Below are 56,348 nucleotides of genomic sequence, written 5' to 3'. Positions count from 1 at the left end.
CACCGGCATTGGCCAGCAGTTGACGAGCCTCGTGCAGGTGCGCCGGATCGACAACGCCGACGCAATGCTGGTCACGCCCGATCAGGGCTACTTCGTGCGCGAGAATCTCAAGCTGCGTTTGCTGTCGGCGCGTCTCGCCTTGCTGTCGCGCAACGAGACCACGCTGAGGTCCGACCTGCAGGCGGCGCAGAATGCGCTCACGCGTTACTTCGACAACTCGTCGAAGAAAACGCAGACCGTGACCGATCTCGTCAAGCAGGTGGAGGCGGGCTCGGCCGCGGTCGAATTGCCGAATCTGAATACGAGCCTGCAGGCCGTCAATCAATACCGGAGCCGAGGTTAATCATGGCGATCCGGGGACTTCTATGGCTGGCGTTGCTGTTCGTCGTCGCGGTGGTGCTGGCGGTGGTCGGGCGCTTCGACATGGGGCAGGTGCTGCTGATCTATCCGCCGTACCGCGTCGATATATCGTTGAATCTGTTCGTGGTCGGGCTGGTGGTGTTGTTCATCCTGATCTATGCGCTGCTGCGCATCTTCCGCAATATCTGGCGCATGCCGCAGCGTGTGGCCGCTTATCGCGCGCGCTCGCGTGTTGCGAAGGCGCATGCGGCGTTGCGCGATGCGATCGGCAATCTGTACGCCGGGCGTTTTTCGCGTGCTGAGAAAGCCGCCAAGGATGCGCTCGCGAATGGCGATAACAAGGGCGCGGCCGGTTTGATCGCGGCCACCGCGGCGCATCGCATGCATGAATATGCGCGGCGCGACGAGTGGCTCGCGCAGATCGACGAGGCCGACTGGCAGGATGCACGCTTGATGGCCACCGCCGACATGCGCTCCGACGGCCGTGACGCGGACGGCGCATTGACCGCGCTCACGCAAATGCAGTCACAAGGCGGGCGGCGCATCCACGCGCAGCAGATCATGTTGCGCGCGCAGCAGCAACTGAAGAACTGGGGCGAAGTGCTCAAGCTCGTCAAGACGCTGGAAAAGCGTGAGGCGATTCATCCGGCGGTGGCGGTGCGTCTGCGCCAGCTCGCGGCGGAAAACCTGCTGCGTGACCGGCGTCACAATGCCGATGCGCTGCTGGAGTTGTGGAATTCGTTGTCGGCTACCGAGCGTCATTCGCCGCGTCTCGCGGATCTTGCTGCGGAGTTGCTGGTGGCGCTGAATCGTCCGCAGGAAGCGCGCAAGATCGTCGAGGAAGCGCTCGCGCAGAACTGGGATGCGCGCTTGTTGCGTCGTTATCCGGATACGGCTGGCGGCGACGCGTTGCCGCTGATTCAGAAGGCCGAAGCGTGGCAGAAGGATCGTCCGGAAGATGCGGACTTGATGTTCGCGCTGGGGCGCTTGTGTCTGCATCAGCAGTTGTGGGGTAAGGCGCAGTCGTTCCTTGAGCGCGCGCTGAAGCTCGCGGATAACGAGACGCTGAAGATTCGCTCGCATCGTGCGTTGGCGCGTTTGCACGAGCAACTCGGCGATGCGGACAAGGCGAGCCAGCATTATCGTGAAAGTGCGCTGGCGATGAATATTGTTTGAGGTTTTTTGAGCGGCGCGTCTCTCCTTGGCGCGTGGCTTTGAAAGCGTGAAATGGCGGGTTGATGAATGAAAATGGCCGCAGCGGATGCTGCGGCCATTTTCATTGATGCTCAGCCGCCCTTGTCCTGGCCGACTCACGCGATACTAACTCTTACTCGAAAACAAATCGGCCACAACGGATCGCAGCCAGCGATTGCCCGCCTCGTGATGGTACTTCGCGTGCCAATGCTGCCGCACCGCGAATTTATCGACCGGGAATGGACAGGAATGGACTGCGAGGGCGTTCACTCTCGCCAGCGTTTCCCCGATGTTCCGCGGCAACGTGGCAATAAGATCCGTCGACTTTATGATCGACCCCAACCCGAGCATGCCCGGAAGTTCGAGCACCACATCGCGTTCTATGTTCTCGCGCAACAGCGCCTGCTCCAGCAATTGCGCGCCTGTGCCAGCGGCGATGATCACGTGTCCCTCGCTGCAGTAGTGCTTCATGCTCAGTCTCGAGCGCACGCGCGGGTGATTCGGATTGGCGAGGCACACCCAGTCCTGCATATAAAGCTGTTGCTGATACATCCCGCTGCCAAGCCACGGTACATGCCCGATCGCCAGATCGGCCTCGCCGGATTCCAGCGCGCGCTCCGTATTTCCATCGATTCTCGCCGCTTCCAGCCGAATGCCCGGGGCATGCGCGCGCACGTGCGCCAGCATGCGCGGAAGCAGGGTGATGTGACTCGCATCGGTCATGCAAATGCGAAAGCGGCGCTTTGCCGTTGTCGGATCGAATGAGATTTCCCACGCGGAAAATCGGCGAAGCGACTCCAGGATCTCCCTGCACGGTCCGATCAGCGCGTCCGCCTGAGGCGTCGGAGTCATGCCGCCTGGCGTCCGGACAAACAGTGGGTCCTGCAGATGTTCGCGCAGACGCCCCAGCCAGATACTGACCGTGGGCTGACTCTGTCCGAGTTGATCCGCGGCCCGCGTGACGCTGCGCACGTCGTACAGCAGATCGAATAGCTGGAGCAGCTTGAGATCGGGTAGCTCGGATGTGCTCATAGCAGTATTGTCCAACGCAATGCCGTCATTGTATCCATTGCATTGCGCCGGCGGATGCATCCCCGTATCTTGATTTTGTTCACGAATGCGCGCCGTCGCGTGCGACCGGCCACATTCCAGCCGCCAGAGAAGCAGCCGACGATGCTGCTCCAGTCAACTCAGAATCAGGGGACGTTCATGGACAAAGGAATGCTGCGGCAAGGCGGCGCAATAGACGGGCGCCAGGATGAAAGAGCGCGCAAACAGGCACGCAAAGCGAGAGCAAGCGGCTGGATAGGGTCCGCGCTCGAGTACTATGACTTCTTTATTTACGCGCAAGCCGCGGCGTTGATTTTTCCTCAGATCTTCTTTCCCAAAGGCGATCCAAAAATCGCGATCGTGGCCTCGCTGGCGACGTATGGCGTGGGCTATGTGGCGCGGCCCATCGGCGCGTTCGTGCTCGGACATTGGGGCGACACCCACGGGCGCAAGACCGTGCTCCTGATTTGCATGTTCCTGATGGGCTTTTCCACGATGGCCGTCGGCTTGTTGCCCACGTATCAATCGGTCGGCATGCTGGCGCCGGCGCTGCTGGTGATTTTGCGCCTGGTTCAAGGCTTTGCCGTCGCGGGCGAGATCTCAGGCGCCAGTTCGATGATCATGGAACAGGCTCCGTTTGGCCGGCGCGGCTACTTCGCGAGCTTCACGTTGCAAGGTGTGCAAGCCGGTCAGATTCTGGCCGCCGCCGTCTTCCTGCCGCTTGCGTACTACATGCCGGAAGATGCCTTCGTCGCATGGGGCTGGCGCATTCCGTTCCTGCTCAGCGCGATCGTCCTGATTGCCGGCTTCATCATTCGACGTGAAGTCGACGAGACGGCCGCGTTCGCCAAGGAAGACGCGAGCGGCCGGGTCGCGCGCGCGCCGATCCTCGAAGCGTTCAAGTACAGCTGGCCTGACATGTTTCGCGTCCTGTGCATGGCGTTCATGAACGTGATACCGGTCGTCACCACGATCTTCGGCGCTGCGTACGCGGTGCAGCCCTCCTATGGCATCAACTTCCATGCGAGCGTGTATTTGTGGATTCCGGTGGTCGGCAACATCGTGGCGGTGCTCGTCATTCCGTATGTCGGCAATCTCTCGGACCGTATCGGACGGCGGACGCCGATGATCTTCGGCGCGCTCTCTTCTGGTCTTCTTTCGTACGCGTATCTGTATGCGATCAGCGTTCACAACCTGCCGGTCGCTTTCGTGATGTCGATAATGATGTGGGGCGTGGTGTACCAAGGCTATAACGCGGTCTTCCCCGGTTACTATCCGGAATTGTTCCCGACGCGCTTTCGTGTCTCCGCCATGGCGATCGCTCAAAACATTGGGACGACCATTACCGCGCTGCTTCCCGCGCTGTTCGCGGCTGTCGCGCCGCCGGGATCGCACAATGTGCCGCTAATGATCGGCTCGATCACGCTGGGCGCCACGATTATCTCGGCGCTGGCCGCATGGAGCGCGCGCGAGACGTACCGCGTGCGTCTCAACGACCTTGGGATGAAAGACGCCGCGCCAATGCCTAAAGAACAATACGACGAGCTTCGCGAGGAAGCATTGGGCGAAGCAAAACTCGCGAAAGCGGCCATGCAGACGCGTTGATTCGAAATGAACGGGCGCATCTGCGATGTGCCCGTTCTTGCCCTGTCGATATCCGCTGGACTCCTGCGCCGCGCATGGGCCGACGCATGAAATGTCAGCCGGCGGCCGACACCGCTGCGCGCAGTCCAAGCGAATAGCTTTCGATACCGAAGCCGCAGATCTGCCCCTTCACGATTTCGGCGAACACCGAATGATGGCGGAAGGCTTCCCGCGCGTGGATGTTCGACATATGAATCTCGACGATGGGCACCGTCAGTATGGCGAGCGCGTCGCGGATGCCATAGCTATAGTGCGTCCACGCGCCGGCATTGATGAGCACGCCATCCACATTATCGACGAAGGCTTGATGGATTCGCGAACACATGTCGCTTTCGCTGTTGGTCTGATAGCTCTCGACCGTGACGCCAAGCTCCTTGGCTAGCGCCTGGAGCTGAGCATCGATGTCGGCGAGCGTGGCCGTGCCGTATTGAGCGGGATCACGCTTGCCGAACATGTTGTGGTTGATGCCGTGCAGCATGAGGAAGGATTTCATCAGTTATCCGTATGCAGGTCTAGAGTGACGTTGTCTCGACGACCGCGCCGTTTTTCGCGGCTTTGCCGATGACGACCGCGAACTTGTAAGCCCCGGCCGAGCCGACGACCGCGAGCTTGTAAGCCCCGGCCGAGCCGCGACAACAGAATGCCGTCGCAAAAGCCTCGGCGAAATAGGCGGGCTGTCGTCAATCGAGCGGAACGGTGAGTCGGTCGATGATCGCGCGCGTGCACGGACGCGCGCCCCGCCACCATGCGAATGCTTCGGCGGCCTGTTCGACCAGCATGCCGACGCCGTCGGCGATACCTTGCGCACCCGCGTCGCGCGCGAGCCGCAGGAACGGCGTGAGGCCTTTGCCGTACGCGAGTTCATAGGCGGTGCTGCCCGCGCTGAAGACGCTTGGCGGAACGGGCGGCAGTTGCCCAGTCAGGCTGGCAGACGTTGCGTTGACAACGAGGTCGAACTGTTCCATCGATTCGAGCTCCGCGTAGCCGCACGCGGTGAGCGTTGCGTCCGCCGCGACCTGTTCGACTAGCGCCTGCGCTTTCTCCACATGCCGGTTAGCGATGACGAGTCGCGCGGGCCGCGCCGCAATGAAGGGGAGCAACGCGCCGCGCACCGCACCGCCCGCGCCCAGCACGAGCACGCGCTTGCCCGCAATCGGCTGATGCAGGTTGATTTCGATGTCGCGCACAAGGCCCACGCCGTCGAAGTTCTCCGCCACGATGCGGCCGTTCTCGAACTTCATCGCATTGACGGCGCCCGCGAGCGTAGCCCTTTCGCTGCGCTCGTCCGCTATGGCGAACGCCTGCAGCTTGAACGGCGCAGTGACGTTCATGCCCTTGCCGCCCGCGGCGATGAAGGTTCTCACCGTCTCTTCGAAGGCGTTGGCCGGTTCCAGCGGCGCTTCGATGGCGCCATACGTCATGTCCTGTCCGGTCTCCTCTGCGAAAAGACCATGGATCAGGGGCGATTTCGTATGCCCGATCGGATTGCCGATTACCGCGTATCGATCGCTCATCACGCCCCCGGTTTCGAAAACAGCACGCCATCGGTCTGCATCGCGTCGATTTCCGCTGCGCTAAAGCCCAGCGATTGCGCGACCTCCGCGTTGTGCTGACCGAGATCGGGGCCGACCTCGTGGATGGACGTGTCGCAGTCGGAGAAGCGGAACGGCAGGTTCTGAAGCCGCAGTTTTCCGAGGCGCGGATGCTCCTGCTCGATCACCATGCCGCGCGCGACGATCTGGGGATCGGCGACGACCTCGTCGATGCGCTGAACCTTCGCGCTCGGGACATCGACGCTGTCGAGCAGCGCCAGCACTTCCGCAACCGAGCGCGCGGCTACCCACGCTTTCACGACCGTGAGAATCTCCTCGCGATTGGCGTTGCGGCCGTTCAGGCTATGAAACCGCGCATCGGCGCCAAACCCGGCCGGACCGCCGTGCTGCTCGACGACCGTTGCGAATCGCTTCCAGGAATCATCCACCTGGGCGGCGATGACGAGATCGCCGTCGGCCGCGCGAAACACGCCGTACAACGTCGATGTCGGCATGTCGTGGCCGGTTTGCTCCGGCACCACGCCTTGCATCGTGTAGCACTGGACCGCATATTCATGCATGGAGAAGAGTGTGTCATACAGCGCCATGTCGATATGCTGACCGCGTCCGCTCTTCACGCGGCCGAGCAGCGCGGCGTTGATGGCGGCGACCGCGTGAATGCCGGTGTACATGTCGCCGAGCGAAATGCGCATGAGCGGCGGCGGCTCGCCGGGATTGCCGATCATCTGCATGATGCCGCTCTTCGCCTCCGCGATGAGACCAAAGCCCGCGCGATGCGCGTCCGGTCCGGTGTGTCCATAAGCCGAGATCGAGCAGTAGACGAGGCCCGGATTGCGCCCGGACAACGCGGCATAACCGAGGCCGAGCTTATCCAGCGCACCCGGCCGATAGTTCTCGATGAACACATCCGCTGAATCGCACAGACGCTCCATGAACGCCTTGCCGCGTGGATCTTTCATGTTGACGCTGACGCCGCGCTTGCCCATGTTGAGCTGCAGGAAATAGGCGCTTTGCTGATCGTCGAGAATCGTGGCGTGCTGACGGCCGGCATCGCCGCTGCCGGGACGCTCGACCTTGATGACTTCCGCGCCGAGTGCCGCGAGGCAGCGTCCGACATAAGGGCCAGCAAGAAAGTGGCTGTAATCGACGACGCGAATACCTTCGAGGGGACGGGCTTGCATCAGTTCGCTCCCGGACGGCGCGGGATCATCAGTCGATGCTCGCCACGTTGAACGACTTCGCCGTTCTGATTGATCAACTCGGAGGGCAACACGACGATGCCCCAATCCGGCTTGCTCTTGCTCGCACGCATGGAGCCGACGCGGAACTTGACGTGCAGCACGTCGTTGACCTTGATCGGCAGGAGAAAGTCCCAGGTCCAGCCGAGCGACATGCCAGGCAGAAAGCGGTAAGCGCTCTGCGTCTTCAGACCATCGGCGATCGACAAGCCAAACAAACCGTGCGCGACGATGCAGCCGAAATGGCTCGCGTTCGCGTATTCCTCATCGACGTGGACAGGCGTGTGATCGCCCGTCAGATCCGCGTACGCGAGGATGCGTTCTTTCGTGACGGTATAGGGGGGGCTTACGCACTCGTCGCCTTCGCGCGCATCGTCCCAGTATTTTTCAGTGATGTTGATGGTGCTCATGCTCACGCCTCCGCACGTGGGTTAATCGCCAGCGCCTGCGTGACGCATAGGGCAGGTTTAGCCTGAATGAGCTCGACGGCGAGGCCATCGGGCAGACGCATCCAGTTGCGACCCTGCGGCATTTCGGTAACGCCGAACGCTTGCGCGGCGGCTAGTGCGGCCTCCAGGTCCTCACACATCACGCCGAGATGCGCGAGGCGGCCTTCGGGGCCTTCATGCTGCGGCGCGCTGACCAGCTGCAGACCGCCCAGCGTCCAGTATTGACGCGGCTCTTCGCGCGTGCCGTCGACTTCTCGCATCGTCATGCCGAGCACGTGTTCGAAGAAGCGGATATGCCAGTGGATGTCCTTCACCCTGATGGCGACGTGCTCCAGATAGGCTTTCGGTGCGCTCATGCTGCGGCTCCTTCGTTCTGGCGGTCCGTCATGGCGCGTTCGATACCCTTGATGCAGGCGACGAGCGTCGAATTCACCGGCGTCGGCACGCCAAGGCGTTCGCCCCAGCGCACAACCGCGCCGTTGATGAAGTCGATTTCGGTAATCGAGGACTTCTCGAGGCTTTGCAGCATCGAAGTTTTGAATGCGGGCGAAAGGCCTTCGGCGGCCATATTCCAGGCGTGTTCGGCATTGGAAATGGAAAGCGCAACGCCGGCGGCTTTAGCGGCAGCCATCGCTTCTTCGATCGCCGCGAGCGACGTCGCTTTCAGAATGGGCTCGTCGTAGAGCTGCCCGTAGGTGAGACGCGTGATGCCCGTGATCGCGCCCGTCGCGACGTTTATGAGCAGCTTGTCCCACATCGTGCCGAGAATGTTGTCGCTGACCGTGGTGGTCAGGCCGGCGCGGTTGAATGCATCCGCGATCGCTTGCGCGGGAGGCGTGATGCGGCCGTCGAGTTCGCCGATGATCGTGAGCTTGCCCGTTACGCCGGACTGGATATGGCCCGGCGCACGCAACACGCCGCCGACATACGTCTTGCCGGCGAGCACGCGCTCACGTCCGACGATTTCGCTCAGGACGTCTTCGTGACCGAGGCCGTTCTGCAGCGACAGCACGAGCGTTTCGGGACCGACGAGATCGAGCGCGCCGCGCATTGCCTGATCGGTATGGAAGGACTTGACCAGCACGATCACGAGGTCGACGGGGCCGACTTCTGCCGGATTCATCGTGGCGCGAACCTTGACGCGCCGCGTGCCGCGCTCGTCGTCGACCTGGAGGCCGTCGCGGGACATCGCTTCGACATGTGCGGCGAACCGGTCGACGAGCCATGTCTCATGGCCGCCTTCGGTCAGCGCGGCGCCGATGGCGCAGCCTAGCGCGCCGGCGCCCAGAAATGCGATTTTCATATGCGTCTCCTTGAATGGAAACGAAGATACGGCTCCGCAGTACATGTTGGCAATGCAATGGGTTTAATAGCGGCATTGCATTTCGCAATATCGTGCGGAGTCCGGAGCCTGACATCGCCGGACTGAACATTGAGCTTTTGGGGTTAGGGATCGGTGAAAATCAGAGCTGTTTCGAGTCCTCGCCCGTGCGCTGCGCTGCCTGTCGGCGTGTCCGGTAGCGGCACGCGTTAAGCCCTGCGTTACGCACGGATTGCACGAGCGCATTGAATGGCGCCAATGCGGCAACCATGTCCGATGGGTGATCTGTGTCGAGGGAACGGTCGGCGCCATGTGCGGCGGCCTTTTGCGGCACGCATGGCGAAAAGTCGAGAGCCGGGCTCTGAGCGACCCGGGATGGGCAGGCGGCCGACACGCGTTAACAGCCTATTCAGCAGTGGATTGGTTGCTCCTTCGTACACCAAGGCAAAGCCTCAGCGGTCAATCACCGCCAAGGCCCGAAACTCAATCCCTCACTTATTCACCATCTTCGCCGGCACACTGATCGCCAGCAAACCGCCGAGCACCATGAACGCCGCCAGCATATACATGCCCGAGTCGTTCGCCGCCGTAGCCTGCTTGAGCCACCCCACCGCATACGGGCTCAAAAACCCAGCCAGATTCCCAATCGAATTGATCATGGCGATGCCGGCAGCCGCTCCCGTCCCCGCCAGAATCGCCGTAGGCAAACTCCAGAACAGCGGCAAGGTAGTAAGAATGCCCATCGTCGCAAGCGTCAGCGACGCCATGGCCAGCACGGTGTTATGCGCCCAAACCACGGAAAGCACCAGCCCGATCGCCCCCGCAAACGCAGGCAGCGCAATATGCCAGCGCCGCTCGCGCTTACGGTCGGCGCTACGCGACACGAACACCATCGCAACCACAGCACCCGCGAACGGAATCGCCGAAAGCAATCCGATCATGAACGCATCCGTCACACCGGTCGCCTTAATGATGGTAGGCAACCAGAAGCTCACGCCGTACAAGCCCATCACAAACGAAAAGTACGTAAGACTGAGCATCAACACACGCCCACTCGTGAACACCTGGCGAATCGGCATGTCATGTTTGGTCGCTTCTTCCGCGGAAACATGCCGCTCAAGCAACTGCTGCTCTTCCTTGGTCAGCCACTTCGCCTTCGAAATCCGATCGTCCAGCATGGCAAACACCATGATCCCGACGATCACCGAAGGAATCCCTTCGAGCAGAAACAGCCACTGCCAGCCATGCCAGCCGTTCAGGCCGTTAAAGGTCTTCAGGATATAACCCGACACCGGCCCGCCGATCACACCCGACAACGCGATTGCCGTCATGAACCACGTTGTCATGCGGCCGCGCCTATGCGCCGGATACCAGTAGGTGAGATACAGAATGATGCCTGGGAAGAACCCCGCCTCAGCAAGACCAAGCAAAAACCGCATCACATAGAACATGGTCGGCGTAGTAACGAACATGGTCAGCATGGAGATTACGCCCCACGACACCATGATCCGCGCAATCCACACTCGCGCGCCGACCTTATGCAAAATCACGTTGCTCGGAATCTCGAAGATGAAATAGCCGACAAAGAAAATCCCGGCGCCGAAACCGTACACCGCATCGCTCAGCCCGAGGTCGCTGGTCATTTGCAGCTTGGCGAAGCCGACGTTGACGCGATCCAGATACGCGACCACGTAACAGAGCATGAGAAGCGGCGCGAGCCGCCAACTGACCTTGCGGTAGGTGGCCTCTTCGAAAGTGGAAGGCGGCGCACCCGCGCCGGGATGGTGGAGCGGATTTGCGGGACTAGCCATGGTGTCTCCTCTTTTCTTGTGGAATTGAAGTACCGCCGTCGATCGATTCTATCCGCGCTGCGTGCTCTGCATGACGAATGGATACCCGGGGAAAACACTGACTGCGGCGAGGGCCGCTGCACGCGAAACCCTCGCGGGCCAGATGCGGCCCGGCGCTACACGCAGCGCCCGCCGTCCACTTCCAGACACACGCCGGTGATGAACTCCGCCTCGTCCGACGCCAGGTAAAGCGCGGCGTTGGCAATGTCCTGCGGCGTCGAGAAACGCCCCAGCGGAATGCCGGCGAGAAAGCGCTGGCGGTTTTCCGGCGTATCTTCCACGCCCATGAATTCGGACAGCAGCGCCGTTTCTCCGATCACCGGATTCACGCAGTTCACGCGTATCCGGTCCGGACCGAGTTCAACAGCCAGCGACTTGCTCGCGATAATCACCGCGCCTTTGCTGCCGTTGTACCAGACGAGCCCAGGCCGCGGCCGCACACCCGCCGTGGACGCAATATTGATGAAGCAGCCGCCGCCTTGCTCGCGGAAATACGGCACGAATTCCTGCACGCTCCAATAGATGCTTTTCACATTCACCGCATAGACGCGGTCGAATTCGGCTTCCGTCACATCCATCACCGGCTTGTTGCGATGCGTGGTGCCTGCGTTGTTGACGACGATCTGCACGCTGCCGAAGTCTTCGAGCGCGGCTTCGCGCAGCTTTTGCCAGTCTTCGCGTTGAGCGACGTTGCCCGCCACCGCGATCGCCTTGCCGCCGGCCAACGCGATTTCGCTCGCCACGCGCTCGGCGGCGGGGCCGTTCAGATCGTTGACCACGACGTTCGCGCCTTCGCGCGCGTAGGTCTTCGCAATGCCTTCACCGAAACCCGAGCCGCCACCCGTGACGATGGCTGTTTTACCTGTCAACCGCATAATGTCTCCGCTGTTTGTTGTGGATGGTGATGCGTGTGCCTGACTAACCGTGCTTGATTGCGATGGTCTTGAGCACTGTGAAGCCGTACAGCGCCTCGAAGCCCTTTTCGCGTCCGTGCCCGGAATGCTTGACGCCGCCGAACGGCAGTTCGACGCCGCCGCCCGCGCCATAGTTGTTGATGAACACCTGGCCGGAGCGCAAACGTCGGGCGAGCCGCATCTGCCGCGCGCCATCGCGTGTCCAGATGCCGGCGACGAGACCGAACGGCGTGCCGTTGGCGAGCTTCAACGCTTCGTCTTCGTCGCTGAACGACATGGCGGCCAGCACCGGTCCGAACACTTCGTCGCGAGCAAGGCGGTGGCTCGCGGGCACGTCGCGCAACAGCGTGGGCGCTTGATAGAAGCCGCTTTCCGGCGCTTCGGGAATCACCTCGCCGTGCGCCGCCATGGCGATGCCGTCGTGTTGCGCATCCGAAAGGAAATCCCACACGCGCCGCTGCTGTTTCGCGTTGATCAGCGGCCCGCAGTCGAGGTCGGCCTGCGAAGGGCCGACGCGCAACGCGTGAAACGCGCCGCTTAGCCGGTCGAGCAAGGGTTCGTAAATGGCCCTGTCGATCAGCACGCGGCTACCCGCCGAGCAGGTCTGCCCGGCGTTTTGCACGATCGCCGACACCAGCACGGGCAGCGCCGCGTCGAGGTCCGCGTCGGCGAAAACGATTTGCGGCGACTTGCCGCCGAGTTCCAGCGTGACCGGCACGTGATTCTCAGCAGCCATTTGCGTGACGAGCTTGCCGGTATCCGGCGAGCCGGTGAACGAAATGTGATCGATGCCCGGATGACGCGCGAGCGCCGCGCCCGCTTCATGGCCGAAGCCGGTCACTATATTCAGCGCGCCGGCCGGCAAACCCGCTTCAGCAGCCAGTTCGGCGACGCGCAACACGGTCAGGCACGCATCCTCGGCCGGTTTGACGACGCATGCGTTGCCGGCGGCAAGCGCCGCGCCCACGCTGCGCCCGAAAATCTGCATGGGGTAATTCCACGGCACGATATGGCCGGTCACGCCGTGCGGCTCACGGATGGTCAGCACCGTATAGCCGGCCTGGTAGGGCAGCGTTTCGCCGTGCAGCTTGTCCGCCGCGCCGGCGTAAAACTCGAAATAGCGGGCGAGGGCGGCCGAATCGGCGCGCGCCTGCTTGAGCGGCTTGCCGGTGTCGCGCGCTTCGAGTTGAGCGAGTTCTTCCTGGCGCGCGGCGACCAGGATGGACAGCCGGTACAGGATGCGGCCGCGTTCGGCGGCGCTGGCTTGACCCCAAGGGCCTTCGAACGCGCGGCGCGCGGCGTGCACGGCGGCGTCGATATCCGCCGCGGTGCCGCGCGCGAGTTGGGTGAAGGGCTGGCCGTCCGAGGGATCGAGTACGGCGATCGTCTCGCCGCCTGAGGCGGCGGACCATTCGCCGCCGATGAAATGCCGGGCTTCTTCCATGCATGCTCCTTGAGGTGTCACGAGCACCGCGCTGCGGTGACGTGGTGTTCACAAACCAGAGGCACAATCGAGAGACGCCAGACGATTATCGCCCCGATCCAACGAGGGATGCCATCGGCCGATTGGCTATAATGGCGTATTCCGCACTGTCCGGCCGCAGCGCCGCCGCTCGAGGCGAGTTTCACGTTGCATCCCGTTCGAGCGAGCGCGCCGCACGCCGTGTTCCGAATTCCATCCCGACCAGAGAGCGCTTATGAGCTTCAATAACGTCCCCGCAGGCAAAGACCTTCCGCAAGATTTCAACGTCATCATCGAAATCCCGGCGCAAAGCGATCCGGTGAAGTACGAGGCGGATAAGGAAACGGGCCTGCTCCACGTCGATCGTTTCATCAGCACGGGCATGCGCTATCCGGCGAACTACGGCTACATTCCGCAAACGCTGTCGGGTGACGGCGATCCGGTCGACGTTCTGGTGATCACGCCGTTCCCGCTGCTGGCCGGCTCGGTGGTGCGTGCCCGCGCACTCGGCATGCTGCAAATGACCGACGAATCCGGCGTGGACGCGAAGCTGGTCGCCGTCCCGCACGACAAGGTCTGCCCGATGACCGCCAACCTGAAGTCGATTGAGGACGTCCCGGCGTACCTGAAAGACCAGATCAAGCACTTCTTCGAGCAATACAAGGCGCTCGAGAAGGGCAAGTGGGTGAAGGTCGAGGGCTGGGCGGACATCGAAGCCGCGCACAAGGAAATCACCGAAGGCGCCGCGAACTACAAGAAGTAAGCTGCGTCGCACCTGGTGAATAGAAAAAACCGCGCGAGCCTGCAAAGGCCGCGCGGTTTTTTTCATGGCTAGTCGAAACACGTGGCCGGCGCGCGCCGCGTAGGCCTGAATTACTGGCACATAGACGCAGTGCATCGACGGGATGAACCGAAGCCATTTTTATATCTACGTGTAAACCCGTATTATTGGCCGCCTGCATGCGCGTGCCTGGCGTCAGCCCTCACGCTGCGCCGACGCGACGTCAATTTGTGTTCCCTGGAGCCCATCTTTCGGATGCTGAATCGCAAGTCCAACCCGTCGTCTTCGTCGCAACGCTGGTCGAACTGGCTGTATGCCGTCGCCAGCGCGATCTACCGCAAGCGGCCGGTATGGATGGTGTCGTTTTCGACCAGCGAAGCCAGCCTCTCCGAAGGCTTGCGAGCGGCCTGTGCGTCCACGGCCATGCTCGCGCTCGGCAACGTGCTGCACGAACCGTTATTCGCGTGGGCGGCAATCGGCGCGTTCTGGACCTGCCTCGCCGATGCGGGCGGCTCGAACCGCGCCCGCTTTGCTTCGATGATGGGCTTCGCGGTGCTGTCCACGCTGTGCGGCGGCCTGACGGCTTACGCTTCCGGAGCGGGGGCCGTGTTCGCCGCGCTCGCGGTGCTGGTGTTCACGACACTCGGCGCGTTCGGCAGGATCTGGGGCGCGGCCACGTCACAGGTGACGATTCTCGCGGCCACCGCATGCGTCGTGATGGTCGACCGGCCGATGCATGGCGTTCGACAAGGCATGGCGTTTCTCGGCATCTATCTGGCCGGATGTCTGTTTGCCGTGGCGCTCAGTCTGACGGTCTGGCGCATCCATCCGTTCGGCACGAGCCGCTCGTCGCTGCGCGCGGTGTACCTGCGTCTCGCCGATCTCGCGGTGGACAGTGCGCGGCTGCTCGAACGGCGCGCGGCACGCGGCGAGTGGGCCACGCACGCCGCGAAATTTCGCGCTGATGCGCGCGCCGCGCTGGAGCGCTCGCGCAAAGTGCTGGCGCGCGTACCCGCGTCGAGAACGGGCGGCCGCGAAACCTACGACACGCTGCTCGGCTTGCTGACCGACAGCGAAGCGTTGTTCGCGTATCTGATCGCCGTCTCCGGCGCATGTGAACGAGTCCCGGACCAGGCATGGCGCGCGCAACGCGCGGCCCGGCTGCTGACGGTCATGGGCGACGTGCTGCGCGGCATCGGCGCGGCCGCCAACGATGCACGGTGGGCGCGTCTCGCCGATTTGCAACTGCGCTTGCGGCGTTTTGCGCGGCGGCTCGAAACCGCCTTGATGGAACCGGTGACGCTCAAGTCCGATTTCGAACTGGTCGACTTCGCGCCGGTGCACGCGCAGCCCGAAGGCTGGCGCGACAGCGCCGCGCGGCTTTTCACGCGCATCTGGTCCACCTTCAAGGCCAACCTGTCCGTCGAGTCCGTGGGCTTGCGGCATGCGGCCCGTGTCGGCGTGACGACCACCACCGGCTTTCTCGTGATCCGCGCGCTCGGTCTGCCGTTCGGCTACTGGGCCACCATGGCGACGCTGCTGATCCTGCAACCGTCGATCGCCGCGACCTGGCCGCGCAGTATCGAGCGCGCGGCGGGCAGCATTGTCGGCGGCGTGCTGGCGGCGGCGATCGGTTACGCGATCCATTCGCCGCTCGGCATTTCGCTCGCGGTGTTTCCGCTGGTGATGGCGACCATGGCGCTGCGTCCGGTGAGCTACAGCCTTTTCGTGCTGTTCCTCACGCCGACCTTCGTGCTGGTCGCCGACTTCGCGACGCCGGGCGCCAGCGAGTTCGCGTATGCGCTCACGCGGCTCGGCAACAACGTGCTCGGTTGCGTATTGGCGCTGCTGGCCACGTTCTATCTCTGGCCGACGCGCGAAAAGATCGACTATCGCGCGTATCTGGGCGAGGCGGTGCGCGCCAATCTCGCCTATCTGAGAGCCGCGCTGGAGTCGCCTCGCCGCAGCGAGAAAGAGATGGAGCGCTTGCGACGTGCCGCGGGCCTGGGCAGCAATAACGCAGAGGAAGCCATCGGGCGCATGCGCCTCGAAAAACTCGAGGACACGATGGTCGACACGGTCACGCTGACCGTGTTGAGCCTCTTGCGAAGAATGGCCGGCACCGCGACGCAACTGCGCCTGAGTACAAACCGGCGCGACATGCACGATGAACTCGGCGCGTGGATCGCGACCGTGAGCGCGGACATCGACGCCGCCTTGAGTCGCACCTTGCGGCCGGTGCGCCTTGGGCTCCCCGCGCGAGAAGGGCTCACTTCACTGGAAGCCGATGCGGTGGGCGAGCTTGCGCTGATGCATCGGCTGCTCAATGAGCGGATGCGCGAGGCGAGGGGATAGCGCGCGGCGGCGCGAGGAAGAAGGACGAAGCTGAAGTGCCGTCAGGACGCGCCGGTTTTTTCTTCAGCTTGTTCTTCGTCGACAACCGGCTCGGGTTCCGGCAAAGGCATCACCGATTCGAGCGTGCGCAGTCCGGCTGCAAGCGCCCGCTTCTCGGAGGGCGACAGCCGCTTGACCCAATACTCCGCGCGCGAAGCAGCAGACCGATCCGTCAATTCGAACGACGCCAGCACCTGCACCGGCTTGCGCGAACGCGTATAACGCGCGCCTTCGCCACTCACGTGTTTGTCGAAGCGCGCCTGCACGTCGACGGCGATGCCGGTATAGACGCTGCCGTCCGAGCATTCGAGCAGATAAAGAAACCAGGCCATGAATGCGCTTCAGCCTTTGAACGGATTGTGTTCGCGCAGCTCGTCCACATACGCGTGGATGCTGTTCTTTTCGTTGTCGAGAAAGTGGCCGACCGCGTCGGCGAAAGCAGGATGCGCGAGCCAGTGCGCCGAACGCGTGACCGTGGGCAGGAAGCCGCGGGCCATCTTGTGCTCGCCCTGGGCGCCGCCTTCGAACGCGCCGAGGTTTTCCTCGATGCAGAATTCGAGCGGCTGGTAATACGCGGTTTCGAAGTGCAGGCACGGCACGTGTTCGAGCGCGCCCCAGTAGCGGCCATACAACGTGCCGCCGGTTTTCGCGTCGCGCTGATACACCACCAGCGAACTCGCGATCGGCTTGCCTTCGTATTCGGCGATCACGAGCAGCAGATTCTCCGGCATCGACGCGCCGATCATGCGGAAGAAATCGAGGTTCAGATACGGACTCGAAAAGTGCTCGCGGTACGTCTGCCGATAACATTTGCTGAAGAAGCGCCAGTCCGCGTCCTGAATGTCCTCGCCGCGAATCCGGCGCATCGTCACGCCGGCCTCGTGCACTTTACGACGCTCGGCGCGTATGTTCTTGCGCTTCTTCTGTTCGAGCGTGGAGAGGAAATCGTCGAAGTCGCGATAGCCGTCATTCAGCCAATGAAACTGCACGCCTTCGCGTTGCATCATGCCCATGTCGGTCAGCGCTGTCGCTTCCGTTTCGGTGGGAAACAGCACGTGCAGCGACGACACGTCGGCCTGCTCGGCGAACGCCATCAGCGTCGCGGCCAGGTGCCTGAGCGCATGCGTATCGGCCGACAACAGCCGGTTGCCTTGCACCGGCGTGAACGGCACCGCGCACAGCAGCTTCGGGTAATACGGCAAACCGTTGCGCTTGTAGGCGTCGGCCCAGGCCCAGTCGAACACGTACTCGCCGTATGAGTGCCCCTTTAGATACACGGGTGCGGCGGCCACGAGCTTGTCCGTGCGCGGGTCCGTCAGCGTGACGAATTGCGGCGCCCAGCCGGTATCGGCGACCGCGCAACGGGTCGCATGCAAGGCGCTCAAAAACTCATGCCGCAGAAACGGCGTGGGCTGCGACTGCTGCGCGAGCAGGGCATTCCATTCCGCGGCGTCCACCTCGAAGGGCGACGCCAGAATGCCCGTGCGATAATCAAAGCGTTCCTGGTTCAATCTGTGTGACTGTTCCCAATGAGCGGCGCGGCGCGCTAGTGGTAGATCAGGCGCCACGCCGTTCGTTTATCCGATTTGTCCATTCCGTCGAGCTAACCAGCCGCGGTACTCGCAAGCCACGTCGGCTTGCCTGTCGATCCTGCCATGAAGACCCGAATCGCTCTTGCTCAAATCAATGTCACCGTCGGCGACTTCGCCGGCAACGTCGCGAAAATCGTCGCTGCCGCGCGTGCCGCGCACAACGATGGTGCGAAGCTGCTGATCGCGCCTGAACTCGCGCTGTCCGGCTATCCGCCCGAAGATCTGCTGCTGCGTCCCGCGTTCTATGCGGCGAGCGCGGCGGCGCTGGCCGACCTCGCCACGCAACTGAAGCCGTTCGCCGGCCTGCATGTGATCGTCGGCCATCCGCTGCGCGACATCACGCATAACGCGGCGCACGGCCATGGTAATGCAAACGCGCCGATCGAGCGCGGCGTGCCGCCGGTCGATACGTTCAACGCGGCCTCGCTGATCGTCGACGGAGAAGTGCGCGGCACGTATCGCAAGCAGGATTTGCCGAACACCGAGGTGTTCGACGAGAAACGCTACTTCGCGTCGGATCCGCAGCCGTTCGTGTTCGAACTCGATGGCGTGAAGTACGGCGTGGTGATCTGCGAGGACGCGTGGCATGCGTCGGCTGCGCAAATGGCGAAGGCGGCGGGCGCGCAAGTTGTGCTGATTCCGAACGGCTCGCCGTATCACCTGAACAAGGAAGCGGTGCGCTTCGACATTCTGCGCGCGCGGATTCGCGAGACCGGACTGCCGATGGTCTACGTGAACATGGTCGGCGCGCAGGACGAACTGGTGTTCGACGGCGGCTCGTTCGTGCTCGACGCGCAGGGCGAACTGGTCGCGAAGATGGCGCAGTTCGAGGAAGCGACCGCGATCGTCGAATTCGAAGACGGCAAGCCGCTGCGCGCGCCGATCGCGCCGGAGCAGTCGATCGAAGCGCAGGTTTACGCCGCGCTCGTGATGGGCGTGCGCGACTACATCAACAAGAACGGTTTCCCGGGCGCGCTGATCGGCCTGTCGGGCGGCGTGGATTCGGCGCTGGTACTGGCCGTCGCATGCGACGCGCTCGGCGCGGACCGCGTGCGCGCGGTGATGATGCCGTCGCGCTATACGGCGGACATTTCCACCACGGACGCCGCCGAAATGGCGCGCCGCGTCGGCGTGCGCTACGACGAAATCGCGATCGCGCCGATGTTCGACGCGTTCCGCAGCTCGCTCGCCGAAGAGTTCGCCGGCCGCGCCGAAGACGCCACCGAAGAAAACATTCAGGCGCGCATTCGCGGCACCTTGCTGATGGCGCTGTCGAACAAGTTCGGCTCGATCGTGCTGACCACCGGCAACAAGAGCGAAATGGCCGTGGGCTACTGCACGTTATACGGCGACATGGCCGGCGGCTTCGCGGTCATCAAGGACATTGCGAAAACGCTCGTTTACCGGCTGTGCCACTACCGCAACCAGGCTAGCACCTTCGACAAGCAGGACGTCATTCCCGAGCGGATTCTGACGCGCGCGCCGTCGGCGGAACTGCGCGAGAACCAGACCGATCAGGACAGCTTGCCGGAATACGACGTACTCGACGCGATCATGCGCATGTACATGGAAGAGGACCGCTCGCTCGCCGAAATCGTCGCGGCGGGCTATGCGGTCGACGACGTCAAACGCGTCACGCGCCTCATCAAGATCAACGAATACAAGCGGCGTCAGGCGCCGATCGGCATTCGCGTCACGCATCGCGCGTTCGGGCGCGACTGGCGTTATCCGATCACGTCGCGCTACACCGAACCGGTGGAATGAGCTTTAAGCGAACCTCTGCGGACTTACCCGTAGCACGCGCCGGATTGCCGCAATGCATCCGGCGCGGCGTAGAATAAAAATCATCCCTTTCCTTTTCACTCTTCCAGACACGAGACGAGGTTCGCCATGAAGCGCATCACCGCAGTCATCAAACCGTTCAAACTCGACGAAGTGCGCGAGGCGCTCGCTGAAGTCGGCCTCACCGGGCTGACCGTGACCGAGGTCAAAGGCTTTGGCCGCCAGAAAGGCCACACCGAGCTCTATCGTGGTGCAGAGTACGTGGTCGACTTTCTGCCGAAAGTGAAGATCGAAGTGGTGGTGGCGGACAACCAGTGCGACCAGGTGATCGATGCGATCATCGGCGCGGCACGCACCGGCAAGATCGGCGACGGCAAGATTTTCGTCGCGGACGTGGAGCGCGTGATCCGCATTCGTACCGGCGAAGAAAACGAAGCAGCGGTTTGACGCAGCTGAGTTTGTTGTCTTAAAGCAGGAACCGAGCGGCGGAATGTGCCAACCGTAGTCCGCTGTACGACATCAGCCATGAATGCACCGCGCCGGTGCGCTCAGGCAGTGGCGAAACCGCGCGCTCAAATAAAAAACGGTGCGATACCCTTTCGGACATCGCACCGATACGCGCCTCTCGCAGCAGCGTGAAAAAGATTCTCTTGAAGAACTCTTGACTACACCCCGAAGGAAATCCCTTCGGGGAACACCGTTCGATTAGAACGAGTGTTGAATACCTGCGTACACGCCAGTCTGGCTATGACCCGGCAGCGGGTTGTCCGTGGCGGTCGACGTACCTGCATTGTTTGCATTCAGGCCGTAGTTAGCCGTCTTGCTGTTTTGCGTCGTTGCGACCTGGATGTCCAGCAGCGTGCGCTTGGACAGGTTGTACGAGCCGCCGACCGTGTAGATCGTCGCGTTGCCTGCGCCATTGTTGCCGTTCACGTGGTAGACCGCTGCAATCAGCGCCGCAGCCGGCGTTGCTTGCCACGTCACACCGCCCCATTCGTGATCCAGAGTTGTCGGCTGGCCCGGCAGAACGCCCTGGGCACCTGCCGAACGGACGGCTTGGTAAGCCGCCTGAATCTTGAACTGGCCGAGGAACACGTTCACGAGAGCCGAGTATTCACGCGATGCCGCGAATACGCCGTTGCCGATGTTGCCCGGGTTGACCGTGCTTGCGTTCGGGCCGTACAGGACGCCGTTAGCCGGGTTGCGGATTTCGTCGTACAGACCGCGAATCTGGAACAGCGAGCTCGTGTAGGTGATCTGCGCGCCAGCTTCGCGACCTTGAGCGGTCGTGCCGTTGCCGTTCCAGCTCGTTGCATTCGACAGCGCGTATTGACCGTAGAAGTCAAAGCCCGCGATCTTCGGCGACTGGTACGCGAAGTTGTTGCTCGATTGCGGCCAGTTGCGGCCACGCACCAGCGACGCCGACGACCAGTTCGATTGACCGAACGGGTCGAAGTCCCACACGCCGTTCGAGATGTACAGCATGCGGCCCATCGTGAACGTACCGTACTGGTCGTTCGACAGGCCAACAGTTGCCCAACGATTGAAGAGACCGCCGCCGCCAGGGCCTGCACCCGTCATGGTGTTGAAGGAGCCTTCCAACTGGAACAGGACCTTGTTGCCACCACCGATGTCCTCAACGCCCTTCAAGCCCCACAGGCTGGTACCCCAGTCACCGCTTTCCGCGCGCCAACGGTTCGTGCTGCCCGTTGCCGAGCCAGCTGCGTTCGAGCCTTGCGGAACGCCCGTCATGTATTCGATACCGGCGTCAAGGCGGCCGTACAGCGTCACGCTGCTTTGGGCGTGCGCAACAACACCGGCTGTCATCAGCGCAGCGGCGAGCAAAGCTTTCTTCATCTTCTCCTCCATACCCTGTCAAAAAGTGAAACCCAGTACTGCGAATGGTGCTCGGCCGCGATTGCGCCGAACAGAAATCGGTACCAGGGAGATTAGCGGGTGGATTGGGTCTCCTGCCGTGACGTGTAGCCTTGGGGCTATCTGGTCGCCATGCCGATCCCTCGCCGACCGGTTCTCCTCTGTGCTTTGAAGTGAAACTACTTTTAATGAACTTTGTTTTGCTACTTTGGTTACTAATTTATCAAAAATACCCTGAACTGGGAGAAGAAATTAGTACCTGCCTTGATCGATGTCTCCAAATTGCAATAACAATGTGCGCGACGACCTGCTGCAAGCGCTTCGAAAAACGCGGAAACCCTTACGTGACAAGGGAATCACGGATCGGCGAGGGTAAGGTTAAGGATTGCCACTATTGACGCTTGAAATGCGGCAGAGTAGGGCGAAACAGCGGGGGTGGACGGCTCGCGGAGAGCGGTTTTGGCGGAGGAAATCGCCGGAATGCACAGGTGAGCGAAACAAAAAAGGCGCTAGAAAGCGCCTTGTAATACTACTTTGACTACAACCCAAATAGCGGGCTGCGTTTAAGTCATTATTTGAGCCTCTATTTAAGGCTGCCGGAGAGGAACTGCTTGAGCCGGTCGCTCTTCGTGTTCCTGAATACTTCGTCCGGGTGGCCTTCTTCTTCCACCCGGCCTTGATGCAGAAACATCACGTGATTCGACACGTTGCGCGCGAAGGCCATTTCGTGCGTGACGACGATCATCGTGCGGCCTTCTTCGGCGAGCGTCTGCATGACCTTGAGCACTTCGCCGACCAACTCGGGGTCGAGCGCGGAAGTGGGTTCGTCGAACAGCATCACATCGGGATGCATGGCCAGCGCGCGGGCAATCGCCACACGCTGCTGCTGGCCGCCCGACAGATGCGACGGATACTGTTTCTCCAGACGTGGCGCGAGCCCGACCTTTTCCAGATATTCGCGTGCGCGGTCTTCGGCTTCCTTGCGCTTCAGACCCAGCACGTTGACCGGCGCCTCGATGATGTTTTCGAGCACGTTCATGTGCGACCACAGGTTGAAGTGCTGGAACACCATCGACAGCCTCGTGCGCACCCGCTGCAGTTGCTTCGGGTCCGACACGCGCAGCGCGCCGTTCTTGCCGATCTGCGTGCGCACTTCTTCACCGTCGACGAAGATGCGTCCCGAGTTCGGCTGTTCGAGAAAGTTAATACAGCGAAGCATCGTGCTCTTGCCCGAGCCGGACGAGCCGATCACGCTGATCACGTCGCCGGCGTTGGCCTTGAGCGACACGCCCTTGAGCACTTCGTTGTCGCCATACTGTTTGTGAAGCTCGTCGACGAATAGCTTCTGCTTCTTGGTGGTCATCAGGATCCTTGGGCGTGCTTACTTGCTGAGGGCGCCGTGCCTCGGGTTACTTGCCTTGCGGCCGCAGGTAAGCGAGCCAGCGGCGCTCGGCGCGGCGGAACAGCCACACGAGCGCGAAAGAAATGCACAGATAGAGCAGGGCGGCAATGCCGAACGCGTTGAACGACTGATACGTCGCGGAGTTCACATCGCGCGCGATCTTGAGGATGTCCGGCACGGTCGCGGTAAACGCGACGGTGGTGGCGTGCAGCATCAGGATCACTTCATTGCTGTAGTAGGGCAGCGCGCGGCGCAGGGCCGACGGCAGAATCACGCGCCGGTACAGCGTGAACGACGACATGCCGTATGCGCGCGCCGCTTCGATCTCGCCGTACGGCGTCGCCTTGATCGCGCCGGCGAAAATCTCGGTGGTGTATGCGCAGGTGTTCAGCGTGAAAGCGAGCAGCGTGCAATGCATGCCGTCGCGGAAGAACGCATTGGTGAGTTCGTGATTGCGAATGATCTCGAGACTGTACAAGCCGGTGTAGCAGAGCAGTAGTTGCACATACAACGGCGTGCCGCGGAAGATGTACGTATACAACCACACCAGCGTGGAGAGCCACTTCTTCTTCGACACGCGGGCCACCGCGAGCGGAATCGACAGACAGAAGCCGAGCCCGATCGACACCACCAGCAGCCACAGCGTGATCGCGACGCCGGTGATGCGGTAGCCGTCGGTGTACAGATAATTGCGCCAGTATTCCTGAATGATCTCGATCATAGATCCGCCTTTCGCACGCCGGTCGAGTAACGCTTTTCGAGGTACATCAGCACGAAGTTGGACACTGTGGTGATGACGAGATAGATCGCCCCCGCGAACAGGGTGAAGAAGAAGAACCGCAACGTGCCCTTGCCCGCGTCCTGCGAAGCCTTGACCACGTCGGCGAGACCGATGATCGACACCAGCGCGGTGGCCTTGACCATCACCTGCCAGTTGTTGCCGATGCCGGGCAGCGCGAAGCGCATCATCTGCGGGAACATCACGCGGGAAAACACCTGCCAGCCGGTCATGCCGTATGCAGCGCCGGCTTCGAGCTGGCCGCGCGGCACCGCGAGAAACGCGCCGCGGAAGGTCTCGGTGAAGTACGCGCCGTAGATGAAGCCGAGCACCGCGACGCCGGCTACGAAAGGATCGATGTCGATCTGGTCCCAGCCAAGCAGGTCGGTCAGGTTATTCAGCCAGATCTGGATGCTATAGAACAGCAGCAGCATCAGCACCAGGTCGGGCACGCCGCGCACGAGTGTGGTGTAGACCGTGCCGACGCCGTAGGAGAAACGGTTTTTCGACAGCTTCGCCGCCGCGCCGAGCAGGCCCAGCACGAAAGCGAACGCCAGCGACAACACCGCCAGTTTGACGGTCTGCCAGGTGCCGTTGAGGAGCAGCGGGCCGTAGCCTTGAAGGAACATAGGGGGTCCTTGACGATGTGTTTGCGACACACCGCGAAAGACGCGGCCAACTCTGCGCCGCGTTTGCCGCGAGCTTGGGGCTCGCTGTGATCTGCGGCGCACAGCGCACCGCTGTGCAAATCATGACTGCATGACCGTTGCCGGTCTTGCAGCGCGCTTTTCGACTCTTGTTGTGAAACTGCGGGTAAATCTACTGCCGACTGTATTACGAAGCCTCGCGAAAGCCCATGCGGGCGAGCCCCGAGTTTCGTGCGTGCTGCGTGTGTTTCCTCGATTCAGCGTCTGGACTTAATTGGCCGTCGCTATTCTAGGCGGTCAAAATTGTCGCGCCGCCCCGGGCTTGCGGCTTCGGAGCGCGACGCGTCCATTCGATGCAATGAGACAGTCCGACGCGGGTCTGAAACCGGCCGCCGACCCATCGCGGCCCGCCATGCCGGACCCGCCGATGCTCGTTCGGCGCCAACGCGATCGCGAAAAGGGCGGTATTTTACCCGAACAGGGACGAGGCGCCAGTCCGGGACGCCGTCGGCGGCAAACTGGCGTGCGCGGCCGTTGTGCGAGCGCGACGTTATCGCGTTCGTTCACCACGCCTGATTGCGCGGATTTATGAAACGATCCGGTGCACCCGCGCGGATTGTTTAGTGGAGGTCGTGCCCATACATTCCCGGCATCACTGTTTACTCACCAGGAGTCCTTCCATGTTCGAGATTCGCCGCTCCGAAGAACGCGGTCACGCCAACCACGGCTGGCTCGACTCGTATCACAGCTTCTCGTTTGCCGACTATCGCGATCCTCAGCACGTGCATTTCGGCCCGCTGCGGGTCATCAACGAAGACCGTATCGCCGGCGGCGAGGGCTTCGGCACGCACGGCCATCGCGACATGGAAATCGTCACCTATGTGCTCGAAGGCGCGCTGGCTCACCGCGACAGCATGGGCAACGGCTCGACAATCCGTCCCGGCGACGTGCAGCGCATGAGCGCGGGGACCGGCGTGCAGCACAGCGAGTTCAACGCGTCGCAGGACGAGTCCGCGCATCTGCTGCAGATCTGGGTGATTCCGCAGCGCGCGGGCGACCAGCCGAGCTACGAGGAAAAGCGTTTCGACGCCGCCGACAAGCGCGGCCGCCTGCGCGTGGTCGCTTCGCCCGACGGCCGCGACGGTTCGGTGACGATCCATGCGGACGCGTCGATTTACGCGGCGCTGATCGATGGCGAAGAAACGGCGACGTTCGCGCTGCCCAAAGGACGCCTCGCGTATGTGCACGTGGCGCGCGGCGCGCTGACGGTGAACGGCGAAGCGCTCCATGCAGGGGACGCCGCCAAGCTCAGCGACACGGATACGGTTACCCTGGAGAAGGGCGAGAACGCTGAAGTGCTGCTGTTCGATCTGGGGCAGCTCAACGGCTAAGCCGTTATCCCCCCGTGGGGCTTTCACTGAAGGAATAGTTGAAGGCGCAACGAGCACGCCTCACGCATGCATCACGGTAGTCCGCGCGCACCGCGCCGCGCTGTAGTCAAGAAACGCCACGGAGGGCAAGCCTCCGTGGCGTTTTCGCATTCAGCAGCACAGACGGCCGACGGCCGCGCGAGCCGTCTGCGCATCCACACCGAGCCGCTTACTGATTGGCCGCCGGCGCCGAAGCCGCACCCTTGCGCTGCTCCCAGTGCTCGCGCATCTTTTCATGACGCGACTCCATCTTCGCAAAGCGCTGTTTGAGCGCCGTGCTGACGGTGGTCTTTTGCTGGTCGTTCAGGCCGTTGTAGAACTTGAGCCACGCATCCGATGTTTGCTGACGCAGTTGTGCATCCTTTTGTTCGACCTGCTGGTGCGTGGCGGCCATGGCGTTCAGATCCAGGATCGGCTGCTGCTGCGCGGCCTTGAACTGGTTCTTGATCTGCTCATGGTTGGCGCGCATGGCTTCGTGGTTCTGCTTCATGGTGTCGAGCGCGGCCTGCCACTGCTTTTCCTGATCCGCGTTCAGCTTCAGCTGATCGTGGAGCTGCGTCAGTTCCTTCATGAAGTGGCCGTGCCAGCCGGCAGGGCCGCCATGGTCGGCGGTGGGTTGTGCGGCATAGGCAGCGCCCGCGCCGATGGCGAGAGCAGTGGCGGCGACGGCGAGAACGCGCGAGATCTTTTTGGTAGACATGTGAGACTCCCTGTAATGGAATAGCCGACGATGCAACCGGTTAAAGTGGACGGCGTGCATTCGGTAAGACAGAGCGTAGAGAACTGCGCAGGTCGCTGTGTTACGTGGCAGGATGCGGCTGTTACGGGGGATTACGCACAGCTTTCACAGTAACACCCGGTAACCCTTGGGGTCGGTTTGAAATCCAAAACCCTTCCTGCCGCGCGTTAAACTTCATCCCATGGCTACTCAAATACTTGTTGTCGACGACGACGTCGAATTGCGCGATCTGCTCCGCGACTATCTGGCCCGCCAGGGCATCGAGGTTTCGGTGCTGCACGACGCGGGCTCGCTCGAGCGCCGGCTCGAACGCGAGCGTCCGGATTTGATCGTGCTCGACCTGATGATGCCGGGCGTCGACGGGCTCACCGCTTTGCGCAAGCTGCGCGCGTCGGGCGACGACATCCCCGTGATCATGCTCACGGCGCGGGCGGACGACGTCGACCGGATCGTCGGGCTGGAACTCGGCGCCGACGACTACCTCGGCAAGCCGTTCAATCCGCGCGAGCTGCTGGCGCGCGTGCAGGCCGTGCTGCGCCGGCGCCGCACGCTGCCGTCGGCGGCGGCGCCGGAACAGCGCGAGCCGTTCAACTTCGGCCGTTTCAAGCTCGACTTCCAGTCGCGCACGCTGCATCTGGAAGACAAGCCGCTCACGTTGTCGGGCAGCGAATTCGCGCTGCTGAAGATTTTCGTCAATCACCCCATGCGCACGCTCACGCGCGAGCGCCTGCTCGAACTGCTGCACGGTCCGGAATACGACGGCACCGACCGCGGTATCGACGTGCAGGTCTGGCGTCTGCGCCGCATTCTCGAAACCGACCCGTCCACGCCGCGCTTCATTCAAACGGTGCGCGGCCGCGGCTACGTGTTCGTGCCCGACGGCGAACAGAATGCGCCGGCCCATTGATTCGCTGTTCGGGCGGCTAGCGCTGCTGGTCGTCGCCGTGCTGCTGCTGTCGCATTTCGCGTGGTACGCGCTCATGCGCCTCGAGCGCAGTCAGCTGCAAACACGCTACGCGGTCGAGGAAGCCACCTTCCTCGTCGACGCGGTGCGTCAGCACGTCGCCCGAACGCCGGATCAGCCCTTGCCGTCGCGCGTCAAACTGGTCGACCCGGCGAGCCCGGAAGTGCCGGCGGAGGTCGCGGACATGCCGCCGCCGCTCGAACGTTTCGTCGAAGACGTGCGCGATCGCATGCCGTCTGGCACGCAGGTGCGCATCGGCCAGCCGGGCCGCCCGCCCACGCTATGGGTGCGCGCGCCCACCGACCGCAGCTGGATCGTCGTGCCGGTGCAGCCGTTGCGCACGCCGCGCTCGCTCGACCGCACGGTGCTGTGGCTTGCCATCATTTTCTCGTTCGCGGTGATGGCGGCGCTGTTCGCCGCCTGGGCGCTGCAGCAGCCATTGCGCTCGCTCGCCCAGGCGGTGGCGCGTTTCGGCCGCGGTCAGCCGGTGCCGCCGGTGCCGGAGCGCGGGCCGCGCGAGTTGCGTCAACTCACGCACGGTTTTAATCAGATGGTCCAGGAAGTGGCGCGCACGGAGAACGACCGCGCGGTGATGCTGGCGGGCGTGGCGCACGATCTGAAAACGCCGCTCGCGCGTTTGCGGCTGCGCGCCGAAATGATGGACGAAGCGAAGATGCGCGACGGCGTGGTGCGCGACGTCGATTCCATGACGCATATCGTCGAGCAGTTTCTGGTGTTCGCCCACGACGGCGCCGATCGCAGCGAGGCGGTCGAAGTGGACGCGCAGTGCGAGCGGATCGTGCGCAGTTATCGCGCGGTGGCCTCCGGTACACCCAACGTGCAGACCGAACTCAACGCGGGGCCGGCGTTCCTGCTGCCGGCCGCCACACTAGACCGGATTCTGTCGAATCTGCTCGACAACGCGCATGCATACGGCGCGCCGCCGGTCGTCGTCGCCACGGCGCGTACCGCGGAAGGCTTTACTTTGTCGGTGAGCGACAACGGCAGCGGTATCGCGGCCCAGGATCTGATCAATGCGAGCCGGCCGTTCGTACGGCTCGATCCGGCGCGCGGCGGCAACGGCCATAGCGGCCTCGGGCTTGCCATTGTCGAACGGCTGGTGCGGCGTGCCGGTGGCGAGTGGGAGATCGGCAACCACGGCGGTCGTGGGTTGCGAGTCTTGATGAGCTTTCCGCTCGAAGTGTTGCCGCGGGCCGCGGCAACTTCGGAGAATGCCTGGGGTTAATCGGTGCGCGGCGCGGGCTCGGCAGTCCGTGCCGCGTCTTGAGATCCGGGCGCAATATCCAAAAGGCGCCGCCGGAAACCGGCGTGCTAATCCGAAAACAACGTATTCAGCGCATTCGCCGCGTCGCTATCCACCGTATTCCACGTGACCGTTTCCGCTTCGAAAATATAGTGGGTGGTGTATTTGCCGAGACGTGCCAGGATTTCCTCCTGAATCAGTTCCGGCGCGACGGCCAGTTTCAGATACCACGCGGTGGACGACAGGCGCGTCTGGAACGCGCCGTATTCAGCCAGCAGATGGTCGAACGCGTCAGCATCCTGATCGCGGCAGACGATGACCAAATTTCCCTTCATGCGAATCTCCCGTTAAAGCGGTAGCGGCAACCTCGATATCAGGGTTGATGATACCTGCTTCGTCGGAGATGCCCGAGGTCGCGTCTTGCCTTGCGTCAGATAGCGGACTGATTGAGCAGCCGGTGTCCGGCTTCTGCCGGACGCATCACCAGACGTTGGCCATTGTGCGGGTAGGCGGCGCGGTGTCGTCGGGCGGCAAGGCCTCGGTGCGGTCGCGGCCGCCCGATTTCGCCGCGTAAAGCGCCATGTCGGCGCGGCTCATGATCCGCTCGGGCAGATCGTCGGGCGAGAGTTCGGTAATGCCGATGCTCACGCTCAAGCCCACCGAAGGCGGCAACTTCGGCGAAGGTATCGCTTTCAGGCGCAGCCGCAAGCGTTCGACGACTTCGTGGCCGCCGGCCAGGTCCGTGGCCGGCAGCAGCAGACCGAACTCCTCGCCGCCCAGGCGGCCGATCGCGTCGGCGCCGCGCAGTTCGGCGCGGCAGGTATCGACGAAATGTTCGAGCGCGCGGTCGCCGGCGGCATGGCCGAAGCGGTCGTTGATCTGCTTGAAGTGGTCGAGGTCGGCGATCGCCATGCACAACGGTTCGTTGCCCGCATGCGCGCGTTCGATCTCGTGGCGCAGCAGGTCGAGAAAGTAGCGCCGCGACAGCGCGCCGGTCAGCGCGTCGTGGCGCGCCTCGGCCGACAGCAGCGTGTTGGCGGATTGCAATTGTTCAGCGAGATCGCGCGTGGCGCGATGGTGGCGCCGCTCGCGCACATACGACACCGTGATCACCCACGCCAGCGCGACCGTGCCGGCTAGCGTCAGAAATACCAGCAAATGATCGCGCTTGTGATTGCGCAGCAGTTCCGGCCAGGCCACGAGCGGATCGACCAGATGCGCCGACAGTCCCGAGTTCAGGCCGCCGCGCGTCTGATAGAGCGACGGCATGGGTCGCTCGGGCATGCCGAATAGTTGCCCGGCCACGGCGGACGGCACCCACGGCGCCTGTTCGCGTACTTGCGAGTCCACGCTGATCTGGATGTCGGGAATCGTGTCGCGCAAATAAGTGATCTTGCGCTCGGCCGGCGTCATGTGCGTGACGCGCGAGTTCGGCAGTGCGCGGCCTTCGAGCTCGCTGTTGTGCGCCATGATGATGACGCCGTTGTCGTCGGCGACGAAGGTGCCGGCGTGCGCGACCCAGTGGCGCAGCCGCGCGATGCCGACCTTCGCGACGACTACGCCGACCAGCAGGCCGTCCGCGTATGCGGGCGCGGCAATGAAGATGCCGGGCTCGCCGCTCGAGCGGCCGACGCCATAGGCTTCGGAGAACGCGCCGAGCAGCGCGCTCGTCAGATAGCCGCGCACCCGCATGTCGGTGCCGACGAAAGAGCGCTCGGCCGCGAGCGGATTGTCGATGGAGTTGCTCGAGGCGACGCAGACGCCGTTGGCGTTGACGAGCCAGATCTGGTCGAGCCCGGAGAAGCCTTGCGCGTCGTGCAGGAAGTTGCTCACGGCGCTCATCTGCGCGTCTTTGAGCAAGGCGGCGCGCAGGACGGGTTCCGTCACTCCACTCTTCACGGCATAATTCTGGGATTGCACCAGAGCGCGCTGGACCACGTCCATTTCGGCCATGGTGGCAGGGATGGCGCGAGACATCGCAAGGTCGCTGGCGATCACCTCCGCCATGTTGTCCACGACCGAGGTGGACATCTGCCGCTGCGCACGCAGGGCTGCGTCCAGCTCTTGCTGTACCATCCGGTCCGCAACCATGCCGGCCACGAACCAGCAAACCAGGACGATCAGCATGAAGCTGACCGGTCCGGCTGCCTGGCGCAAGGTTGTCCTGTTCATCGACCCTCTGATCCGTCTGGCTGTGGCATGCAACTAGCTCATTCGTGGCAGCGCGCTCGCGCGGTTTCACCGCTGTGGAAGCGGTCGGCAATACGCCGTCGCTGTGGCCCGGGATAAACCGATAACAGGCGTCGTCTTCTGATTTTAACCGTCATGGGGCCAGACGCCACCGTTATTGCGGGAATGCGAAGTGCGACCACCGCGTCCATCGGGTTCTTAACGGCAGCCCGGCCGGATTCTTGACGGTTGTTCGGGTTTGTCCGGTGAGTTTCAGGCCATCGAGGCAGCCCCGCGACGGTCGACGATGTGGCCGGTGCGCCACGATAAAAGATCGGCAGCAGGGTCGGCGCATGCTGACCTAAAGGGCGGTGAAAGCAGGTTCTCCGCTATTTATCGCTATTTGCCGCGAAAGGTTGTGCCTGAAACATAGGATAGTGTAGTGTCGTGCCGTCCAAAACAAGGAAAGCTCGCCAGCCCTTACGGGCGGCGCCTGCGGCGACAGGAGTCTGGCTTGACGGTTGAGGTCCTGGGCGGTTCGTCCACGACGCATTCGTCACCGGTTCACGTGTCTCCAACGCTAACGATTTACCGCGCATACGCGTTTTGCCATGCCTGATTTCCGCTTTCCGGACCGACCTTCAGATCGCCGCGCCGAAGCCGCGGCCTCCTTGCCGTGCTTGAACGCCTGGTTCGGCGGGGAGGGTTTCTGATGGACTTCAGCTTCAATCTGAAGCGCACCGCCAATGCATCGGCATGGCGGGTGCTGCCCAATCGCTGGGACTTCGTCGCCTTCCCGCTGATCATCTGTGTGATCGCCATGGCGGCGATCGGCTTTCACGAGACCTTGGCGCCCATGTCGACGCTCAAGACCCAAGCCATCTCGCTCGATCCGGCGAACCTGCCTGAATATGCGATGCGCACCACGCTGCGCATGCTCGCGGCCATGGTCGCCTCGCTGATCTTCACGCTGGTGTATGGCACGCTGGCCGCCAAGAGCCGCCGCGCCGGCCTGGTGCTGGTGCCGATTCTCGACATCCTGCAGTCGGTGCCGGTGCTGGGCTACATTTCGTTTACGGTCACCTTCTTCCTGGCGCTGTTTCCAGGCCGGGTGCTCGGCGCCGAACTCGCGGCGATCTTCGCCATCTTCACGAGCCAGGCGTGGAACATGACGTTCAGCTTCTATCAGTCGCTGCGCACGGTGCCGCGCGATCTGGACGAAGTCTCGCGCGGCTTTCACCTGACTTCATGGCAGCGCTTCTGGAAGCTGGAAGTCCCGTTCTCGATGCCGGGCCTCATCTGGAACATGATGATGTCGATGTCGGGTGGCTGGTTCTTCGTGGTCGCCTCGGAGGCGATCACGGTCGGCAACAGAACGATCATCCTGCCGGGTATCGGCGCCTATCTCGCGCAGGCGATCTCGGACAAGAACCTGCACGCGATCGGCTGGGTGATCCTCGCCATGACGGTCGTGATTCTCGCCTACGACCAGTTCCTGTTCCGCCCGCTCGTCGCGTGGGCCGACAAGTTCCGCATGGAAAACACCAGTTCGGGCGACGCGCCGGAATCGTGGCTGCTCGATCTGATTCGCCGCACCCGTCTGATCCACCGCTTGCTGGTGCCGCTCGGCTGGATGTTCGCCAAGGCCGCGCGCGTGCCGTTCCGGCTGCCGGCGTTCCAGGGGCCGCGCTTCCAGATTCCGCAGATGCAGAAGAGTTCGCGCGTCGGCGATATCGTGTGGGCAGCGCTGGTGCTGCTCACGACCGTCTACGTGGTGTATCGCGTCGTGGTCTATGTGCGCACCGGCGTGTCGCTGGACGAAGTGTGGCACGTGTTCGTGCTCGGACTGATCACGCTGCTGCGGGTGGTGGTGCTGATCGCGATCGCCTCCGTGATCTGGGTGCCGGTGGGTGTGCTGATCGGCTTGCGCCCGGCGCTTGCCGAGAAGATCCAGCCGCTCGCGCAGTTCCTCGCCGCGTTCCCGGCCAATCTGCTATTCCCGGTGTTCGTGATCGCGATCGTGCGCTTCCATCTGAACCCGGACATCTGGCTGTCGCCGCTGATCGTGCTCGGCACGCAGTGGTATATCCTGTTCAACGTGATTGCCGGCGCGACCTCGTATCCGAACGACTATCGCGAGGCGGCCAAGAATTTCCACATTCGCGGCTGGCAGTGGTGGCGCCAGGCGATTCTGCCGGGCATTTTCCCGTACTACGTCACGGGCGCGATCACTGCGTCGGGCGGCGCGTGGAATGCGAGCATCGTCGCGGAATTCGTGCAGTGGGGCGACACCAAGGTGGCCGCCCACGGACTCGGCGCCTATATCGCGCAGTCCACCGCCGCGGGCGATTATCCGAAGATCATCGTGGGTATCGCCGTGATGTCCCTGTTCGTGACGCTGTTCAACCGCCTGCTGTGGCGTCCGATGTACGCCTACGCCGAAGCCAAGCTCCGGCTCGATTGAAGAAATAAAGGCAAAACGCGATGCAAAATCCTAAAGCTGCTATGACCGCCGCGCCGATCCAGATTCCGCCGAAGCCGCCGCGCCTCGGCGAAGAGATCCTGCGCGTCAAGGACGTGTGCCGCGGGTTCAACAAGTCGCAGGGCGAACTGCTCGTCCTCGACGACGCAAACCTGTCGCTGCGCGAAGGCGAGATCGTGGGGTTGCTGGGCCGTTCGGGCTCGGGCAAGTCGACGCTGTTGCGCATCATCGCCGGTCTGATCGAGCCGACCGACGGCGAAGTCACCTATATGGGCAAGCCGCTCGACGGCCCCGCCAAGGGTGTCGCGATGGTGTTCCAGACGTTCGCGCTGTTCCCCTGGCTGACCGTGCTGCAAAACGTGGAAGCGGGTCTCGAAGCGCAAGGCGTCGGCGCGAGCGAACGGCGTACGCGCGCGCTGGCGGCGATCGACCTGATCGGTCTGGACGGTTTCGAAAACGCCTATCCGCGCGAGCTGTCGGGCGGTATGCGCCAGCGCGTCGGATTTGCCCGCGCGCTGGTGGTCGATCCCACGCTGCTGCTGATGGACGAGCCGTTTTCCGCGCTCGACGTGCTGACCGCCGAAACGCTGCGTACCGACCTGCTCGATCTGTGGACGCAAGGCCGCATGCCGATCAAGGCCGTGCTGATCGTCACGCACAACATCGAGGAAGCGGTGTTCATGTGCGATCGCATTCTGGTGTTGTCGTCGAATCCGGGCCGCGTGATCGCCGAGATCAAGGTGCCGTTCAAGCATCCGCGCAACCGTCTCGATCCGGCGTTCCGCAAGCTGGTGGACGACATCTACGCGAAGATGACCGCGCGTCAGACCGACGAAAAGACCCGGAAGGGGCTCGAGCTGCACAGCTGGCTGCCGCATGTGTCGACCAACCTGATGGCCGGTCTGATCGAGACGCTGGCCGCCGCGCCTTACCACGGCCGCGCGGACATGCCGGAAATCGCTCGCTCGCTGCACCTCGAGGTCGACGATCTGTTCCCGGTCGCTGAAGTGCTGCAGCATCTCGGTTTCGCGGATATCCGCGAAGGCGACATTTTCCTGACGCCGCCGGCGCGCGTGTTCTCCGAGTTCGGCACTCAGGAACGCAAGATGATGTTCGCCGAACATCTGCTGCGTCACGTGCCCCTCGCCGCGCGAATCAAGACGGTGCTCAATGAACGGCCGGGGCATCGCGCGCCGCGCGTGCGCTTCGAGCAGGAGCTGGAGGATTTTCTGTCGGACAGCGCCGCGGAAGAGACGCTCGACGCGGTCATCAACTGGGGCCGTTATGGCGAGATCTTCTCGTACAACGACCAGACCGAAATCTTCAGTCTGGAAGACGTGGAGTCTTGAGCGCGTCCGCGTTGCGCGTTTGAGTGGATCAAGACGCGTGAGGCCGGTTCGAAGCAAAAACGGCAGGGGCGACCCTGCCGTTTTTTCATTGCGGTGCCGTTATTGCAGACTGCCCCAGCGCGTGACGGCCGGTTCCGCGGACGCCCACTTCCAGCCCTTTTCCTGCTGACACGCGCTCGCCGTATACCAGTCCTCATGCGCGGTCGGTCCGTCGCCGTCCTGTACCGAGAAGACGAATTCCTTGCAGAGCGCGAGGGCCGAGCCGAACGCGCGCGTCACGCGCACCTGGCCGTGGCCATTCTCGATCGGCAACGTGTGCTTGACCGCCCACGGCCGTGTCTCGCCGACCGGCATGGCGCCCGCCAACGCGGCGATCATGTTCTGCTGATCGGTGTGCATGACGCGCATGTAGTGGCCGACGGCCTCGTCGGTTGCAGCCTGCACGGCAATGCCGACACCGATGGCAATGGCCGGATTGGATGTCACCAGCCCGGACGCGACGCCCGCTGCCGCGCCGCTCGCCGCGCCGACCGACGAGCAGCCGCTCGTCAGCACACTTGCGCCGACGCACAGCGCGCCGGCCAGCACCAGCCGCAGCCGGCTGCCGGACCAGGCGGCGAGGCGAGGGCGGCGCGCTGTGAAGGCAGCCGTTTGCGAACGCGCCGTCATTGCAACGCGCCCCAACGTTCGGTAGCGGGTTCGGCCGACGCCCATTTCCAGTTGTCGCCGTCGCGGCAAATCGAAGCTACGTAAAACGCGCTGCTTGCCGGCACGTTCTTGGTGGCCGTCTGATCGACCGAGAAGACGATTTCCTTGCAGTCGAGCGCGCCCGCGCTGATCGTGCGGCTGACAGTAACGCGGCCGTGCTCGTCGTCTTCGATCGGCATCGAGTGGGTCACACTCCACGGGGCGATTGCGCCGACGTCGAGCGGCCCGGCGATTTTGGCGATGCCGTCCTGGGTATTCTTGTGAACCACGCGTTCCGAGTACTGGACACCCGCACGCGCCGCGGCCACTGCGCCGAGACCGATGCCGGTCGCGACGGCCGCGTTGCTGGTGACTTTCGCCGCGAGCGCGGCGCCTGCGATACCGGCGCCGGCGGTCGCGCCTTCCGAATAGAGCGAGCTACAGCCGCTCAGCGCCGACGAGATCACCACAGCTAGAGCGACGAGCGCCGTTGCATTGGGACGTCCGCGCCCGGCTGTTCTTTTTGCCCATTCGGCCCACACCATACTTTTTTGCATTTCCCTGTCTCTGCTCCTGCAAGTGCCTTTCATCCGCGCTCGACAACCGTTACGCGAACGAGCAACACGCGTTCCCCACCTAGCAATGCGTGTGCCGCATTTTGCAGGATGCTATTTGTAATTGGCAGAGGGAAAATGCAAGCAATTGCAAAAGATGGTGCGAGACAAAGGGGTTTCTGTTTGGGCAGAACCCATTTTGATTGGCGGTGCGAACGGATTTGACTTGCTTTTCAAGGCGCACGAAGCGCGCTTTCTTGCAGCGGTTGGCCAGCCGTTGAAGTCCGCGCGCAGCCAATCAATCCGGCACGCGAGGCACGCACTCACGCCGCTTCACTCCATGAGTGCCGCGGCATAAGTTTATTGGTCGGGGTCTTCTTCGGCGCGTTCGTCGCCGTAAGCGCTCAAGCGGTTGTACAAGGTTTTCAGACTCACGCCGAGCGCTTTGGCCGCGCGCCGTTTGTCGCCGCCGCAATATTTGAGCGTGCCGAGAATGATCTGCTTTTGCGCGTCGGCGAGCGGCGTGCCGATCCATACGCTCATCGCGTCGCCCTGCGTCGTCGGCTTTTTCACGCGCGACGCGAGATGCGGGTGCGGCAACTCCACGATCTTTTCCGCAAGAATGAATGCGCGATAGACCGCGTTCTTCAACTCGCGCACGTTGCCCGGCCATGACCAGGTGCGCAGCGTTTCAATCGAGCGCTTGCTGAAACTTTTGCTCGTGCCTTCCTGCTGATTCAGCAGCGCGAGGAAGTGTTGCGCGAGCAGTTCGCGGTCGTTCTCGCGCTCGCGCAGCGGCGGCGCGCGCAGCGGAAATACCGCGAGCCGGTACATGAGGTCTTCACGCAGACCGTTTTCCTTGACGGCCACCGCGGGGTCGCGATTGGTCGCGGCGATCACGCGCACGTTGCCGCTGATCAGGTCATTGCCGCCGACCCGATAGAAGGTGCCGGTTTCCAGCGCACGCAGCAGCTTGACCTGACGGACCGGCGCCATCTCGGTAATTTCGTCGAGGAACAGCGTGCCGCCGTTCGCGTGTTCAAAGTAGCCGACGCGGCCCTGGACGGCGCCCGTGAAGCTGCCTTTCTCGTGGCCGAACAGTTCGGCCTCGATGAGTTCGTCGGGAATCGCGCCGCAATTCACCGCGACGAACGGTGCATCCTTGCGGTTGCTTTGATCGTGAATCGTGCGGGCGATCAGTTCCTTGCCGGTGCCCGATTCGCCGATGATCAACGCGGTCGCGTCAGTGCCCGCGACGCGCTCGATCTGCTGGTATAGATCCAGCATCACCGGCGACGAGCCATACAGCAAGCCGTACGATTTGAGTCCCACGATGCCGTCCGCGACGCGCTGCTTCGCCATTGCCGAAGCATTGCCTCCGCCGGTGACGGTGGGCGAGGCGAGGTCGATTGACGCCATAAACGGGGGTCCTGTGCAAATGAATGTGTTGTTACGGCGCGCAGGCCTGGAACGAGATTAACCAGCGAGGCCGCTATCTCTCAAACATTGATTTAACCACTTTGGCACCGTTTTCGGCAAACGATCTGAGGGTTGGAAAACTGCATGGACGTCCGATCGGTCGAAAGTGCCCCACTTGGGGTTTGCTTGCTACGAGCAAGGCGAAATTACCGGGCACGGCGTTTGCGCGACCGATCCGACACGCGTGTGCTTTTTCATGCGATCGCATGGCATATGTTGTGCTACGGCGGCGATCGGCATTCGCCAATTTGCAGCGTTATGCGCACTCGCCGGAACGCACACGCAACGCCGAACTCAGACCAGGAGTGAATGATGACTGACACCACGCAACAGCTTGCACTCGGCGGCCAGAAGATTGTCGAGGATCTGCGAGTGCTGCTGAAGGACTCGGAAGAAATGCTGCGCCTTGCCGCCAATGTGCCGGGCGAAGGCGTCGGCGTGTTGCGCGACAAACTCGGCACGCATGTCGAGACGCTGCAATCGGCGCTTGGCGACGCACAGCAGAATGCGCAACGGCGTTATCGAGCCGCCACCATCAATACCGAACGCTACGTGCGGCACAACCCGTGGCGTTCGATCGGCATTGCCGCGGGCGTCGGCTTTGTACTCGGCGTGCTCACCGCGCGCTAAGGCGCTTCCCAGTTTTAATCCGCTTCATGACGACAAGGAGTTCACGATGGCACGACCCAAGATCGGCATCTTCGGCGCACTGATGGCGCTCGGCGGCTTTCTGGCAGTGCGCTACGTGCAGCAGCGCAACCGCGCCGCGCAAGTCCCGGTGGCGCGCGAGTTGAATCGTTGGGAAAACGAGGGCGGTACGGTCGCGGCGCCGACCGCCAATCAGGCAACTACGGCGGGTAGCGCAAGCCCGAGCGCGCATGGCGCCAACGGCTCCGCTTACCCGAACGGCAACGGCGGCCCTTGGCCGTTCCCGCGTAGTTGAGCCACTTGTCCGCACTGCATCGCCGGCTCGCCGCAAGGACGGGCGGCGCCCGGTATGCATCGCTAATTTGTCTCCGTAAAGCCGTATAATAGGTAAATAAACAACAATGACGGTTTGGGCAGGCGGGTTTGCCCTCATATTGTTGCAAGATTGAATCAAGTCGTCCGGCTTGGCACGTTGGGTTGGAGTTGGTGGGTGCTCACATTAGCGCCCGCGGCAACGGCCAGGCGACAGGTCGGCGGCACGCATTTCAACATGCGCCTTTGCATGTTTTCCCACACCCACGCTTGCAGGCTTTCGAGACGCGATGCCACATGTACTGATTGTCGATGACGATGCCGGTACCCGCGAGGCACTTTCCGCCATCATCGGGGAAGACGGCCTGACCACCGCCACCGCGGGCGATTTGCGCGAAGCGCGCATTCAACTGGTCCGGCAGATGCCGGACGTCGTTTTTACGGACCTGAAGCTGCCGGACGGCAGCGGGGTCGACCTGTTCGAAGATCTGGATCCGCGCTCCGGCGTGGAAGTGATCGTGATTACCGGCCATGCCACGGTGGAGTCGGCCGTCAACGCGCTAAAGATGGGCGCGACCGATTATCTGGTCAAGCCGATCAACATGCAGCGCGTCAAGGCGATTCTTTCGCGCTTGCCGCGCGCCGGCGACCTGAAGGCGGAAATCGGCACGTTGCGCGGGGAACTGCGCCGCATGGGCCGCTTCGGCCTGATGCTCGGCAATTCGCCGGCCATGCAGGAGGTGTACGACCAGATCGGCCGCGTCGCGCCGACGGCGGCCTCGGTCATGCTGGTGGGCGAGTCGGGCACCGGCAAGGAAGTCGCCGCGCAGACGCTGCACCAGCTCAGCTTGCGTCGCAAGCACGCGTTCCTTGCGGTTAACTGCGGCGCGATTTCGCCGAACCTGATCGAATCGGAAATGTTCGGCCACGAGCGCGGCTCGTTCACCGGCGCGGATCGTCAGCACAAGGGCTATTTCGAGCGCGCGAACGGCGGCACGCTGTTCCTCGACGAAATCACCGAGATGCCGATCGAGTTGCAGGTGAAGTTGTTGCGCGTGCTGGAAACCGGCATGTTCATGCGGGTCGGCACGACCAAGGAAATCGAAACGGACGTGCGCCTGATTGCGGCGACCAACCGCGATCCCGAGCAGGCCGTGCTGGAAGGCAAGCTTCGGCTCGACTTGTACCACCGGTTGAACGTGTTTCCGATCAGCCTGCCGCCGTTGCGCGAGCGGGGCAAGGACGTGGAGCTGCTGGCCCAGGCTTTCCTCGACGAACTCAACGAACGCCACAGCACGAAGAAGCATTTCCCCGCAGCCGTGAAGGACATGCTGATGTCCTATCCGTGGCCGGGCAATGTGCGCGAATTGAAGAATTACGTGCAGCGCGCGCACATCATGTCCGGTGCGGATTCGGACAGCACGGCAACGGTGCCGCTGCAGATCACGCTGTCGAAGCCCGCGGCCGGTACGGCGATCACGATTCCATTCGGCACGTCGCTCGCCGAAGCGGATCGTCAACTGATCCTGGCCACGCTTGAGCAGTGCGGCGGCGTGAAGACGCGAGCCGCCGAGATTCTCGGCATCAGCTTGAAGACGCTGTATAACCGCCTCGTCGAATACGGCAACGACGCACGTGAGGACGGCGACGCCGCCGACGAGTCGCGCGCACTGGGCGGCGCGGACGCTTAACGCGGCCAGCGCTGCTGGCACACCCGGCGCAGCCAGCCGGGGGCGCAACCGTAACGGCACAAGCCTTGCTGCGAACCAGTGAAACGCAAACGAGGATAAACAATATGCCGGACTACGCTGCCGCCCCCGCGCTTCCCCTTCCGATTCAGGCTCATCGGCCCGAGCCGATCGAGCCGCCGTCGCCGCCTCCGATTGCGCCGCCGAGTCCTGGCGAACCCGACACCGTTCCGGTTCCAGGTCCCAGTCCCGATCCGAGTCCGCAACCGATCGAACCGATCGAGCCTGTCGCTCCGCCGATCGGCGATCCGCCGCCGCAGCCGACCCAAACGCCACAAGCCGGTCAACGTCAGGCGTCGCAGACGCCACGTATGCAACTCTGACGCGTTCTTCGGTTGCGCCGCAGTCTGACGCGCCGAATTTATGTATTTGTTACAAAGCTGGCGCATCTTTTACCGGCAATTTACCGTCGCGACCCCTAGACTGTATTGGTGCCGCCAATCTGGCGGCGGGCTTCCCGTGGAGGCATGGATCATGAGACATCCAGCATTGCGACGTTCAGCGCGCCATTCGAAGCGCGACTCCCGGCCGGCCGGCACCAAGGAGAGTCCGCCTGAATTGCACGATCCCGCAGGGCAGAACCGCATCGCGCCCGACGCGCCACCGGACGGCGAGCACAACCAGGGCGGCGTGCGTCAGGAAGGGCTGGAGTACCAGCGCGACCTCGGCTCGGAACAGGACGCCTGAGCCGATTGACGACCGGTAAGAGGCCTTCCGGTTTCGTCATACAAAGCAGAAAAAATTTCTTCGCGGCCGGGTGGCGCCGCGCGTTTTTGCTCGTCAGTCACATTTGCATACATTTTTATTTCTGCGACTGTTAAAAACGGCACGCGACTTGCATGCATCTTTTCGACACATATCCGTATGCAACGAAACAACTGAACTAGGTGGAGCACCAATGAGCAGACTGATCGTGGTATCGAATCGTGTCGCGCCGACTCAGGAAGGCCGTCCCGCAGCGGGCGGTCTCGCTATCGGCGTGCTGGACGCGCTGAAGGAAAGCGGCGGGGTCTGGTTCGGCTGGAGCGGCGAGACGGTGAGTGAGCCCAGCGCTCCGGTGATAGAAAAACAAGGCAATGTGACGTATGCGACGGTGGGCTTGACCAAGCGCGACTACGACCAGTATTACCGCGGTTTTTCCAATGCGACGCTGTGGCCGACGTTCCACTATCGCAATGACCTGTCGCGCTACGACCGGCAGGAATACGCGGGCTATCAACGCGTCAACGCGACGCTGGCCAAGCAGCTCAAGGCGCTGCTCAAGCCCGACGACATCATCTGGGTTCACGACTATCATCTGCTGCCGTTCGCGCGCTGCCTGCGCGAACTCGGCGTGAAGAACCCGATCGGCTTCTTCCTGCATATTCCGTTTCCGGTGCCGGAAGTGCTGCGCACGATTCCGCCGCACGAAGAACTGGTCAAGGCCATGTGCAGCTACGACGTGATCGGCTTCCAGACTGATGCGGATCGCCAGTCGTTCGTCGACTTTATCGAGCGCGGCCAGCACGGCACCTCCAGCGAAGACGGCATGGTGCACGCGTATAACCGCTTCCTGAAGGTGGGCGCGTATCCGATCGGGATCTATCCGGACGCGATCGCCAAGGCCGCCGAGCAGTTCACCGACCGTAAGCCGGTGCGCAGCCTGCGCGACGGCATGCGCGGACGCAAGCTGATCATGAGCGTCGACCGCCTCGATTATTCGAAGGGTCTGGTGGAGCGCTTCCAGGCGTTCGAGCGGTTGTTGCTGAACGCGCCGGGTTGGCACGGTCGCGTGTCGCTCGTGCAGATCGCGCCGCCAACGCGCGCCGACGTGACGACCTACCAGCGGATTCGTCAGACGCTCGAGGGCGAAGCGGGCCGCATCAACGGTCGCTTTGCGCAACTCGACTGGACGCCAATCCAGTACCTGAACCGCAAATACGAACGCAATCTTTTGATGGCGCTTTTCCGCCAGTCCCAGGTCGGCTATGTAACGCCGCTGCGCGACGGTATGAATCTCGTCGCAAAGGAGTACGTGGCGTCACAGGATCCGGCTGACCCGGGCGTGCTCGTGCTGTCGCAGTTTGCCGGCGCGGCCGAGCAGCTGCCTGGCGCGCTGGTCGTCAATCCGTTCGATCTGTCGCAAATGGCGGAGGCGTTGGAACGCGCGCTCTCCATGCCGCTCGCCGAGCGTCAGGCACGTCATGCCGACATGATGGCGCCAATGCGCGAGAATAATCTGTCGGTGTGGCGCGACACCTTCCTCGCGGATTTGCGCAACGTCGCGACGGCATCGTCGGTGGCGGCCAAAGCGGTAAAGCGCGCTGACGTGACCGCGTCGTCGTTGCCGGAGTAACGGTCGCGCGGCTAGCGTTAGAGCCGCGTGTGCGGGTCACGTCATCTGATTGACGGTGTGAAAGTAGGAGCGCAGGGCGTGGCTCGCACAACGTGAGCCGCGCCCTTTTTGCGTTCGTGCGGCTGAGAAAATCCCTTGCGCTGGTCTCAGTCAGGCCGGTTGGACATTGGCACGATGCATGACGCGCATCGTGCTGATCACTGCGGCGACCGCCGAAAAGCACGCGGCCACGTAGAGCGCGATGGTCGGTCCATGCTGTGGCGCGATGCCGAAGATCAGCGCGACCAGCGCCGCGCCGAGCGTCTGGCCGGTCAGGCGCGCTGTGCCGAGCATGCCGCTCGCGCCGCCGCTGCGCTCGCGCGGCGCGGCGGACAGCATGGTGCGATTGTTCGGCGACTGGAAGATGCCGAAGCCGGCGCCGCACAAGGCCATGCGCCAGGCGATTTGCATGGCGTCCGGATGCGCGCCGAGTGTGGCGAGCAGCAGCAACCCGGCCGTCATCGCGGCAAGCCCGACGCCGCCCAGCCATCCCGACGACACCTTGTCCGACAGTACGCCCGCAATCGGCGCCGCGATGATGATCACGGCAGGCCACGGTGTCATGAGCAGACCGGTTTCCACCTGCGACAAACCCAGCGAGTCCTGCAGCATGAACGGCAGCGACACGAAGGCGAGCATCTGCGCGCAGAACGAACAGACTGACGTGCCGATCGAGAGCGCGAAGATGGGAATCCTGAGCAAATCGATAGGCAGCAAGGGCGCGGGCTGCGTCAACTGACGGCGCACGAAGAAATAGCCGATTACCAGCGCGCCGAGCGCTTCGAGCGCGACGTAGCCGAATCCCTCGCCGTGGCCGAGTCCGTCGACGGCGAAGATCAGCAGGCCGAAGACGAACGCGTTCATCACCGCGCTCAAATAGTCGTACGGCGATTCGTGGCCGGGGTTCATCGGTAGCGCCTTGAAGCCGCCGACGATTGCCGCGATGCCGATCGGCACGTTGATGGCGAACAGCCACGGCCATGAGGCGACCGCGAGCACGCCGGAAGCCACGGTCGGTCCGACCGCCGACGACACCGCGACCACCATCGCGTTGATGGAGACGCCGCGTCCGAGCTGCGCGGGCGGATAGATCATGCGCACCAGCGCCGTATTCACGCTCATGATGCCGGCCGCGCCGAAGCCTTGAATCACGCGAGCGAGCGCGAGAGTCGGCAGCGAAGTCGATAACGCGCAACCGAACGACGCCACCGTGAACAGGATCAGCCCGGCCAGATAAATGCGCCGGTAGCCGATGCGGTCGCCGAGCGAGGCGAGCGGCAATAGCGAGATGGTGATCGCGAGCTGATAGGCGTTGACGACCCAGATCGAGCCGGCCGCGCTGGCGTGCAGGTTGCGCGCGATAGTCGGCAGCGCCACGTTGGCAATCGCGCTGTCGAGCACCGCGAGCGTGAGGGAGAGCGCGATAACCAGCATCGCCCAGTAGCGCTGCGGAATCGGCAAACCTTGTTCGGTGTCTTTGCGCAGCGATGTGTCGGGGGCGAGTGTGTCGGCCGCTTCGGCGGCGATGGTGCCGTCGGTGCTGTCCTTGCGCGGTGGTTGTGCGTGCATCGATTGTTCGAGTTGTAGTGGGGCGGTTCGCCGCTCGCGCGCGCCGCGTGCCGCTTTCAAGGAGCCGGCCGGCGCAGCCTGAGCGCGCCGGCCGGCGCGTCTTCCGCGTTATTTGAGTTCGTACAGGCCGGTGTGAGTGGTCGAGTCGAGTTCGTTCAGATGCGTCATGAAGCGCGCCACCGCGTTGGTGGTATCCGCGTTGATCGGCAGATTCGGCACCCGCAGCGCGTGCAGACGGAAGATGTAGCGATGCGCCTTGTCGCCACGCGGCGGCGCGGCGCCGCCGAAGCCGACCGTGCCGTAGTCGTTGCGCACCTGCAGCGCGCCTTGCGGCAGCAGCGAGCCGTCCGCCTTGCCGGCGTTGCGCGGCAGCGAACGGGCGTCGCCCGGAATATTCACCACGACCCAGTGCCAGAACCCGCTGCCGGTGGGCGCGTCGGGATCGTGAACGGTGAGCGCGAAGCTTTGCGTGTCGGGGGGCGGCGCCTCCCAATGCAACGCAGGCGAGATGTTCTCGCCGTCCACGCCGAAGGCCTTGTCGTGATATTCATGGGCTTTCGGCATGAAGCCGTTGGTGGGAAATTCGTCGGACCAGAGACGGAAATCTGCCATGGTGTGCCTCCCTTCTTGAGTGGTTCTGGGATGGTCGGGGCGTGCGGTCTTGCGGCCGGTTTGCAGGGCAGGGCGCCGTGCGGAAGTACGCCGAGTTAGCCAATCGAGTGTATCACCAGCGGCCTGAAGATTCGTGCGGGCCGGGCGGACTACAAGCGGCCTTCAGCCGCGTTCCTCGAAACTCGGCGCGTCGCCCTTCAGCCACTCGACGAGCCGCTGCAAGACACCTTCGATATCGCGATTGGCGCCACGCAAAGCGCATTCCCATATCACCGCGACGCGCCAGCCGCTGGCGAGCAGCGCCGCGCAAACCTTGTCGTCGTTGCTGCGATTGCGGCCGATCTTGTCGCGCCAGAATTCCGGCCGCGTTTGCGGCCATTTGAAAAGATGACAGTCGTGGCCGTGCCAGAAACAGCCGTGCACCAACACCACGGCGCGGTAGCGCGGTAAGACGATGTCCGGGCGTCCGGGCAGATCGCGCGCATCCAGCCGGAACCGAAAGCCCTGCCGATGCAGCAGGCTGCGGATCAGAATTTCCGGTTTGGTGTTGCGGCCGCGAATGCCGGACATCATCCGGCTGCGGGTCGCGCTATCGACGATGTCGACCATCGCGTCTAGCGCTTGAAGAGCGGGTCGACGCGCCGGCTATTCACACCGACTGACCGTTCACGCGTAGAGCGAGAGGGCTTGCTTCGAAGCATGGCGAGTGTCCTCGGCGAGCAGGGCTTGCACGTGCGGCAGCATGATGCGCGCCACTTCGCGCATTACCGGCATCACGACGCTGTTGCCGAACTGCCGGTAGGCTTGCGTGTCGCTCACCGGGATTCTGAAGGTATCGGGAAAGCCCATCAGCCGCGCGCATTCACGCGGCGTGAGACGGCGCGGGCGCAGCGACTCGCCCTGATAGACCAGGATCTCGGAGCCGTCCTTGTGATAACGCGCCGACAGCGTGCGCGTCACGCTGGTCGGATAAGCCATGCCGAAGCCGAAGCCGTTGCCCGCCGCACGATGTTTCTCCGCGTAGTTCTGCAGGTAAGTCCAGAGATTCGGCGTGAGGGTGTACTTGGGTTGCACGCGTCGGCCGGCGTGGTCGAAGAAACGGTCGTGGTCCCACGGCAGCACCGGCTCGCTGCCATCCGTGCGATGCAGAATCGAGCCGAGACGCGGGCCTTCTTCCGGCAGGCGCAGGTCGTCCCACGAAAACGAAGTCTTGCCGCGAAAGCCGACGATGATGATCCGCTCCCGATGCTGCGGCGTGAAATGCTGGCCGTCGACCACGCGATAGTGCACTTCGTAGCCGAGTTCGTCGCGCAAGGTTCGCAGGATCACGTCGAAGGTGCGGCCCTTGTCGTGCGAGAGCAGGTTCTTCACGTTCTCCAACAGGAACGCGGCGGGTCGTTTGGCGGCGATGATGCGCGCGACATCGAAAAAGAGCGTGCCCTGGGTCGTGCATTCGAAGCCGTGCGGCCGGCCCAGCGCATTCTTCTTGCTCACACCCGCGATCGAAAACGGCTGGCACGGGAAGCCGCCGAGCAACACGTCGTGGCTCGGCACGTCTTCAGCCGGAAACGAGACGATGTCGCCGATCAGCGCATGCTCAGCGCCGCCGGGGTAATTCTCGCGGTAGGTTCTGGTCGAAAAGTCGTTCCACTCGCTCGTAAAGACGCAGTCGCCGCCGTGCGCCTCGAAGCCCATGCGAATCCCGCCGATACCGGCGAACAGGTCGATAAAGCGGAACTGAGCGTCGCCGCCCACGCTGCCGCGGGTTCGCACGCGGTTTCGCAGCAGATCGCGCAGGGCCGGTTCAAGCATCGCCGGGCACTGCGTTTCGCCTTTTTCCCAGCGACGTACCGTCTTGATGTCCTTGCCGACATGCGCGGCGATTTCGCGTTGAGTGAAGCGGGCGCGCGCTTGCTTGAGCAGTGCGAGCGGTGCGGCGACGGTCACGGGTATCCTTGCTGGGAATTTTTGCGGACATTATGACCTAAGGTCGTCCCATTTCCCTATTTTTTGCATAGCTTGGGCAGAAAATTTCGCACGTTTGAAACACTGCACAGGCGAGTCCACGGCTAAATGCGGCTGTCACAGTTGCGCGTGTACGCTTATAACGTGACGCGAATTCCCCGCGTTGCGACGTGTTGAGGCCGCGACATGGTTCGCGGCCTTTTTTTAATCGCGCAAACGGAATGCCGCCGGCCCGGAACGAACCGGAGTTCAGGCGCTCAGCCGGTCAGACCCGGTGGCTGGTGCCGGCCGGGTAGGGCGGCGGGAACAACGCGGCGGAGGCCGGCGCCAATGCGTCCCAGGCCAGTTGAGGTTCAGCTTCGTACTGATCGAGCTGGAGCAGGAGGCTGTCGACCGTGCACAGTTGCGCGTGGGAAAGATTGCCGGCGTCGAGCAATTGGTGCAGACGCTTGCGCCAATACCCGGCGGGCAGGATCGGGCCGCCCAGATCGCCGTGTAAAGACGGCCGCATCACCCGCGCAATATGGGTAATGTCGCGATCGATCAAAGCGGCTTGGGATGATCCCGAAACGGTGATGGCTGTGCGATCCATGGCGCCTCCTTGGCAGCTTTACGGCACGCCGCAGCGGGACTTTAGGCCTGTTTGAAAATATTTTCTTGCGATACGGTCTGAGGAAACCAAACCATGCGCGGGCACGGGCACACCCGTTGCTCACTACGGATACTGGCGTAATGTCGCGCCGGCATTCCAAATAGTGGAGCCGAACATGAACAAGGACCAGGTGAAGGGTGTGGCTGAGCAGGTTAAGGGCAAGGTCAACGAAGCAGTCGGCAAGGCCACGGACAACCCGGGCAAGGAAATCAAGGGCGATCTGCAACAAGGCGCGGGCAAGGTGCAAAAAGCCTATGGCGACGCGAAGGAAGACGCCAAGGACAATGCCAAGCGCAACGCGCCGTAATTTGGTTTGCGACGGGGGTCGACGGAAAAGGCGCTGCGGCGCCTTTTCCTTTTGCCGATGCCTTTGCGTCGCACACCGGACTTTTCTGCCGATGGCGGATTTTGCCTGGGAGTAACCCGGGGTTGGGGTCGGGAGCATTCCGCATGCCGTGCGCCGCCTTTAGACTTGGCGCATCCAAATACGGAGACGGCGCCCATGACACCCGAAAAAGTTCTTTCGATGTTCGAACGGCAATACCTCGAGGGCAAAACGCCCGTCGACCTGGAACAGACCTGTGCGAGCTTCGCCAGTTGGCTGGCGGCCGCTTGGGACTTGCTCGACGGCGAGCAGAAGACGCTGTTGCTGAGCGTCGGCGCGTCCTTGTGGCGCGAAGGTTATAACTCGCGCGCCGGCGCCGCGACCAAGGATCTGTGGTGAGTGCCGATTAGCGCGCACGTTTCGCGTTCGCGAGCCGCCGCCGGTAACGTCGGCTGTAAAACCTTGAGTGCCGATATACGCGTCGGGCCGCGCCCGCACGCGTTGCGCCGAGTCGGTTTATATTTGGCGATCCTGGGTCGGGATCTTCGCCACCGGTCGTCCGGCCGGCAGCGGAGGCCCGATTCTCTTTTCAGCCGCCGCATTCGCACAAGGGTTACACCGTCAGATGACCGACCTATCCGCTTTTCCGATCACGAAGAAATGGCCTGCCGAGCATCCGGACCGGATTCAGCTTTACTCGCTGCCCACGCCCAACGGCGTGAAGGTGTCGATCATGCTCGAAGAAACGGGCTTGCCGTACGAGCCGCATCTCGTGCGCTTCGATACCAACGATCAGATGACGCCGGAATTTCTGTCGCTCAGTCCGAACAACAAGATTCCGGCGATCATCGATCCGAATGGGCCTGACGGCAAGCCATTGCCGCTGTTCGAATCCGGCGCGATCCTGCTTTATCTCGCGGACAAGAGCGGCCAGCTGATTCCACAGAATGCCGCCGGCCGCTATGAGGCGATCCAGTGGGTGATGTTCCAGATGGGCGGCATTGGGCCGATGTTCGGCCAGGTGGGTTTCTTCCACAAGTTTGCCGGCAAAGAGTATGAAGACAAGCGTCCGCGCGATCGCTATATCGGCGAAGCGAAACGCTTGCTCGGCGTGTTGGACCGGCAACTCGAAGGACGTGACTGGATTCTGGGAGACGCGTACTCGATCGCCGATATCGCCACGTTTCCTTGGGTACGCAATCTGATCGGCTTCTATGAAGCAGGCGATCTCGTCGGCATTCAGGACTTCTCTAACGTGACGCGTGTGTTGGCCGCGTTCGTCGCACGTCCAGCCGTGGCGAAGGGACTGGATATTCCTAAGCGTCCGTCGTAATCGATTCATGCGGCCGGGCTGCGAGTCTCGTCGGCCGGCCGCCATTAGGCTAAATCCGCCACGATTTCTTTTGCGTGAATCTTGCGTTGCCTTTGTGTCTTCTGTCGTTCGCGTGGCGGCGCGTCGACTGCGTCATCATTGTTCGCGAAGTCCTCAACCATGTGATCGACGAACGCCCGCACTCTGTATGCGGTGAGACATAACGGTTCTTTTCGATTAACCAATAGAAAGTCTGTGCGTAATTTGCACTGATCGCCCGGCGCTCGTTGCCGTCCTCGAGTGACTTTACGTAGGGTAGGTAGCTTTTACGACTATTGCCTAGCGAGAACGAAAACATTTCCGCGCCGTGGAGAAGCGAGATGATTTGTTGAACTTCTCATAGCCGAATCCTTACCAACCGTTTCAGAGCTTATCGGCTATCAATACCCGCGCGGCGAGCTATCCGCCCCGTCTTCTCCAAACAGGCATGAGTCACATTCAACACACCCGGATTGCCGGTCTCGACGGCTTGCGCGCGCTTTCCGTCATTGTCGTATTTCTTGCGCATACGGGTCTCGCAGGCGTCGTGGGCGGCGGGTATGTCGGCGTCGACGTATTCTTCGTCTTGAGCGGCTATCTGATCACGAGCCGGCTGATCGCGGAGCATCACCGTAACGGCCGCATCGATTTGCCGAGATTCTATTGGCGGCGCGCTCGCCGGCTTTACCCGGCCTTGTTACTGATGCTTGCCGGAGTCGCGCTCTATTGTCTGGTGTTTCCCGGTTCTTTGAGAGTGGAGTTTGAAGTCCTGCCCGCTTTCTTCTATGTAATGAACTGGGTCCGCGCGTTCGGCCTTTACGACGCGCATCTCACGGGACATACGTGGACGCTCGCGATTGAAGAGCAGTTTTACCTCGTCTGGCCGCTCATCCTGTTGGGCGTGTTGAAATTCTGGCCACGTCGGCTCGTGCTCGCAGTCGCACTCCTCGCGGTTGCAGTGATCGCGTGGCGCTCGTTTCTGATGTCGCAGCACCTTTCGATGGCGCGCATTTACTGTGGCTTCGATACGCATTCCGACGGACTCCTGATGGGGGCTTTGCTGGCGGTGATGCCGCGCCAATGGACGGCTCGGGCCGGCAAGTTATGGCCCCTTGCCGTAGCCATTCTGTTGATCGTGACGTTGAGCGAAAACGCACTCGATTTTTCGTTGCTGGCGTGGGGTTACCCACTTACGCCGTTAGCCGCGGCGCTCATTATTGCGAAGGTCGTCACGGCGCAGCAGGCCGCGCTGGTGCGCTCGCTCGATATCGCACCTTTGGCTGGGCTCGGTCGAGTTTCGTACGGGTTTTACCTGTGGCACTACGTTGTCCTGCAGTCGATGCTTTACGGTGGGCATGAGAGGATGGGCGCATTTTTCGGTCGTTTCTCTCACCCGAATATCGCCATGGTGACAATCACTTTTGTCATATCAATGGCGCTCACGTTGGTCTCCTGGTTTGCCGTCGAAAAACCGGCGATGCGATTGCGGTTTCCGTGGCGGAGAAGCGCGGCGATGGCCTGAGTCGCCACCGCGGCGAGAAACGGAGTCAGCCGCGAGTTGATTGCTTAAGCGGCGGTGTACGACGTGCCAAGTTGCACTGTTGCCTGTTCTAACGCCGAGAGGTGGTTCATGAATCTGGTTACGACGCTGCGCCGCGGGCATCTGCTGAAACATACCGATCTATCGGGAGTCGGTCTTGAGATAGGACCGTATGATCAGCCGACCGTGTTCAAGTCGGAAGCAGACGTGCGATATCTGGACTGGAAAGACAGGGAGCAACTGGTCCGGGAGTGCACGCACCCGGACATGATCGCCGACATACCCGAAATCGACTACGTGGTTCATTCGAATCGGTACGGCGAGTACATCAGCGATAAGTTCGACTACGTTATCGCGAATCATGTGATGGAGCACGCGCCCAACATGATTCAATGGCTGTCCGATCTATGCGACATGATGCGGCCTGGCGCAGTGCTGTTTCTTGCCCTGCCCGACAAGAAGTTCAGTTTCGACAAATACAGGCAGGACACGGCGTTAAGTCATTTCGTGGCCGAGTATGTCGCGAGTGTCGAGGACATCCCGCGTGAACATCAAATCGAATGCGAGATCTATTACGACGAAGCATTCGTCAACAAGCCGATGCACGTGGCCGATAAACTCGATATGAACCGTATCAGGCACAAGCTGCAGGCGCCTCCGCATGTGGGCATTCACAGCCACGTTTTCGAGAGCAGCACGATTGTTTCCAAAGTCCTGAAGCCGATCCTGATGATGGGTTTCTTCGAATTCAATCTCATCGATTTTGTGCCGGCGCGCGGTGAAACCGGCGGAGAGATGATCATTGTGCTTCGCAAGGAACCGCCTCGCGTTGAACTCACTACTGCGGAGTTCTACAGCGCCCCAGTGGATGCTGAGACAGCGGAGCGCCTCGCCGAGGCCGAGACAGCGCTTGCGGAAACGCGGCAGAAGTTTGTGGCGACACAGGAGCAGGTTGTGACGATGCAAGAGGCGGCTGCTGTTATGCAGGAGAAAGTTGTCGCGATGCAGGAGGAGATTGCTTCGAAGGATTCGACGATCAGGGCGCTGGAGTCGTCGACGTCGTGGCGGATCACGGCGCCGTTGCGCGCCGCGGTAACCAGGCTTCGAGGGCGTGGCTCGAAAGGGCGAAACATATCGTATTGAATGCGCGCGTGGGCTTGCTTTTCAATTCTCCACGTCTCCTGGCCGTCCCGCGATTGACTCGGATCGCCTTCGCTGGAGATGCTGGCAATGGCAATACCGCTTCTTTGTGTGATATTTGCTGAGACATCCTTCACCATTTATCGGAGAGGCCATGAAACCGATCAAATTGCGTGTGCCGCGCGAGGAAGCGGCCGATCTGCCGGACGATCTCACTGCGTGGGCGAGCGTGTCCGGTATCGATCCCGGACTGACCGTGTTGAGCGAGCCTGGGTCCGCGACCGACCGTAGTTCGCCGGTCTTGTATCAGATATACGTGAGTCAAAGCTTCTTCGAGCAGTTTCCGGAATGGCGCATGTATATCGAGCAGTAGCGGACGACGGTCCCAGGAAGTATACGTTGCCGCCATGCGGGCAGAAATGCCGCGACCGTATGGCCGGCCGATTGCAACCATCATACGAAATCCCTGGTTATATTTGCCGATAGGTGTATGTAAGATAACAGTTCACATCAGCGCCCCGAGCGCGGTGTGTGTGTTTTGAGCCGCAGCATTGCTGCGGCTTTTTTTTGCCCGCGTTTTTGCGCAGTGGCTTGAGCGCGAATGGTGTTTTCCCTGGCGTTCGATTCTGGGGCACGGCGGTTGCGCGACCTTGGCTGCATACGCGGACCGCCGCGTCGGGAGAGTGATCATGCCTTGCCAATCCTATGCACCGTATCGCGGGTTCGAAATTGACGTTCAGGTCACGACCGGGAAGACGTTGTGTTTGCACAATGTCGGACGCCGGTACAAGGTGTCCTGGACTATCAGTTCGTCCAGTCAGCCCGCACAAAAGGTTGCAAGTTTTCCAGAGCAACTGGAATTCATGTCTGAGGTCGATGCGTTCAGGTATGCCGAGAAGCGTGCGCGGACGTTCATCGACTGCATGCTTTCGGGGAATTCGGCTGTTGCGTCCGGTCGTGATTGGGAGGGCGTTCGCGAGGACGCGCCGCGCGTTTGACGTTGATGTCTGCGTTTGGGCCGACGCGAGCGTTCGGCGGTGGCGTCTTGGCGATCGGCCGAGCTGGCCGGAAGGTCCTCGGGATTCTGTTTCCCTTGCGCGCCTCTGGCCGGCGGCGAAACGCGATGCCGGATGCCGCGTTCACGCATGTTACGATCTCCGCCGTCAGGCCGTCAGGCCGTCCGACGGACGGTACGCACACGCGGCACAACTGAGCGTTCAGCATGCCCATCAACTATCTTCGTGGCTTTACTGCACCGGAACGGACCGATGTGACCAACCGTCGTTTGGGGCGGTCGCTGGCATTTGTCGCCGGAGCGGCGAATGCGGGCGGATTTCTGGCCGTTGGTCAATACACTTCGCACATGTCCGGGATCGTCTCGTCGCTGGCCGATAATGCGGTGCTAGGGGAGGCAAGCCTTTTCGTTTCGGGGCTCAGTTCGCTTTTTTCGTTTCTTGTTGGCGGGGCTGCATCTGCCATCCTGATCAATTGGGGGCGTCGGCGGGATTTGCACAGCATCTACGCGACACCGCTCGCGATCGAGGCAATTCTGCTGCTGTGCTTCGGGTTGCTGGGCTCCAACCTTGAACACCATCGGGTTCTTTTCGTGCCTGCGACCGTCTGCGTCCTGTGCTTTGTCATGGGTCTACAGAATGCGATGATCACGAAGATTTCGCGATCCGAGATTCGTACGACCCACGTCACCGGCCTGGTAACGGATGTCGGCATCGAACTGGGCAAGATGCTCTACTGGAATACGCCGTCGATTGCCGGGGAAGGGGCCGTCAGGGCGGACAAGCAGAAGCTTGCGCTGCTCGGTTCGCTGCTTCTTTCGTTTATTGCCGGCGGTCTGGCGGGGGCCATCGGTTTCAAATATCTCGGATTTATATCGAGCGTGCCGCTCGCTATCGTTCTGCTCACGCTAGCCGTTGTGCCTCTGGTCGATGACGTGCGTGGTACGCGCTGCTAGTGCGCACTTAGCGACGGTGCCCATGGCTCCCGCGTAAGTCCGAACGTCTCCATTAGCTGCGCCCAGCTCACCCGCTATCTGCCCGAGCGCGATCCGCTGCTGCCAATCGAAGCGTGCTCCATTTGCCTTGCACCAGATGCGCCCTGATTCAACCAGGTGATCGGTGCGCAGCCAGTCGCCGGCGCGGGCCATCGCCACGAGTTGCGCGACGACGAGGTAGCAAAGTAGCTCGGCGCGTGAGTCGTCACCGAGGTTATTCGCTGGCGAAATCAAGTTCTTGTTGGCCACCGAAACGAGTGGTGATCTTCGATTCGCGAACTTGGGAGATGCTGGGACGCTATCTGGTCCCCCTGACAGGAATCGAATCTGTCTCAACACATTTTTACCCCAATTAACGCGCGCAAAGTCTTTTACCACCGTGCGTTAATTGGGGCTAAATTGCATCCGCTGTCACAAAAGTTGTCACAACGCCTGCTTTTTCGAAGCCTGTGACAGCAGGGCATCGAGCTTCGCTTTCTCGCGCTGACTCGCGTCCCCGTCGATCCACCTTGAATACACGTCAAAGAACATCCGCGGGCTGTTGCCCATCTGCCGCGCCACGTATGCCGGGTTCATTCCAGCGTGCAGGCACATGGTGGCGAACGAGTGCCGTGTCTGCCGCGCGTCGCGGTCGCGGATGCCTAGCGCCTTCAGCGTTGGGTGCCAGACAATCGATAGCGGCGGGTCAGTATTGAAAAACCGTTGGTCGTTGTGAGGGTTATGGAACACGTAACCGGAACTCGCGTTCATGAAGGTGAATTTCTTCTGCCGCGTCATGGCTTCGAATGCGCGCGTCTGCAGGTCGATGTCGCGCACCTTGTGCGTCTTCGTTCCCTTGTCCACCGATCGCACCCGGGCCGCTTCGATGCGTGCCTTGTGGCTGCGAAAATCGATGCTTTTCCATTGCAGCGCGATCTGCTCGGACGGTCGCATGCCGGCAAAGAACGCGACCTCGAAATAGTTCAGCCACGGCTCTGGGTATTTTTTCGCAATGTGATCGAGCACGGCTTCGATCTCGTCGAGCGACAGGGGATCCGGCGCGGCCTGCTGCACCTTCCTGCTGTCCACTCCCTCAGTAATGTCCTCGGTGACCTTCTTCGTCAGGATTGCATGCGCGTACAGGCGCCGCAGCGGCGTCAGCACGTTGTTAAAGGTCTTCGGGCTTTTGATGCCGAGTCCTGCCAGATACTCGCTGAGTTCGTCGAAGGTGATCGAGGCGATATCGCGATCTTCCCAGACGCTCGTGAAGTACCGGTCGAGCGTGCGCTGGTACTCCCTATAGGTGGTCGCCTGCAGGGTCATTTCGGCGTGCCGCAGCCACGACTGGCGGACGTCCTTGAACGTGTCGCCCGTGCGCGCCGGCTGCTGCTTCAGCCATTTTGAATCAGGGAAGTGTTTGGCAAAGTCCTCGACCGTGAACCGGCCGAGGCGAATGGCCGCCTGGATGTCATCTCTCAGGCGGGCTGCGGCGCGCAGATTCGGGAGAGTGGGGAGAAGGGCGATGCGCTCGCGGAATCGTCGGCTTGAACCTTCGCCGCCGTTCCACTGGAAGCTGACGAGGATGGACGCCTCCCGCGCGTAGACCCCTTCGAACTGCTCGTTTCGACCCATTTGTCATAGGCCTCCAGGTTAATGTGGCGGCGGTTACCTACCGCGACAACGATCACGTTCTCGTTCAATGGCAGTCTGCTCGCCGGCGGCACGCTCGGCACGATGTATCTCTATGGTGCCGGCGATGCATGGCGAGCCACTGACGTCGGGAACTACGTCTCGATCAACGGTGGACTCGTCGAGATCACTCAGGTCATCAACGGTTCGAATGCGCTCGGGCGAATCGTAAAGGAACTGACCGCGACGATCACCGCCCCCGCGAATAGCTGGTCGATGAAGTCCTTTGTCTGGAATTCTGTCGACGGATACCCGCGCGCGGTGAGCCTATACCAGCAGCGTCTGTATGCGGCAGGCTCCGATAATTTCCCGGAAACGATCTGGGCGAGCAGCACCGGGCTTTATTTCGACTTCACGCCGGGCACGGACGACGCCGATGCGTTCTCGTATGCGGCCGCTTCGGATCAGGTCAACCAGATCGAGCATCTGGCTTCGTCGAAGATCCTGACGGTCCTGACCCAAGGCGAGGAATTCACCGTCGATGGTGGCTCGGCGAGCAGCGTCACGCCGACGAACATCAACGTGCGCAGCCAGTCGATTTTCGGCTGCGCAACCGCGCGCCCGGTGCGCGTGGCCAACGAACTGATCTATGCGCAGCGCGCCGGCAAGAAAATCCGGTCGATGGCGTACGACTTCAATACCGATTCGTTCCGCTCGCAGAATCTGACGCGTCTCGCCGCGCACATCACCGGACCCGGCGTCGTCGATATGGCATTCCAGGCCGAGCCGAATCCTGTCGTCTGGATGGTGCGCAGCGACGGCGTGCTGGTATCGATGACGTACGACCGCGACGACAACGTGTGCGGCTTCGCGCGGCACACTACGGACGGCCTATACAAGTCGGTCTGCGTGATTCCCGGCCCTGACTCCGACCTCGTCTTCGTTGTGGTCCAGCGCAATGTCAATGGCGTGACGGTCCAGTTCGTCGAGCAGTTCGACCCGGAGGTCATGACGGACGCGGCTATCCTCGGCACGAACGCCACGCCGGTCAATGTCTGGACTGGGTTTGGATCGCTGGAGGGCAAGACGTGCG

At 62.3% G+C, this 56,348-nt stretch carries 56 protein-coding genes (2 of these 56 only partly in view); 27 read left to right on the top strand and 29 right to left on the bottom strand.

The annotated features are described in order from the left end of the window. Together hemDX and B0G82_RS01320 are read left to right on the top strand one after the other, a co-directional pair. Positions 1–343, top strand: the 3' end of a protein-coding gene (gene hemDX / locus B0G82_RS01325) for a fused uroporphyrinogen-III synthase HemD/membrane protein HemX (protein ID WP_121306426.1). Its footprint begins 1,676 nt before the window's first position; only the last 343 of its 2,019 coding nucleotides appear in the window; its start codon lies beyond the left edge, outside the window; it ends in the stop codon at positions 341–343. Between the two features lie 2 nt (positions 344–345). Continuing rightward, positions 346–1,536, top strand: a complete 1,191-nt coding sequence (locus B0G82_RS01320; RefSeq protein WP_121306425.1) for a heme biosynthesis protein HemY — start codon at positions 346–348, stop codon at positions 1,534–1,536. A 144-nt stretch (positions 1,537–1,680) separates the two neighbouring features. Here B0G82_RS01320 and B0G82_RS01315 read toward each other — a convergent pair whose 3' ends face one another. Continuing rightward, positions 1,681–2,586: a LysR family transcriptional regulator gene (locus B0G82_RS01315; protein WP_116119813.1), complete on the bottom strand. Its 906-nt coding sequence runs from the start codon at positions 2,584–2,586 to the stop codon at positions 1,681–1,683. A 189-nt stretch (positions 2,587–2,775) separates the two neighbouring features. On the opposite strand from B0G82_RS01315, the gene B0G82_RS01310 reads away from it, so the two are divergent. Then, a complete protein-coding gene (locus B0G82_RS01310; protein WP_121308577.1) occupies positions 2,776–4,209 on the top strand; it encodes an MFS transporter in 1,434 nt (477 codons plus the stop codon). A gap of 94 nt (positions 4,210–4,303) precedes the next feature. On the opposite strand, the gene aroQ is transcribed toward B0G82_RS01310, so the two are convergent. The 9 genes from aroQ to B0G82_RS01265 form a co-directional block, all read right to left on the bottom strand. Beyond that, entirely contained in the window at positions 4,304–4,741 is a 438-nt protein-coding gene (aroQ, locus tag B0G82_RS01305) for a type II 3-dehydroquinate dehydratase (RefSeq protein ID WP_121306424.1), read from the bottom strand. Positions 4,742–4,928: 187 nt separating this feature from the next. Further along, positions 4,929–5,762 (bottom strand): shikimate dehydrogenase, encoded by an 834-nt coding sequence (aroE, locus tag B0G82_RS01300; RefSeq protein WP_121306423.1) that lies wholly within the window; start codon positions 5,760–5,762, stop codon positions 4,929–4,931. Next, positions 5,762–6,982, bottom strand: coding sequence for a CoA transferase (locus B0G82_RS01295; protein ID WP_121306422.1), 1,221 nt, complete (start codon positions 6,980–6,982; stop codon positions 5,762–5,764). Before B0G82_RS01295 ends, aroE begins: the two co-directional genes overlap by 1 nt. Beyond that, the gene (locus tag B0G82_RS01290) at positions 6,982–7,449 is read right to left on the bottom strand and encodes a MaoC family dehydratase (protein ID WP_106280009.1); all 468 of its coding nucleotides are present in this window, start codon (positions 7,447–7,449) and stop codon (positions 6,982–6,984) included. The genes B0G82_RS01295 and B0G82_RS01290 overlap by 1 nt, the downstream gene beginning before the upstream one ends. A gap of 2 nt (positions 7,450–7,451) precedes the next feature. Further along, complete coding sequence (locus B0G82_RS01285; RefSeq protein ID WP_121306421.1) at positions 7,452–7,844, bottom strand: VOC family protein; 393 nt, start codon at positions 7,842–7,844, stop codon at positions 7,452–7,454. Further along, positions 7,841–8,791 carry a 2-dehydropantoate 2-reductase gene (locus B0G82_RS01280; protein WP_121306420.1) on the bottom strand — a complete coding sequence of 317 codons (951 nt, stop codon included), beginning with the start codon at positions 8,789–8,791 and terminating at the stop codon, positions 7,841–7,843. The genes B0G82_RS01285 and B0G82_RS01280 overlap by 4 nt, the downstream gene beginning before the upstream one ends. A 509-nt stretch (positions 8,792–9,300) precedes the next feature. Further along, the gene (locus B0G82_RS01275; protein WP_116119279.1) at positions 9,301–10,620 is read right to left on the bottom strand and encodes an MFS transporter; all 1,320 of its coding nucleotides are present in this window, start codon (positions 10,618–10,620) and stop codon (positions 9,301–9,303) included. 155 nt (positions 10,621–10,775) lie between these two features. Further along, positions 10,776–11,534: an SDR family oxidoreductase gene (locus B0G82_RS01270; protein ID WP_106280016.1), complete on the bottom strand. Its 759-nt coding sequence runs from the start codon at positions 11,532–11,534 to the stop codon at positions 10,776–10,778. Positions 11,535–11,577: 43 nt separating this feature from the next. Next, a complete protein-coding gene (locus B0G82_RS01265) occupies positions 11,578–13,017 on the bottom strand; it encodes an aldehyde dehydrogenase family protein (protein ID WP_121306419.1) in 1,440 nt (479 codons plus the stop codon). 253 nt (positions 13,018–13,270) lie between these two features. Here B0G82_RS01265 and ppa point away from each other — a divergent pair, with 253 nt between their 5' ends. Continuing rightward, positions 13,271–13,798 carry an inorganic diphosphatase gene (ppa, locus tag B0G82_RS01260; protein WP_106280020.1) on the top strand — a complete coding sequence of 176 codons (528 nt, stop codon included), beginning with the start codon at positions 13,271–13,273 and terminating at the stop codon, positions 13,796–13,798. 273 nt (positions 13,799–14,071) lie between these two features. Continuing rightward, complete coding sequence (locus tag B0G82_RS01255) at positions 14,072–16,171, top strand: FUSC family protein (RefSeq protein ID WP_121306418.1); 2,100 nt, start codon at positions 14,072–14,074, stop codon at positions 16,169–16,171. A gap of 41 nt (positions 16,172–16,212) precedes the next feature. On the opposite strand, the gene B0G82_RS01250 is transcribed toward B0G82_RS01255, so the two are convergent. Together B0G82_RS01250 and B0G82_RS01245 are read right to left on the bottom strand one after the other, a co-directional pair. Continuing rightward, the gene (locus tag B0G82_RS01250; protein WP_121306417.1) at positions 16,213–16,542 is read right to left on the bottom strand and encodes a GIY-YIG nuclease family protein; all 330 of its coding nucleotides are present in this window, start codon (positions 16,540–16,542) and stop codon (positions 16,213–16,215) included. Positions 16,543–16,551: 9 nt separating this feature from the next. Further along, positions 16,552–17,721, bottom strand: a complete 1,170-nt coding sequence (locus tag B0G82_RS01245; protein WP_121306416.1) for a GNAT family N-acetyltransferase — start codon at positions 17,719–17,721, stop codon at positions 16,552–16,554. 144 nt (positions 17,722–17,865) lie between these two features. On the opposite strand from B0G82_RS01245, the gene B0G82_RS01240 reads away from it, so the two are divergent. Continuing rightward, complete coding sequence (locus B0G82_RS01240; RefSeq protein WP_121306415.1) at positions 17,866–19,566, top strand: NAD+ synthase; 1,701 nt, start codon at positions 17,866–17,868, stop codon at positions 19,564–19,566. Between the two features lie 126 nt (positions 19,567–19,692). After that, entirely contained in the window at positions 19,693–20,031 is a 339-nt protein-coding gene (glnK, locus tag B0G82_RS01235; RefSeq protein ID WP_006048444.1) for a P-II family nitrogen regulator, read from the top strand. Between the two features lie 258 nt (positions 20,032–20,289). On the opposite strand, the gene B0G82_RS01230 is transcribed toward glnK, so the two are convergent. From B0G82_RS01230 to hisQ, 4 genes are all read right to left on the bottom strand, one after another. Continuing rightward, a complete protein-coding gene (locus B0G82_RS01230) occupies positions 20,290–21,441 on the bottom strand; it encodes a porin (RefSeq protein WP_106280029.1) in 1,152 nt (383 codons plus the stop codon). A gap of 601 nt (positions 21,442–22,042) precedes the next feature. Further along, complete coding sequence (locus tag B0G82_RS01225) at positions 22,043–22,822, bottom strand: ATP-binding cassette domain-containing protein (protein ID WP_106280031.1); 780 nt, start codon at positions 22,820–22,822, stop codon at positions 22,043–22,045. 46 nt (positions 22,823–22,868) lie between these two features. After that, positions 22,869–23,582, bottom strand: a complete 714-nt coding sequence (locus B0G82_RS01220) for an ABC transporter permease (RefSeq protein WP_106280033.1) — start codon at positions 23,580–23,582, stop codon at positions 22,869–22,871. Continuing rightward, positions 23,579–24,268, bottom strand: coding sequence for a histidine ABC transporter permease HisQ (gene hisQ / locus B0G82_RS01215; RefSeq protein WP_106280035.1), 690 nt, complete (start codon positions 24,266–24,268; stop codon positions 23,579–23,581). Before hisQ ends, B0G82_RS01220 begins: the two co-directional genes overlap by 4 nt. A gap of 698 nt (positions 24,269–24,966) precedes the next feature. On the opposite strand from hisQ, the gene B0G82_RS01210 reads away from it, so the two are divergent. Continuing rightward, complete coding sequence (locus B0G82_RS01210) at positions 24,967–25,677, top strand: pirin family protein (protein WP_121306414.1); 711 nt, start codon at positions 24,967–24,969, stop codon at positions 25,675–25,677. Positions 25,678–25,885: 208 nt separating this feature from the next. Here B0G82_RS01210 and B0G82_RS01205 read toward each other — a convergent pair whose 3' ends face one another. Then, positions 25,886–26,416: a periplasmic heavy metal sensor gene (locus B0G82_RS01205; RefSeq protein ID WP_121306413.1), complete on the bottom strand. Its 531-nt coding sequence runs from the start codon at positions 26,414–26,416 to the stop codon at positions 25,886–25,888. A gap of 220 nt (positions 26,417–26,636) precedes the next feature. On the opposite strand from B0G82_RS01205, the gene B0G82_RS01200 reads away from it, so the two are divergent. After that, positions 26,637–27,362 (top strand): response regulator, encoded by a 726-nt coding sequence (locus B0G82_RS01200; RefSeq protein ID WP_106280040.1) that lies wholly within the window; start codon positions 26,637–26,639, stop codon positions 27,360–27,362. Then, positions 27,346–28,665 (top strand): ATP-binding protein, encoded by a 1,320-nt coding sequence (locus B0G82_RS01195; RefSeq protein WP_121306412.1) that lies wholly within the window; start codon positions 27,346–27,348, stop codon positions 28,663–28,665. The genes B0G82_RS01200 and B0G82_RS01195 overlap by 17 nt, the downstream gene beginning before the upstream one ends. Before the next feature lie 86 nt (positions 28,666–28,751). Here the strand turns inward: B0G82_RS01195 and B0G82_RS01190 are convergent, their stop codons facing one another. Then, entirely contained in the window at positions 28,752–29,018 is a 267-nt protein-coding gene (locus B0G82_RS01190) for a hypothetical protein (RefSeq protein WP_074763386.1), read from the bottom strand. Between the two features lie 145 nt (positions 29,019–29,163). Then, the gene (locus B0G82_RS01185) at positions 29,164–30,855 is read right to left on the bottom strand and encodes a sensor domain-containing diguanylate cyclase (protein WP_121306411.1); all 1,692 of its coding nucleotides are present in this window, start codon (positions 30,853–30,855) and stop codon (positions 29,164–29,166) included. A gap of 709 nt (positions 30,856–31,564) precedes the next feature. Between B0G82_RS01185 and B0G82_RS01180 the strand changes: the two genes are divergently transcribed. Further along, entirely contained in the window at positions 31,565–33,316 is a 1,752-nt protein-coding gene (locus B0G82_RS01180) for an ABC transporter permease subunit (protein WP_121306410.1), read from the top strand. Positions 33,317–33,336: 20 nt separating this feature from the next. After that, on the top strand, positions 33,337–34,683 hold the full coding sequence (locus B0G82_RS01175; RefSeq protein WP_106280048.1) for a nitrate/sulfonate/bicarbonate ABC transporter ATP-binding protein: 1,347 nt from the start codon (positions 33,337–33,339) through the stop codon (positions 34,681–34,683). A gap of 99 nt (positions 34,684–34,782) precedes the next feature. Here the strand turns inward: B0G82_RS01175 and B0G82_RS01170 are convergent, their stop codons facing one another. From B0G82_RS01170 to B0G82_RS01155, 3 genes are all read right to left on the bottom strand, one after another. Next, complete coding sequence (locus tag B0G82_RS01170; RefSeq protein ID WP_241974430.1) at positions 34,783–35,352, bottom strand: hypothetical protein; 570 nt, start codon at positions 35,350–35,352, stop codon at positions 34,783–34,785. Beyond that, a complete protein-coding gene (locus tag B0G82_RS01165) occupies positions 35,349–35,927 on the bottom strand; it encodes a hypothetical protein (protein ID WP_106280051.1) in 579 nt (192 codons plus the stop codon). Before B0G82_RS01165 ends, B0G82_RS01170 begins: the two co-directional genes overlap by 4 nt. 357 nt (positions 35,928–36,284) lie before the next feature. Beyond that, positions 36,285–37,343, bottom strand: coding sequence for a sigma-54 dependent transcriptional regulator (locus B0G82_RS01155; protein ID WP_121306408.1), 1,059 nt, complete (start codon positions 37,341–37,343; stop codon positions 36,285–36,287). Positions 37,344–37,715: 372 nt separating this feature from the next. Between B0G82_RS01155 and B0G82_RS01150 the strand changes: the two genes are divergently transcribed. The 6 genes from B0G82_RS01150 (at position 37,716) to otsA (ending at position 42,446) form a co-directional block, all read left to right on the top strand. After that, complete coding sequence (locus B0G82_RS01150) at positions 37,716–38,033, top strand: DUF883 family protein (protein WP_116142547.1); 318 nt, start codon at positions 37,716–37,718, stop codon at positions 38,031–38,033. A 46-nt stretch (positions 38,034–38,079) separates the two neighbouring features. After that, positions 38,080–38,346, top strand: a complete 267-nt coding sequence (locus tag B0G82_RS01145; protein WP_121306407.1) for a hypothetical protein — start codon at positions 38,080–38,082, stop codon at positions 38,344–38,346. A gap of 307 nt (positions 38,347–38,653) precedes the next feature. Next, positions 38,654–40,054, top strand: a complete 1,401-nt coding sequence (locus B0G82_RS01140; RefSeq protein WP_012432176.1) for a sigma-54 dependent transcriptional regulator — start codon at positions 38,654–38,656, stop codon at positions 40,052–40,054. Positions 40,055–40,158: 104 nt separating this feature from the next. Further along, positions 40,159–40,434: a hypothetical protein gene (locus B0G82_RS01135; protein WP_121306406.1), complete on the top strand. Its 276-nt coding sequence runs from the start codon at positions 40,159–40,161 to the stop codon at positions 40,432–40,434. 151 nt (positions 40,435–40,585) lie between these two features. Next, positions 40,586–40,798 carry a hypothetical protein gene (locus tag B0G82_RS01130; protein WP_106280061.1) on the top strand — a complete coding sequence of 71 codons (213 nt, stop codon included), beginning with the start codon at positions 40,586–40,588 and terminating at the stop codon, positions 40,796–40,798. 211 nt (positions 40,799–41,009) lie between these two features. Beyond that, a complete protein-coding gene (gene otsA, locus B0G82_RS01125) occupies positions 41,010–42,446 on the top strand; it encodes an alpha,alpha-trehalose-phosphate synthase (UDP-forming) (protein ID WP_116119294.1) in 1,437 nt (478 codons plus the stop codon). 150 nt (positions 42,447–42,596) lie between these two features. Here the strand turns inward: otsA and B0G82_RS01120 are convergent, their stop codons facing one another. The 5 genes from B0G82_RS01120 to B0G82_RS01100 form a co-directional block, all read right to left on the bottom strand. After that, the gene (locus B0G82_RS01120; protein WP_116142543.1) at positions 42,597–44,054 is read right to left on the bottom strand and encodes an MFS transporter; all 1,458 of its coding nucleotides are present in this window, start codon (positions 44,052–44,054) and stop codon (positions 42,597–42,599) included. 108 nt (positions 44,055–44,162) lie between these two features. Continuing rightward, positions 44,163–44,666 (bottom strand): YbhB/YbcL family Raf kinase inhibitor-like protein, encoded by a 504-nt coding sequence (locus B0G82_RS01115; RefSeq protein ID WP_116142542.1) that lies wholly within the window; start codon positions 44,664–44,666, stop codon positions 44,163–44,165. A gap of 162 nt (positions 44,667–44,828) precedes the next feature. Beyond that, positions 44,829–45,275, bottom strand: a complete 447-nt coding sequence (gene vsr / locus B0G82_RS01110; protein WP_121306405.1) for a DNA mismatch endonuclease Vsr — start codon at positions 45,273–45,275, stop codon at positions 44,829–44,831. Positions 45,276–45,332: 57 nt separating this feature from the next. Continuing rightward, entirely contained in the window at positions 45,333–46,613 is a 1,281-nt protein-coding gene (gene dcm, locus B0G82_RS01105) for a DNA (cytosine-5-)-methyltransferase (RefSeq protein WP_121306404.1), read from the bottom strand. Positions 46,614–46,896: 283 nt separating this feature from the next. Beyond that, positions 46,897–47,223 carry a hypothetical protein gene (locus B0G82_RS01100; protein ID WP_121306403.1) on the bottom strand — a complete coding sequence of 109 codons (327 nt, stop codon included), beginning with the start codon at positions 47,221–47,223 and terminating at the stop codon, positions 46,897–46,899. A 175-nt stretch (positions 47,224–47,398) separates the two neighbouring features. Between B0G82_RS01100 and B0G82_RS01095 the strand changes: the two genes are divergently transcribed. From B0G82_RS01095 to B0G82_RS01085, 3 genes are all read left to right on the top strand, one after another. Beyond that, positions 47,399–47,590, top strand: coding sequence for a CsbD family protein (locus B0G82_RS01095; RefSeq protein ID WP_012432185.1), 192 nt, complete (start codon positions 47,399–47,401; stop codon positions 47,588–47,590). A gap of 195 nt (positions 47,591–47,785) precedes the next feature. Continuing rightward, positions 47,786–48,007 (top strand): hypothetical protein, encoded by a 222-nt coding sequence (locus B0G82_RS01090; RefSeq protein ID WP_121306402.1) that lies wholly within the window; start codon positions 47,786–47,788, stop codon positions 48,005–48,007. A 226-nt stretch (positions 48,008–48,233) separates the two neighbouring features. Further along, positions 48,234–48,941, top strand: coding sequence for a glutathione S-transferase N-terminal domain-containing protein (locus B0G82_RS01085; RefSeq protein ID WP_116119819.1), 708 nt, complete (start codon positions 48,234–48,236; stop codon positions 48,939–48,941). Positions 48,942–49,350: 409 nt separating this feature from the next. Here B0G82_RS01085 and B0G82_RS40345 read toward each other — a convergent pair whose 3' ends face one another. After that, positions 49,351–49,488: a hypothetical protein gene (locus B0G82_RS40345; protein WP_241974717.1), complete on the bottom strand. Its 138-nt coding sequence runs from the start codon at positions 49,486–49,488 to the stop codon at positions 49,351–49,353. On the opposite strand from B0G82_RS40345, the gene B0G82_RS01080 reads away from it, so the two are divergent. The 5 genes from B0G82_RS01080 to B0G82_RS01060 all read left to right on the top strand — a co-directional run bounded on the left by B0G82_RS01080 (position 49,450) and on the right by B0G82_RS01060 (position 53,608). Continuing rightward, positions 49,450–50,481: an acyltransferase gene (locus B0G82_RS01080; RefSeq protein ID WP_241974644.1), complete on the top strand. Its 1,032-nt coding sequence runs from the start codon at positions 49,450–49,452 to the stop codon at positions 50,479–50,481. The genes B0G82_RS40345 and B0G82_RS01080 overlap by 39 nt on opposite strands. Positions 50,482–50,535: 54 nt before the next feature. Further along, entirely contained in the window at positions 50,536–51,642 is a 1,107-nt protein-coding gene (locus B0G82_RS01075) for a methyltransferase domain-containing protein (RefSeq protein WP_241974427.1), read from the top strand. 151 nt (positions 51,643–51,793) lie between these two features. Next, the gene (locus B0G82_RS01070) at positions 51,794–52,012 is read left to right on the top strand and encodes a hypothetical protein (protein WP_106280077.1); all 219 of its coding nucleotides are present in this window, start codon (positions 51,794–51,796) and stop codon (positions 52,010–52,012) included. A gap of 178 nt (positions 52,013–52,190) precedes the next feature. Then, on the top strand, positions 52,191–52,637 hold the full coding sequence (locus tag B0G82_RS39950) for a hypothetical protein (RefSeq protein WP_181916775.1): 447 nt from the start codon (positions 52,191–52,193) through the stop codon (positions 52,635–52,637). A gap of 224 nt (positions 52,638–52,861) precedes the next feature. Continuing rightward, positions 52,862–53,608, top strand: coding sequence for a YoaK family protein (locus B0G82_RS01060; protein WP_121306400.1), 747 nt, complete (start codon positions 52,862–52,864; stop codon positions 53,606–53,608). A 462-nt stretch (positions 53,609–54,070) separates the two neighbouring features. Here B0G82_RS01060 and B0G82_RS01050 read toward each other — a convergent pair whose 3' ends face one another. Beyond that, positions 54,071–55,258, bottom strand: a complete 1,188-nt coding sequence (locus tag B0G82_RS01050) for a site-specific integrase (protein WP_121306398.1) — start codon at positions 55,256–55,258, stop codon at positions 54,071–54,073. Between the two features lie 21 nt (positions 55,259–55,279). Here B0G82_RS01050 and B0G82_RS01045 point away from each other — a divergent pair, with 21 nt between their 5' ends. Further along, positions 55,280–56,348 carry the 5' portion of a hypothetical protein gene (locus B0G82_RS01045; protein ID WP_121306397.1) on the top strand. Its footprint extends 413 nt past the window's final position, so only the first 1,069 of its 1,482 coding nucleotides appear in the window; it begins with the start codon at positions 55,280–55,282; its stop codon lies off the right edge, out of view.

The sequence above is a fragment of the Paraburkholderia sp. BL17N1 genome, from assembly GCF_003634175.1.
Lineage (GTDB): Bacteria > Pseudomonadota > Gammaproteobacteria > Burkholderiales > Burkholderiaceae > Paraburkholderia.
This window is presented reverse-complemented; position numbering and strand designations above follow the sequence as displayed.

Excerpts from the sequence above, each read along its gene's own strand:
- B0G82_RS01320 (WP_121306425.1), top strand. The coding sequence starts at position 346 with ATGGCGATCCGGGGACTTCTATGGCTGGCGTTGCTGTTCGTCGTCGCG.
- B0G82_RS01315 (WP_116119813.1), bottom strand. The coding sequence starts at position 2,586 with ATGAGCACATCCGAGCTACCCGATCTCAAGCTGCTCCAGCTATTCGAT.
- B0G82_RS01310 (WP_121308577.1), top strand. The coding sequence starts at position 2,776 with ATGCTGCGGCAAGGCGGCGCAATAGACGGGCGCCAGGATGAAAGAGCG.
- aroQ (WP_121306424.1), bottom strand. The coding sequence starts at position 4,741 with ATGAAATCCTTCCTCATGCTGCACGGCATCAACCACAACATGTTCGGC.
- aroE (WP_121306423.1), bottom strand. The coding sequence starts at position 5,762 with ATGAGCGATCGATACGCGGTAATCGGCAATCCGATCGGGCATACGAAA.
- B0G82_RS01295 (WP_121306422.1), bottom strand. The coding sequence starts at position 6,982 with ATGCAAGCCCGTCCCCTCGAAGGTATTCGCGTCGTCGATTACAGCCAC.
- B0G82_RS01290 (WP_106280009.1), bottom strand. The coding sequence starts at position 7,449 with ATGAGCACCATCAACATCACTGAAAAATACTGGGACGATGCGCGCGAA.
- B0G82_RS01285 (WP_121306421.1), bottom strand. The coding sequence starts at position 7,844 with ATGAGCGCACCGAAAGCCTATCTGGAGCACGTCGCCATCAGGGTGAAG.
- B0G82_RS01280 (WP_121306420.1), bottom strand. The coding sequence starts at position 8,791 with ATGAAAATCGCATTTCTGGGCGCCGGCGCGCTAGGCTGCGCCATCGGC.
- B0G82_RS01275 (WP_116119279.1), bottom strand. The coding sequence starts at position 10,620 with ATGGCTAGTCCCGCAAATCCGCTCCACCATCCCGGCGCGGGTGCGCCG.
- B0G82_RS01270 (WP_106280016.1), bottom strand. The coding sequence starts at position 11,534 with ATGCGGTTGACAGGTAAAACAGCCATCGTCACGGGTGGCGGCTCGGGT.
- B0G82_RS01265 (WP_121306419.1), bottom strand. The coding sequence starts at position 13,017 with ATGGAAGAAGCCCGGCATTTCATCGGCGGCGAATGGTCCGCCGCCTCA.
- ppa (WP_106280020.1), top strand. The coding sequence starts at position 13,271 with ATGAGCTTCAATAACGTCCCCGCAGGCAAAGACCTTCCGCAAGATTTC.
- B0G82_RS01255 (WP_121306418.1), top strand. The coding sequence starts at position 14,072 with ATGCTGAATCGCAAGTCCAACCCGTCGTCTTCGTCGCAACGCTGGTCG.
- B0G82_RS01250 (WP_121306417.1), bottom strand. The coding sequence starts at position 16,542 with ATGGCCTGGTTTCTTTATCTGCTCGAATGCTCGGACGGCAGCGTCTAT.
- B0G82_RS01240 (WP_121306415.1), top strand. The coding sequence starts at position 17,866 with ATGAAGACCCGAATCGCTCTTGCTCAAATCAATGTCACCGTCGGCGAC.
- glnK (WP_006048444.1), top strand. The coding sequence starts at position 19,693 with ATGAAGCGCATCACCGCAGTCATCAAACCGTTCAAACTCGACGAAGTG.
- B0G82_RS01230 (WP_106280029.1), bottom strand. The coding sequence starts at position 21,441 with ATGAAGAAAGCTTTGCTCGCCGCTGCGCTGATGACAGCCGGTGTTGTT.
- B0G82_RS01225 (WP_106280031.1), bottom strand. The coding sequence starts at position 22,822 with ATGACCACCAAGAAGCAGAAGCTATTCGTCGACGAGCTTCACAAACAG.
- B0G82_RS01220 (WP_106280033.1), bottom strand. The coding sequence starts at position 23,582 with ATGATCGAGATCATTCAGGAATACTGGCGCAATTATCTGTACACCGAC.
- hisQ (WP_106280035.1), bottom strand. The coding sequence starts at position 24,268 with ATGTTCCTTCAAGGCTACGGCCCGCTGCTCCTCAACGGCACCTGGCAG.
- B0G82_RS01210 (WP_121306414.1), top strand. The coding sequence starts at position 24,967 with ATGTTCGAGATTCGCCGCTCCGAAGAACGCGGTCACGCCAACCACGGC.
- B0G82_RS01205 (WP_121306413.1), bottom strand. The coding sequence starts at position 26,416 with ATGTCTACCAAAAAGATCTCGCGCGTTCTCGCCGTCGCCGCCACTGCT.
- B0G82_RS01200 (WP_106280040.1), top strand. The coding sequence starts at position 26,637 with ATGGCTACTCAAATACTTGTTGTCGACGACGACGTCGAATTGCGCGAT.
- B0G82_RS01195 (WP_121306412.1), top strand. The coding sequence starts at position 27,346 with ATGCGCCGGCCCATTGATTCGCTGTTCGGGCGGCTAGCGCTGCTGGTC.
- B0G82_RS01190 (WP_074763386.1), bottom strand. The coding sequence starts at position 29,018 with ATGAAGGGAAATTTGGTCATCGTCTGCCGCGATCAGGATGCTGACGCG.
- B0G82_RS01185 (WP_121306411.1), bottom strand. The coding sequence starts at position 30,855 with ATGAACAGGACAACCTTGCGCCAGGCAGCCGGACCGGTCAGCTTCATG.
- B0G82_RS01180 (WP_121306410.1), top strand. The coding sequence starts at position 31,565 with ATGGACTTCAGCTTCAATCTGAAGCGCACCGCCAATGCATCGGCATGG.
- B0G82_RS01175 (WP_106280048.1), top strand. The coding sequence starts at position 33,337 with ATGCAAAATCCTAAAGCTGCTATGACCGCCGCGCCGATCCAGATTCCG.
- B0G82_RS01170 (WP_241974430.1), bottom strand. The coding sequence starts at position 35,352 with ATGACGGCGCGTTCGCAAACGGCTGCCTTCACAGCGCGCCGCCCTCGC.
- B0G82_RS01165 (WP_106280051.1), bottom strand. The coding sequence starts at position 35,927 with ATGCAAAAAAGTATGGTGTGGGCCGAATGGGCAAAAAGAACAGCCGGG.
- B0G82_RS01155 (WP_121306408.1), bottom strand. The coding sequence starts at position 37,343 with ATGGCGTCAATCGACCTCGCCTCGCCCACCGTCACCGGCGGAGGCAAT.
- B0G82_RS01150 (WP_116142547.1), top strand. The coding sequence starts at position 37,716 with ATGACTGACACCACGCAACAGCTTGCACTCGGCGGCCAGAAGATTGTC.
- B0G82_RS01145 (WP_121306407.1), top strand. The coding sequence starts at position 38,080 with ATGGCACGACCCAAGATCGGCATCTTCGGCGCACTGATGGCGCTCGGC.
- B0G82_RS01140 (WP_012432176.1), top strand. The coding sequence starts at position 38,654 with ATGCCACATGTACTGATTGTCGATGACGATGCCGGTACCCGCGAGGCA.
- B0G82_RS01135 (WP_121306406.1), top strand. The coding sequence starts at position 40,159 with ATGCCGGACTACGCTGCCGCCCCCGCGCTTCCCCTTCCGATTCAGGCT.
- B0G82_RS01130 (WP_106280061.1), top strand. The coding sequence starts at position 40,586 with ATGAGACATCCAGCATTGCGACGTTCAGCGCGCCATTCGAAGCGCGAC.
- otsA (WP_116119294.1), top strand. The coding sequence starts at position 41,010 with ATGAGCAGACTGATCGTGGTATCGAATCGTGTCGCGCCGACTCAGGAA.
- B0G82_RS01120 (WP_116142543.1), bottom strand. The coding sequence starts at position 44,054 with ATGCACGCACAACCACCGCGCAAGGACAGCACCGACGGCACCATCGCC.
- B0G82_RS01115 (WP_116142542.1), bottom strand. The coding sequence starts at position 44,666 with ATGGCAGATTTCCGTCTCTGGTCCGACGAATTTCCCACCAACGGCTTC.
- vsr (WP_121306405.1), bottom strand. The coding sequence starts at position 45,275 with ATGGTCGACATCGTCGATAGCGCGACCCGCAGCCGGATGATGTCCGGC.
- B0G82_RS01100 (WP_121306403.1), bottom strand. The coding sequence starts at position 47,223 with ATGGATCGCACAGCCATCACCGTTTCGGGATCATCCCAAGCCGCTTTG.
- B0G82_RS01095 (WP_012432185.1), top strand. The coding sequence starts at position 47,399 with ATGAACAAGGACCAGGTGAAGGGTGTGGCTGAGCAGGTTAAGGGCAAG.
- B0G82_RS01090 (WP_121306402.1), top strand. The coding sequence starts at position 47,786 with ATGACACCCGAAAAAGTTCTTTCGATGTTCGAACGGCAATACCTCGAG.
- B0G82_RS01085 (WP_116119819.1), top strand. The coding sequence starts at position 48,234 with ATGACCGACCTATCCGCTTTTCCGATCACGAAGAAATGGCCTGCCGAG.
- B0G82_RS40345 (WP_241974717.1), bottom strand. The coding sequence starts at position 49,488 with ATGCGCAAGAAATACGACAATGACGGAAAGCGCGCGCAAGCCGTCGAG.
- B0G82_RS01070 (WP_106280077.1), top strand. The coding sequence starts at position 51,794 with ATGAAACCGATCAAATTGCGTGTGCCGCGCGAGGAAGCGGCCGATCTG.
- B0G82_RS01060 (WP_121306400.1), top strand. The coding sequence starts at position 52,862 with ATGCCCATCAACTATCTTCGTGGCTTTACTGCACCGGAACGGACCGAT.
- B0G82_RS01050 (WP_121306398.1), bottom strand. The coding sequence starts at position 55,258 with ATGGGTCGAAACGAGCAGTTCGAAGGGGTCTACGCGCGGGAGGCGTCC.